The organism is Gloeocapsa sp. DLM2.Bin57 (assembly GCA_007693955.1).
Lineage (GTDB): Bacteria > Cyanobacteriota > Cyanobacteriia > Cyanobacteriales > Gloeocapsaceae > Gloeocapsa.
Map to the genome: position 1 here is coordinate 1 of RECR01000075.1, position 57,671 is coordinate 57,671.

Below are 57,671 nucleotides of genomic sequence, written 5' to 3' on the forward strand. Positions count from 1 at the left end.
TAACCCCGAAACTTATGCTAAAACCACTCTACCCTCTCAAGAATATTTAAGCAACTTTCAAGAAATTAGTCAAGAAGACTTACTCAGATTAGCATCTTTTCCCGAACTTAGTCCAAATCCCATTATTGAAGTTAACTATCAAGGAGAAATTACCTATATTAATTCAGCAGCTAGATTTCAATTAAAAAATATTAAGAAAATTTTAGATGGATTAATTAAAGAAACCCAAAGTAAACAAGGAGGATTAATTAGAAAAGAGATTCAGGTGGAAAATAGATATTATGATCAATATATCCACTATTTAGCAGAAAAAAAACTAATCAGAGTATATTTATTTGATGTAACCGAACGTCGTCAAACAGAAGAAGCCTTACAAGCTAGTGAAGCTCGTTATAGAGCAGTTGTCAGACAAGTAGCTGAGGGGATTTGTTTAGTAGATGTAGCTACAGGAAAAATCATCGAAGCTAATAGTGCTTATTGTCAATTATTAGGATATGATCTAACTCAAATACAATTAATTAATTTTGTCGATATTATTGAATATCCCCAGACTTTCTCAGAAAAATTGCAAGAAGTTATTAATAATAATCTGGATTTTTGGGGAGAAGTAATACATCGTCGTCAGGATGGTTGCTTGATAGAAGTAGAAATGAGTATCAGTTTAATTTACTATCAAAATCAACAAATTTTTTGTTGTACAGTCAGAGATATAACCCAAAGAAAACGCAACGAACAACTATTAGCATATCAAGCTTTTCACGATGACTTAACAGGATTAGCTAATCGTAAATTCTTTGAAGTGCAACTTAATTCTATTTTAAGTAATGCTCAAACCAATAATAGCTCCATCGCGGTAATGTTTTTAGATATAGACCATTTTAAGAATATTAACGATACATTAGGACACACAATAGGAGATGAGTTACTTAAAGCTTTTGCAGAGCGACTCAAATCTTGTGTACGTTCTAATGATATAATTAGTCGTTGGGGAGGAGATGAATTTACGATTCTAATTTCTAATATTAATCAGAGAGAAGACGTAATTAACTTAGCCCAAAGAATCCTCAAATCCCTAGAACAACCTTTTAACTTATCAAAGCATTTACTCTATGTTAAAAGTAGTATTGGTATTGCACTCTATCCCGAAGATGGAGAAGATGGAGAAAATCTGGTTAAAAACGCTGACATAGCTTTATATCGAGCTAAAAACGAAGGAAGAAACAACTATAGATGTTATACAAGCATCATGAGTTCGGAAATCTCCGCATTACTAGCTTTAGAAAATCAAATCGCTCAAGCTTTAAACAATCAACAATTGTCTCTCTACTATCAACCCAGAGTTAATATCAAAACCAATAGCATTACAGCTATTGAAGCAGAGGTATTATGGCAACATCCAGAACAAGGTTTAGTATCTTTACAACCATTTCTCCCCCATTTAGAAGAAACAGAGCAAATTATCCCTTTACGAGACTGGTTAATTGAAACCGCTTGTAAACAGAGTCAGCAATGGCAACTTCGGGGGTTACCTTTAATTCCTGTTTCTCTTTCCCTATCTTCGCGACAACTACGTCAGTCAAATTTAGTAGAAAAAGTCCAAGAAATCCTTCAACAGACTAAATTAGCTGCTAATCTGCTGGAATTAGAGGTTAACGAACAAATACTCCTCAAAGATATCGATATGTCTAGTGAAATCCTCAATAAACTTATAGAGATTGGAATTCGTATCTGTGTGGATGATTTTGGCACAAGTTATCATTTTATTAGATATTTGCGTAAATTTTTGTTTCATACTCTCAAAATTGATCAATCTTTGATTCAAGAGTTACCAGATAATCCCCAGGAATCAGGTATAATTGCAGCTATGATTACTTTAGGTAATAGCTTTAACATGAACGTAGTAGCTCAAGGGATAGAAAAACCAGAACAATTAGCGATACTACGTCAACTAGATTGTCAGGAAATGCAGGGAAACCTATTTAGTCATCCTCTGAGTATAATAGAAGTAACAGACTTGTTGGTAAAAGGTTTAGAATTAACAAAACAATAGACACAAATGGATAATATCTCTGATACACAATCTCATGTTTTAGTAATAGAAGAACCCACATCACGTAAAACTATCTTATTAGAAGAAGCAGCCTATTCCTTTGGGAGAGATGCTAGTAACTCCGTAGTTTTATTTTCTAAAAAAGTATCTCGTCATCACGCTACCTTATTGCGAAGAACAGACCAAAGTAACAATTGTTACTCTTTTTGGATTATTGATGGAAATCTAGAGGGAGAAAGAAGTAAAAATGGTGTATTTGTTAATGATAAAAGAAGCTTAGTACAAAGCTTAAAACATGATGATGTGATTATTATGGCAGATGTTAAATTAACCTATTATATCACCAATAATCTGTCAGAATTTTTAATGATTCAAGCGGGAGACTATAATCATAAAACAACCAAAAAAGAAGAAGCAAGTCAAATTAGAGAAAGTAGCAAAGAAACTTATGTTAAAGAAATAACTAGTATTGGGGAGAATGCCCTAGTTAAACTAGCATCATTTCCTGAATTAAGTCCTAATCCGATTATAGAAATTGATTGGCAAGGGAGAATAACTTATCTTAATCCCACAGCCTTGGCAACATTTCCTAATATTGAAAATATCCAAATCAAACATCCAATTTTAGCTGGATTAACTGAAAATATTCAACAACGTCAAGGTAGTTTATTCGTAAGAGAAGTAAGAATAGATCCAGATTGTTTTGAACAATATGTACATTACTTACCCGAAGAAAAATTAATTAGAAGTTATATATTCAACTTTACTAAGCGGAAAGGAATCGAAGCAAGTCTCAGAGAAAGCAAAAAAATCTATCACCAGTTAGTTAAACAGAGTTCTGATGGAATTTGTATCATAGATTATGAACATCAAACCTTGATAGAAGCTAATAACTCCTATTGTGAATTATTGGGTTATACTCCCGAAGAAAGCTTGAATTTAAAGCTTAAAGATATTTGGGTATTAGAAGATTCAGAACTTAAACAAGACGTCAGAACTACTATTAGTACCAAACTAGATAGAGTGCTAGAATTACCCCATAGAAAAAAAGACGACGAGATTATTAAATTAGAGACAAACTTAAGCTTTACTAACTTCGGCAAAAGACAAATAATCTGTTGTTCAGTGACTAAAGTAAATAGTTCAACAGAAGTAACAGAAGGAAATCTTCTCTATCATAAAATTACTAATCTAGCTAGTAAAGCTCTCTTTGATGAATTGTTAGCGACTACCTTAGCTAATTGTAAAAGAAATAAACAACTCACAGCTTTATTGATGCTAGAAATAGATCACTATGCGCAGATAGAGTCTTCATTAGGAGTAGAAAAAGTCGAATTATTATTACAAGATATAGCCAAAAGATTGCGTTCTTGTTTAAGAGCAGGAGACAGTATAGCTCATCCCCAAGATAATCAATTTTACGTACTGTTGGTAGATTTTAATCAAATCAAAGATAGCGCCAAAGTAGCCCAAAGATTATTAGACGTATTGAGACCACCTTTTGAAATAGATAAACAACGCATTTATATAAGTGTGGGAATTGGTATATCTATATCTGAAAATCAAGATCAACCTACCCTATTTAATCACGCTCAAATAGCCTTAAATCGCTCTCGTCAAAAAGGCAATAATAACTATCAATTTTATCAAGCTAATCTTACCACAGAAATCAATAGATTACTAAGATTAGAAACATTATTAGAAGAAGCAATTACTAAAGAAGAATTCTTACTCTATTACCAACCAAGAGTAAATATTAAAACTAAAAAAATTACCGCAGTAGAAGCCTTATTACGTTGGCAACATCCAGAATTTGGCTTAATTACTCCCGAAAGATTCTTACCAATCGCTGAAGAAGTCGGTTTAATGATTCCTATAGGAGAATGGGTAATCAAAAAAGCTTGTCAACAAAATCGAAATTGGCAACAATTGGGTTTAGAATCCTTTCCCATTGCGGTAAACATCTCAGCTAAACAATTTCAACAACCAGATTTAGTACCCAGAATCGCTGAGATCATCAGTAAAATAGGTTTAGATAGTCAATGTTTAGAGCTAGAATTAACCGAAAAAGTAATCATCGCTAATCTAGACTACTCCCGTCAAAAACTAGCAGAATTACGTAATTTAGGATTATCTTTAGCTCTAGATGATTTTAACCCAATGTCGTCTTCAGTAGGTTATCTTAGACAGTTTCCCCTAGATAGTATCAAAATTCATCAATCTTTTCTGGCACAATTAACAGAAGCATCCTCTGGTTTAAGTGCAGTAGCTTCAACAATAGCCATGGGAAAAGAATTTAACCTTAAAATTATTGTAGAGGGAGTAGAGACCACAGAACAGTTAAAATTATTAAAAAGCCTCGATTGTGAACAGATGCAAGGCTACTTATTTAGCCCGGCTGTAAGTTACGAAAATATTTACGAATTTTTGACTAATCCAGAGTCTCTAATTCCAGGTTAAACTCTGTTAACGGTTGAGGAAATTAGGACACAATTTATATAGGTATTGCCACCAAATCAGTCACATGAATAATTTACCCTTTCGCCATATTCTCGTCATTGAAGATGAAAAATCCAGAAGGATTGTCTCTTTAGAAGAGACTATTTATTCTATAGGGCGTGATGCAAGTAATGCGATCGTCATTTATGATCGCCAAGTATCTCGCTTTCACGCAACATTGATGCGAGAGGAAGATACAGCCAATCAACAAACTGGTTATAAAGTCATTGACGGGGATTTACGAGGGAATATCAGCACTAATGGAATCGTAGTCAACGGGAAACCGAGTCTCTCTCACACCCTTAAACATGGGGATGTAGTGCGTTTTGGCGAAAAAGCCAAAGCTTTATATTATATTCTCTCAGATCCTTCGGTGATTAGTTTATTTAAAAACAACGAAGAAATAGGAGAAATAGATGATTCAGACAACGAAACAGCACAACAAGAAGCCATAATCAATCAAGAAAATTATAAAACAACTCTCACTTCAGAAAAAGATTTAGAAGAAATGAGTCAGAGAGAGTTGATTAGGTTAGCTTCTTTTCCAGAATTAAGCCCCAATCCCATTATAGAGATAAATTGGTCTGGAGAAATAACCTATCTCAACCCCGCAGCAAGTTTAAAATTTAAAGATGTTAATCAATTAAGAGCACAACACCCCATACTATCAGGCTTGACCAATAATTGTCAAAGTAAACACGGTAGTTTATTCGTTAGAGAAGTTAAAATAGGTCTAGAAGTATTTGAACAATACGTTCATTATCTCTCGGAAAATAAATTAATCAGAAGTTATATCTTTGACTTTACTAAACGTAAACAAGTAGAAGCAGCATTAAGAGAAAGCGAACAATTATATCGTACAGTAGTGCGTCAAAGTTTTGAAGGAATATTTCTAGTAGATGCTCAAACTCATAAAATACTAGAAGCTAACCAAAGTTATTGCGAGTTAGTAGGTTATTCCCTAGAAGAAATTTTAGGAATGAGTTTAGAAGATATCGTAGTTTTTGGTACAGAAATTAATGGGGAAAACCTCAAAACCTATTTAATAGAAAAACAAGATACAATCGTTGAATCAGTCCACTGTTGTAAAGATAAATCATCCATAACAGTAGGATTAAGCGTTAGTTTTATCAACTCAAGAATTAGAGAAATATTCTGTTTTGCTGTACATCGAGCCACAGACCAAAAATTATTAAAACAAGAAAAAAGAGACGAATTAACAGGATTATTTAATCTGAGTTTTATAACAGACCATTGGAAATTAATATTTACTAACGCCGAAAAATATGAACGTCAAATAGCCTTAATATTATTAGATATACAGCGTTTTGAGGAAATAAATCGTCTATTTGGGGAAACAGTAGGAGATAATTGTCTGGCTGAAATAGGTAAAAGATTAAAAATATGTGAGGAATATGGAGCGATCGCTGTACGTTGTCATGAAGATAACTTCGCCATTTTATTACCAACTATAAACAACTTTAACGACGTCGGCAAACTAGCTCAACTATTGCTAGATAACTTGAGACAACCAATCCATGTTCCCCGAGAAGATAGTCAACCCCTGGTTAAAGATTCCCAAGAAATTAAACTAAACTTTAGCCTAGGTATAGGTATTTATCCCACCGACGCCCAAGATTTTGACAACCTCTGGCGTAATACAGAAACCGCTTTACAACGTAGTCAAGAAACAGGAAGCAATAACTATCAATTCTATAGCGCTAGTATGACTTCTAGGGCTAATCGTCAAGTCAGATTAGAAAGTTTACTACAAGGAGCAATCTCAGCACAAGGATTATATTTAGCTTATCAACCCATTGTCAATATTCAATCAGGGATGATTACAGGAATGGAAGCACTCTTACGATGGCGAGATCTAGAGCTACAAAGAGTACCACCTGCGACATTAATCGCTCTAGCAGAAGAAATGGAGATAATCAACCCTATCGGGGAATGGGTGCTCAAAGCCGCTTGCTTGCAGAATTATGTTTGGCAACAAAATGGTATCAGCAATATTCCAGTTAGTGTCAATCTCTCCTCTAAACAACTGCAAACCAACAATTTAGCCCCTACTATTGCTCGTATCTTACAAAGCACTAAATTAGAGCCACACTGGTTAGAATTGGAAATCACCGAAGAAGCGATCGTGGAAAATAGCGAGACAATCTTTAAAGTATTGCGCGATATTCTGCAGATGGGAGTACAAATCTCTATCGATGGTTTTGGTGGTAGTCATTGCTCCCTCACCTTCTTAAAAAAATTCCCCTTCCACACTTTAAAAGTACACCCATCCTTCATCAAAGAATTAGAAGATAACCCCAAAGATACCAGTATTATCTCAGCCATTGTCAGTCTAGGTCAAAGTTTTAACATGAGAGTTGTTGCTAAAGGAGTAGAGAAAATCCAACAATTAAAATTATTACGTAAACTGCAATGTCACGAAATGCAAGGCTATCTCTTTAGTGAGCCCCTCAACGCAGAAGATGCTACTAACGTACTGAGAAGAGGTAATGTTAATTATTTAATTCCTTAACACTACCTAGTTATAAGCGAGCTGCTCGCACTTCTGTAGATTTTAATGTGCAACTATAAGATCAGAAGCAATTAAAGAAGGGTTACCTAAAAGAGTCGCGAAATGACCACCATCATCCCAATTAGAAGCAAAGCCAGAAGCATTACGATTGGGATTGTAAAATAATTTCCCATTAGTTCTATTGTAGGTAATTAAAGCATTACTCAATTCAGCTAAGCGATCGCTAGCAACATAAGCAAAATCCCAATAACTTAGACTATTTGTCCAAATTGGTAAAGCAGCAAAATCACTTCTGTGTAAGACGATTTTATCCCCTTCTAAACGACTAAAATCATGAATAATATCTACACCTAGATCGCTAAAACCTCTACCTGTACCAAAAACAAATCTATCAGCGCCAGGTCCACCAATCAGGGTATCATACCCTATGCCCCCATTGAGGTAATCATCTCCATTCTCCCCATAGAGGACATCATTTCCTGCTTCTCCATAGAGTACATCATTTCCATCTCCACCAAAAAGCATGTCGTTGCCGGATAAGGAACGTGAATAAAGCGTATTGTTTTCGGAAAACACAAGAGAGCCGCTTCCTCCATAGATGGTGTCGTCACCACTAAGACCGTAGATAATATCATTCCCGCCCATACCATATATTATGTCTTTTCCATGGCGAAATCCTTTTTTTTTCGTTCCTACTAGGTGCTCGTTATTATTTGTTCCACGAATTACATTAGTCATAATTTTAAATTCTCCCAAATTGTTCTGTCACTTATAAATACGTAATTCTTGCTCAGAATATCTTTTTAGTGAACCAGCTAAATACTACAAAAATACTGAGAAGAGGTAATGTTAATTATTTAATTCCTTAACACTACCTAGTTATAAGTGAGCTGCTCGCACTTCTGTAGATTTTAATGTGCAACTATAAGATCAGAAGCTATTAAAGGAGGGTTACCAGAAAGAGTCGCAAAGTGACCACCAGCATCAGAATTAGAAGCAAAGCCAAAAGCATTACGATTGGGATTGTAAAATAATTTCCCATTAGTTCTATTGTAGGTAATCAAAGCATTACTCAATTCAGCTAGGCGATCGCTAGTAACAGAAGCAAAATCCCCAGAACTCAGACCATTTGTCGAAATTGGTAAAGCAGTAAAATCACTTCTGTGTAAGACGATTTTATCCCTTTCCAGATAACGAAAATCACTAATAGTATCTACACCTAAATTAAAGCGACTAAAACTTCTCCCTACACCGAAAGCAAATCGATCAGCGCCAGGTCCACCAATCAGTGTATCATTTCCTCTTCCTCCATTGAGATAATCATTTCCACCACCTCCCAAAAGGGTATCATCTCCATCACCCCCCCAAAGGGTATCATTTCCATTCTCTCCAAAAAGGAAGTCATTTCCTCTCTCTCCATGAAGGACATCATTTCCATCACCCCCCCAAAGGCTATCATTTCCTAAACCACCATAGAGAACATCATTGCCATTCTGTCCAAAGAGTCGGTCATTGTCTCCCTCTCCATAAAGGGTATCATTTCCATTTCCACCATAGAGAACATCATTTCCTGGACCTCCATAAAGAACATCATTGCCATTCTCTCCAAAGAGTAGGTCATTTCCTCCCTCTCCATAAAGGACATCATCTCCATCTCCACCATAGAGAGTATCGTTTCCAGAAAAAGTCCCATAACCGTCTCCCCCGTAGAGAGTGTCATTACCGCTGAGACCGAAAATAATATCATTCCCACCTAGACCAAATATTCTGTCTCTCCCATGACGAATAATCCCCCATCCTCTTTTTTCTGTTCCTGTTAGGCGATCGTTGCCATTTGTTCCGTAAGTTACCTTAGTCATAATTTTTAAGTCTCCAAAATTGTCTTGTCACTTATAAATACGTAATTCTTGCTCAGAATATTCCTAAAGTTATGTAACAAATTTTTTTAACAAATTGCCGTAAATGTGCTACAAGACTAACGTGGCTACGGTCTAAAATAATGAATAAAAAATTTATAGCTAGTTGTTTGATAGCAGTTACTTTTGTTTCTTTGACTTCTGAAGATGCAGCAAGTACGCCGAGATAAGTTTTATAATACAAGAACACTATCTTTGGGGGCTAAAAGTCATATAACAAGTTTTATTAGGCAATTATACTACATATGTGTTCATGCACTCCCGTACAAAGCATCTCATCAGCAACTATATATTATGGTGATCCTTCACTAAGCAGGACTCAATCCCCTCATTCTCGGGAGATGCAAAACTGTATCTGATTATAGTCTATAATTAAGATGGGTTTTTTCTTGACCAATCTAGAATTAATAATTAATAGTTAATACTTTTTACTAATGCCTGCCAAGGATATTTATCATGACACAGTAAAAAATGCTTTAATTAAGGATGGATGGACAATTACAGATGATCCGCTAAAACTAACCATTGGTAGCCGTTCTTTGTATATAGATTTGGGGGCAGAAAAACTAATTGGTGCCCAAAAAGGAGCACAAAAAATAGCAGTAGAAATTAAAAGTTTTATTAGTCCGTCACCAATTAAGGATTTAGAAAATGCTCTCGGTCAATATATTCTGTATCAAAATATTCTTCAAACTATAGATGTAGAAAGGATGTTATATTTAGCGATTAGAGAAGAAGTTTATAACGATTTATTTACCGAACCGATAGGTCAGTTACTATTAAATAATAAGCAAATAAAATTAATTATATTCAATTCAGATAAGCAGGAGTTAAAGGCATGGATAAATTAACTCAATATCGGCAAATAATCAAAGATACTTTACAGGAGTATGCTGCTATTCCCTTTAGTTATGGGGAAATAAAACAACAGATTTTTATTGATAAAGAAGAAAACAACTTTTTCCTGTTTAATGTAGGTTGGCATAACAAAAAGCGCATTCATGGTTGTGTAGTTCATATCCAAATTATTAATAATAAAATCTGGATTCAACAAGATGGTATTGAAGATGGAATCGCCAATGATTTCTTAAAAGCAGGTATTCCTAAAAGTGATATTGTTTTAGCTTTTCATCCTCGGGATATTCGGAAATTAACTGAGTTTGCTGTTAGTTAAAATAATGTCCAAAGCCAGGGGAAGATCACAGCCTGAATATTTATCCCTTAACTATTATAAAAAAATTGCTAGACCTTAATTTTATCATAAAGACTGACAAAAGAGGGATAAGTTTGAGATAATCTCCTTGTTTATCAAAAAAATGGGGTTTTGACTTGTTCAGCAGCCACTAAATACGTAATTCTTGCTCAGAATATTCCTAAAGTTATGTAACAATTTTTTTTGACGAATCGCCGTAAATATGCTAAAAGAATAACGTGGCTACGGTCTAAAATAATGAATAAAAAATTTATAGCTAGTTGTTTAATAGCAGGTTTGGTCTTTTCTCTAATTCCCCAAGATGCAGAAGCACAACGATTTAGAAGAGGGAAACGCTATAACAGAGGATCAGAATCACCTATTTTTCAATATGAATTACTTTCCGTAGATTCAGAAAGAGAAGACGGCAGATATTTATTTGAAAACGCTATAACTGATGTACAATATAATGACACGAGTTTTCCTTCCAGAGACTCATTAGGAAGAAATTTTTTATTTAATATTCCCCAAGCTGATTTATTATCTTCTTTAAATGAGGATATAGTTACATATAGTTTTAGAGTTAATGCTGAATTTTCAGGCAATATATTTACTGAGGGAACGTCTGAAGAAACTCGGTTTAACCCAAGTGAATTTTACAGTTTTTCTGTTGATATTTCAGGAATACCATTCGACCAGCGATTACGCTATTTAAATGATATAAATTTTATTATTGATAATAATATCTTGGTTGATTCGGTAATTTCTGAACCAAGAGAAAGCTTAATAGTAACAACAACTGATGAGTTAATTGATTTATCTTTTAATCTTGCACCGGCTTCTAATCCAGAATTAGGTGGGTTTGGTTGTTCAGAAACTAGGGGTGAATTTATTCCTGTAGATGGTTTAGACATAGGGTTATGCGTAGCAAATGTATTAAGAGAAGTAGATGATGAAGTCATACCCGAAACAAATGTTCTAGCTAGTTTAGGTGGTTTAATTATGTTGAAAATTTTAAAAAGAAAAGAAAAGTCATGAAAATAATGTTTTTAGGATTTTTAACTATTTTTAACTTATTAATTACTCAACAAGTTAAAGCAGAAATCATACCAGATAGAAGTTTAAATACAGAAATATCAAGTGAAAATGGATTATTACTTATTAAAGGAGGAGAAAGATCAGGAGAAAACTTATTTCATAGTTTCCGAGAATTTAATGTTAGAGAAGGACAAGAGGTATATTTTACTAATCCCGAAAATATTAGTAACATCTTTAGTAGAATAACAGGTAATAATCCTTCACAGATTTTAGGAACTTTGGGGGTAACAGGACAAGCTAATTTATACCTAATAAATACTAATGGGATTATTTTTGGACCTAATTCTACTCTAGATGTCAAGGGTTCTTTTGTAGGGACTACCGCTAATAATATATTATTTGCTGATGGGTTTAGGTTTGAGACCAAAATTAGTCCAACAGAAAGACCATTATTAACCATTAGTGTACCAATTGGTTTGGGGTTTCTAGATAGTAAAGGGGTGATTATTAATCAATCAGAAATAGGATTAGGAGTACCCAACCAACAGACGATCGCCTTAGTGGGAGGTAGAATATCCTTTAGAGGAGGTTTTATCGAAACAGAATCAGCAAATATTGAGTTAGGAAGCGTTAATCAAGGTATAGTTAACATCCTTCACCAGGGAGAAAGTTTTACTCTTGATTATCAGAATGTAGAAAGTTTTCGCGATGTGACGATCGCTAACTTCGCAGGTGTTTTTAGTTATGGAGAAAATACAGGAAATATCAATATCCAAGCTAGAAATATCTCTATTAGAGACAGTCAAATTGGGACTACTACTTATGAAGGTAAAGCAGGTAATCTTATCGTTAAAGGGATTAATAATATTGAGATTTCAGGTTATATAGGTGATGATACCCCTAGTGGGATTATCGGAACTACTGAAGAACAAGCATCGGGAGAAGATACAGTAATCAGAGTAGAAGCAAGAAGATTATCATTAACCGATGGGAGTCAGATTTTAGCCGATAATTATAGCGATCGCCCAGGAATCACAGTCATTATCAATGTAGTCGAGTCTATCGATATTATAGGTAATAGTCCTGATAAGGTCTTGCCTAGTGCAATTTCTTCTACCTCTGATAGTACAGGGAATGCGGGTAATTTAACCATCAATACTAGTAGATTAACTCTAGTGGATGGGGCTAATCTGTCTTCTTCTAGCTTTGCGGGTATAGGAAAAGCAGGAGATTTAACGATTAACGCTACGGAAATCAACGTAATCGGTTTTAATATTAATGAGTTGGGAGAGGAAAGACCTACAGGAATATTTGCCCAAGTAGAAACAGAATCCTTTGGAGATGGAGGAAATTTAAGGATTCAGACTAATCGGTTAACAGTACAAAACGGGGGACAAATCTCTACTAGTACCAAAAATCGGGGACAAGGGGGAGATATGATCATCACAGCAACGGAATTTATACACCTAGAGGGAACATCTCCCGAAGCAGATTTAGTACTAGGTCAAAGTGGGATATTTACATCAGCAGAAAAATCAGAGTTAAGGGAAGGAGGAGAGATTTTAGCCTCTACTGGAGACGCAGGGAATCTTTTCCTCAAAACCCCAGAATTAATAATTACTGAAGGGGCAAAAATTTCTGCTGATACCTTTGGTTTAGGACAAGGGGGGAATATAGTTATTGAGGTAGATAACTTAATTATCTCTCAAGGAGGTTCTCTCCGAGCAGGATCTTTTGTGGAAGCTGATGGAGTCATACCAGGTAGAGAAAGAGGGGATGGAGGAACAATCAGTATTAAAGCAACAGAAGGAGTGAGGGTAACTCGCAGTGGGACAACAGGAGAGATTAACCCAATACCTATTAATAGTAATATCACCAGCGAATCCCAAGGAACAGGAAACGCAGGAGGAATAGTAATTATTAGTCCAGAAATATTTATAGATAATCAAGGGATAGTGAGTGTTAGTAATTCTGGAGAGGGAGAAGGAGGTAATTTAGAGATTAGTACTAATTCTCTGAGTTTAAGTCAGGGGACAATTTCCGCAGCAACTAGCCAGAATCAAGGAGGTAACCTAACTTTGTTGGTAACAGATACCATCTTCCTAGAAAGAAATAGTCAAATTACTGCTACCGCGGGTATAGAAACAGGAAAGGGAGACGGAGGGAATATCACTATAGATACAGGATTTTTGATCGCTACTCCTCAAGAAAACAATGATATTATCGCTAATGCTTCTTTAGGAAGAGGGGGAAATATTCAAATTACTGCTTTAGGGGTTTTAGGGATAACTCCGAGACCTCAGTTAACTCCCTTGAGTGATATTAACGCTTCTTCTGAATTTGGTATCGATGGGATTGTCTCGATTACTACCCCTGAAGCTGATCCCGAAGCAGGGATTATTAGACTGTCTGAGGAGGTAATCAATATAGAATGGTTAAAAGCCCAAAATCCCTGTACCGTAGAAGAGGGGATTATCGCTAAGGGTAGTTCTTTGATTATTACAGGTAGGGGTGGTTTTCCCCCAAGTTCTCACGAAGCGATCGCCCCTAGACAGAGAATTGTACCATGGCAATCCCTAGAAACTCCTAAATCTCCTGTCCAAATCAAACCTAGGGAAACTGAATCCATACCTACTCCACAATCAATCCAAGGTTGGTTTATGACTGCTGATGGAACTATTCATTTAAGCCAAAATATTACCAGGTATAGTTATCTATGTTCTATGTTTGGAGAATAAATCCTCTAGTATGGTTATTAGTTTTAGTTTATCAAACACCTATTCATTCTCAAGTCATACCAAGACCTGTTACTCCTATTCCTCAACCTACTCCCGAAGTGGAGGTTTTACCACCTTTAGAAGATATTTTACCTCCACCCTCTCGGGAGGTAACCCCAGAAATTCCCACTATTCCTCTGGAGATTATTATTGAACAATTCGAGGTGAGGGGAACTACTGTATTTACTAGCGAAGATTTAGAAGAAATCCTCGAACCCTACACTAATCGTCCCCTTTCTTTTACTGAACTTTTAGAAATTCAAACCGCTATTACTCAATTATACGTGGATAGGGGTTATTTGACTTCTGGGGCTTTTATTCCTCCCCAAAGTCTCCAGGATGGTATCCTCATCATTGAGGTGATAGAAGGAGAAATAGAGGAAATCATCATCACTGGTTTAGAGAGACTTAAACCCGAATATATCCGCAATCGTATTGCAATCAATACTTCTGGTCCTCTTAATCAAGCTGATTTATTACGGGCTTTACAATTATTGCAGATTAATCCTCTGATTGAAAGTTTAGCCGCAGAATTGACCAGAGGATCTCAACCTCATTTAAGTATCCTTAAGATTGATTTACAAGAAAATCCTGCTTTTTCTCTCGCTTTGGGTGTAGATAATCAACAATCTCCTAGTGTAGGATCTAATCGTCGTCTCTTAACTATTAATCACCGCAACCTTTTCGGGTTTGGAGATAATTTATATTTGCGTTACTATAACACCGATGGTAGTAATGTCATCGAAGATTTTAGTTATCTGTTTCCTATCAATCCTCTTGATGGTTTAATTGGGTTTCGTTTCTATTATAGTGATTCTGAACTAATTCAAGAACCTTTACAGCAACTCAATATTGATTCTCAATCTCGAACTTACGAGTTTATTTTTCGTCAACCCGTTTTTAAAACTCCTACCCAAGAGTTGGGGATTGGATTTAATCTCGCTAAGGAAAAATCAGAGTTAACTATTTCTCCTCCTACTATTAATCGCAGTTTAAGAAGTGAAACCAATATCAATATCTTTAGACTCTCCCAAGAATATTTTATTAGAGACCAACGTCAGATTTTTGCTGTCTTTTCCCAGTTTAATTTAGCTACAGACGCTTATACTCTTAATCTTGATGGTGTTGAAGGTAGTAGTCAATTCGTTTTATGGCGTAGTCAAGCACAATATTTTAGGAATCTTAATAACTTTATCAGTTTTTTTAGTAAAGTAGAATTTCAATTAGCTGATTCAGCTATACCTAGTTTAGAACAATTTGCCCTCGGGGGAGTTAATCGAGGTCGAGGTTATCCGGAAAATGCTATTTTAGGGGATAATGGGGTGTTTGTTTCCCTAGAGTTGCGGTTTTCGCTAGTAACTATTCCTAAAGCTAATTTTAATCTACAGTTAGTCTCTTTTTATGAATTAGGTCACGTTTGGAATAATAGCGATTTCACCTTACCGATTAGTACTTTAGCTTCTGTAGGAGTAGGACTTAATTTAACTGCTTATGATCGTTTAAATGCTTATTTTTATTGGGGTATTCCTTTAAATAATTTAACCACTCTCGGTAATAGTTTACAAGAAGATGGTCTTTATTTCAGTGTTCAATATCAAGTCCTTAAATTTTGATTATGAAATACTTATTATTATTTGGGTTAATTTTGATTCTGACCATCTCTCCTGGATTAGTTAGTTCAGAAACCACAGCATTATGTTCTAATCCTTCTGAATGTTTAGAATTGGCTAGATTGAACTATCAAGAGGGTAAACTTCAAAAAGCTAAACTAATCCTCGAAACTACTTTAAATCAAAAATTAACCCCAGAATCAGAAATAATTGTCTTAATTAATTTAGCTTTGATTCAACAGGAATTAGGTAATCATTCTCAAGGTAGTCAAGCTATTAATCAAGGGCAAACACTTCTGAAATTTGTTCAATATGAACAGTTACAAAGACAACTTTATGCTCAATTATTAGATGTCAAAGGTCAATTAGCTATATCCCTAGGTCAAGATGTAGAAGCGTTAGCAATTTGGCGAGAAGCAGCTAAGATTTATACTGAAACTAATAATCTCATGGGATTGGTTAATAATCAACTCTATCAGGTACAAGCTTTAACCTCTTTGGGATTATATAGAGAAGCTTATCAGAATTTAACAGGTTTAACAGCAGAATTAAATAATTATCCAACAACTCCAGAAAAAGCTAAAGCATTAGCTAGTCTAGGGGATATTTTACGCCGAATAGGTAGATACCAAGAAGCAGAAATACAATTACAAGAGAGTTTAGAATTATCCCAAGCATTAGGATTAACTGAGTTAGTCAGTCTTAATCTTATTAATCTAGGTAAACTTAATCAACACAGTAATAATTATGATCAAGCTTGGCAATATTATCAACAAGCTAGAGAGTCAGCCCCAAATTTAGAGTTGAATATTCGCGCAGCTATTAATCAGTTAGCTATTAGACAAGAAGAATGGGCAAAAAGTCAACCACTAATTAACGAAATAGCAGCCAAAATCCAACAGCTACCTCAACAAATAGCAACGATTCATCTACGGATTAATTTTGCTGAAGAGTTATTGCAAATGCAATCAGAGTCACAAAATAATGATTTGATTATTGCACAATTGACCACAGCTATAAAATTAGCCCAAACCCTAGGATATACTAGAGGTGAAGCAGAAGGGATGGGTAGGTTAGGGCTACTCTATGAACAACATCAACAATTTACACCTGCTCTTACTCTAACCCAAAATGCCCTATTATTATCCCAAAATATCAACGCTACAGATTTAAATTACCAATGGGAATGGCAACTAGGGAGAATTTTACAACAACAGCAACAAAGAGAACAGAGTATCATTGCTTATAGTCAAGGGGTAAAAAGTCTTCAATCTCTGCGTCAGGATTTAGTAACCATTAGTTCAGATGTACAGTTTTCTTTCCGAGAAGAGGTAGAACCATTATATCGCGAATTTGTGGATATTCTTCTACAACCAGAAGCAACTCAACAACAACTCAAACAAGCTAGAGAAGTGATTGAAGCTTTACAATTAGCAGAGTTAGATAACTTCTTTCGGGATGCTTGTTTAGATGTACAACCAGTCCAAATCGATGAATTAGACCCAAATGCTGGCATAATTTATACTATTTTCCTGGAAAATCGTCTAGGAGTTATCCTCGCTATCGGTAATCAACCCCTGAGTTATTATGAAGTAGCTATAGATAAAAGCGAAATTATCAAACAACTAAACTGGTTAAATATAGCATTACAAAACCCTCAACGTGAAGTGCGATCGCAACTCCTCAGACAACCCTATGATTGGTTAATCAAACCCATAGAGTCTCAATTAGAAACCCATCATCTCGATACTCTAGTTTTTATTCTCGATGGAGAATTAAGAAACCTTCCCCCTGGAGTATTTTTTGATGGTGAACAATATCTGATCGAAAAATATAACGTGGCGATCGCCCCTAGTCTAGAATTAATAGACTTCCAAGAGACTTCCTTACAAGATCGTTTCTTATTATTAGCAGGTTTAACCGAAGAACGTCAAGGATTTTCTGAGTTACCAGGTGTTGCACAAGAAATCGCGAGAATCAGAGATACCACCACAGGAAGTGTCTTATTAAACGCTGATTTTACCAAAGGACAATTTAACCAAAATATGCAACAAAACCCTTATACTATTGTGCATCTAGCCACTCATGGTCGATTTAGTTCACGTTTAGAGGAGACTTTTTTATTGACTTGGGACGATCGCTTGGGTATCAATGATTTAACTACTTTACTGAGTAGCGATCAAAAACAATTGCAACCAGTAGAATTATTAGTTTTAAGCGCTTGTCAAACCGCTGTAGGGGATAATAGGGCTACTCTAGGATTAGCAGGTTTAGCAGTAAGAGTAGGTGTACGTAGTACTATAGCTTCTCTTTGGGAAGTCAGTGACGAGAGTACCTCCCTATTGATGCAACAATTTTATGATCAATTAATTAATCAAGGATACAGTAAAGCTAAAGCCTTAAGAAACGCACAAATCAACCTGTTACAACAGCAAAGATATCATCATCCCTATTATTGGTCTGGTTTTATCCTATTGGGTAATTGGCTTTAATTCTAGCCATAAAGTTTCTTCTACTAAATCTTGATGTCCCAACTTAAGTAATAAATTTTGCCAATCGGTTTGATACTGTTCATTCTCGGGATACTGATAATATAGTTGGGCTAATTTCGTCACCGCATCATACATGATATCTTCTTCTATATAACTATGATAGGATTCGGGGTTATCGATAATTGTCCTAGTTATCCAACCTTCAAGTTTAACCTGATTCCCTTGGTTACCAGAACAAGAAATAATTACCTCCCACAGATAATCCCTGGTTAATTCTAGAGAATATTCTGTTTGAGTAGGTAGATGAATTGCTGTGATACCTGGTTGATTGCTTAAACTAACTAAAGTACGATAGATGACTTGGTCTTCTTGAGGATTTTTCAAGATAAATTCTACACTTTCTACCTGTTGTTGGGTATAAGGAAAATAAAACCAAAAACTCGGGTACTCTGAAGTAGTAAAATCTTGACCATCTTTAGCCAAAAGAGAGACAGGATGTCGATTAGCATCAGGGTTACAGGTATGATAATCTAAATCACCAGTTCTTGTCCCTCCTGGTTGTGTTTCTGTTTCTGGTTTACCTGTATTGGGGGCCTCTGGTAAATTAGTTTCAGCTACAATGGGACTAAGGAAAGTAAGATTTAGCGCCATTGTTAAGATTGTTGATAGATATATTTTCCACATTTTATTTTTCCCTCGTTAGATAAATACTCAAACTACCGCTAAGAATAACCCCTAGCATTCCTGGAATTAGGGGTATCCAACCTCCTAGCCTAAAGATTAAATAACTAAATATATATAGTGTGATTAGAATAAGGATAATGCTTACTTTTTTCCAGGACAACTTAGGTAGGTAAACTGTCACTATACTAGTAATCATAACCCAAGTAGCGATCCACAATATCTCTCCCCACCAAGGTAACCACCAAATTAAAAAGCGTCGATCATTGTCTTGGGCAATACTTAATAATTGACTAATTACCGTACCATGAATCAACAAACCCGCCATCTTACCATAGGGAGTACTATGTATATCAGGTACACTATAAGCAATAATACCTATGATAACAATTCTGTCGGTAAACCAGTGTGGGTCAAAACTATCTTGATTTTCCAAGACGTCTCTAATCGTAAATTGGGGGGCTAATTGTTGCTGATTGCGATAGCGAATTAAGAATTGATTTCCTCCTGCGTCTAAACCCTGATACCCACCACTATTTGGGGATAACCTCGGAATAACTTGTCTCCCAAATCGCCAATCTAGATTAACGGTTTCTACGGGAATATCCTGCTGTTGTAAATAGTGATAAGCTAATAACCAGGCAAAAGAATAGGAAGTCTGACAACTGATTTTCTTAGCAAAAAGGTTACCAGATGAGGTTAATAAATATCTGCGAACTTGATCATCTCCTGTCAGATATTGGTCATTGTATAAATCAACAAAGCCTATTTGCCCAGAGGTAACTTCAGGTGGAGAAACATTATTATTAGGATTATCACCAGCGCAAATAGTGATAATATTAGGATATTTGTTAACAGTGTTTAATAATAATTCGTGTCCTTCAAGATCATTAGCTGGCATTGGTTGATCTCGAAAAATATCTAAACCAATAGCTGCGGGTTGATAAGATATGATTTTCTCTAATAATCTGGTAATAGTGCGATCGCTTAGGGGATAACCGTAACCATTTTTACTAATATCTTGTTCATCTGCTGCAATAACTAAGATTCGAGAATCTATCCCCGCAATTGGGGTTTTAGTTAAGAAGTGATCATAGGCTTTTAATTCCCAAATTTGCAGTAAACCTAGCCAACTTATGAATAATAATAACCCAGTAGTAATTAAGCTAATAATAGGAATAAGATAGCGAGGTTTAATTCTGAATGAATTAGGAGTCAATTCTCGATAAGATGGCATTAACTCCGTAGGATTTTGAAAAATTACTGGTAACCAACTAGCTGCAGGGAATTCTCCCTCTAATCCTTGTAATCTCTCTCTGGCTTTTCTCACCGCTAAGTAAAAAGATTCCCCTTTAGCATAATTAGTTAAGAAATTTTTGAGAAATTCTTGGGCTATAAAATCCGGTACAACTTCCCGCATGACGATTAATTGGGGAATGTTTAATTGACTAAATTCTTCAATAAAATCTAAGCCATTACAACAGTTAAGAATTGCTAATTTTAACCCTTTTTTAACAACATTTAAAAGTGAATACTGTAGATAACTCAGTTCGATTTTTTCTTGAGAATTAATATATAATTTAGCTTCGCCCTGTTTATCAATCACTCCATGACCAGCAAAAAATAAGATATCCCAACCCTTTTCATCCCATAAATATTTTTCTAATTCCCTTCTTTTGGGTTTAATTAAAAATACTATATTCTCAGAAAAAATTTTAGTTAATATCTCTTTATCTCTGACAATATTGATTTGATGACTATTCCCTAAAATACAAAGAATCCGCAGGTTTTTCCGAGTAGGTAGTAGTGAATTAGTTTTTTCATATTCATTGACACTAATACATAACTCTGTATAAGGATAGTCAGTAAAAAAATGCCAAAGATGCCAAGGAAAACGCTGTAATTCTCGATGACTAACCTCAAAAATAAACCTAATTTCTTGATTAGTTTCTAAACGAGTTCTTAATCCTGATTCAATTTTAGTAAAGGTTGGTATCGCTAACCAATTATTTAATTCTCTTTTTAATTGTTTATTTAAATCTCTTAAATCTTCATCGGAAATACAACAAATCTCCTCCTCTTCAAACTCTAAACCACCACGATAACTCAGAGACTTAACCAAAGATTGGTATAGCGATCGCCATTTTTGATATAATTCTTTTAAGTTGCGATTAGGAGGGAGACTACCTGACAATTGGGTAGTTACCTGATGATTATTGTCCAAAATTTGGGCAATTACTACGGGGAATCCTGTAATCCAATCCCCTTGTCCTAATTTTAAAACAAGAGTTTCAATCATAGCTAAATTTTTCGCTAATTTTGGTTTCACCTAGAATTACTTCTAGAATAAATTCATTATTTTTAGCTAACTTCATTTTAGGTAACTTCAGACAGTTATCTGTCTTTCTAGTTTGCAAAGACTTCAGCATTTCTCCATCGCTATCTAAAATATTTACCTGTAAGTTTTCTGGTAAGTAACGTTGATTGACTTGGGGAATAATTTCTAGATTTATGGCTAATTTATGATTCTCTGGTTGAATTGTCATAATTATAGCAATTATCTCCTTTCCAAAAGTTAAAGTTTTTAAATTCTGAATTGCTGTTGTCTCGATTTCACTTCTCAAAGCATAACTCAATTGATACTCTTGAGTATTGACTAAATCTGTTAACTTTTGCCATCCTAACGTCAAGTTATCTTCTAACCATTGACTCAAGAGAGTAACTGTGGAATTAAGGTTATTTAACTCTTGTTCGTTGTTAATTGTTGCTGCTACTATTTGATTAGTAAGATTAACAGCTTGTTGATAAGTTAAATAATCTTGTACTTGTCTATTGATTAACTCTCCCCAGGCTTTTTCTTGTTGGTAAAAACTAAGATTTTTACTTTGATTACCTTTTCTTAAACCTAAAGATGCAATCATTGAATTATTAGTAACTTCCTCAAGATATAAATCTAATAATAAATCATATACTTGACGAGATAAACGGTTGCCAACTTTACAGATTAAATGACAATCTAATACCTCGATTAAATGCCAAGTTTCCACCAGTAAATCTTGAGATGTACCCGTAATTGCTGCAGGAATAATTAAGTCAACATCGCTGCTAAATTCTGTAGATTCTGAGATAACTATTCCCTGATAAAGATGTTCATCTATTTTATCTACGATCATCAGATAGCGAGTAGCAGTTTTTAAAGAGTGAGATGTTCCCCGAATTGGGTTATAAATATCCTTACTTATCTCCCAGATTTCTCCAGGTTGGGGTTGTTGATTTAGATAGGGATTATCCAGAAAATAGTCAAAATTAATATTCATTTGAGTTTACCATTGTACTTGAGAACGATTAACTTTTTTAGTTTTTGGCGTTGAGATAACCTCTGGTATTATCTGCATTTCTGCTGTTATCCGTAAAATTAATTCTTGCCATCGTTTTGAGATTGCACTTTGAGTTATATTTAAATCATGAGCAATTTCTTTTTGAGTTTTACCCGCTATTTTAGCTAAAAATATTTGTTGATAATTTCTTTGGGGGTAACGCTTATCTAAAGCATCAATAATATTTCGGACTTTAGTAACTAATTCTACTTTTTCGAGAGTATCTAATAAGTTAAAATCATCAGCTACTGTTTCTCCTAGAGGTATATCTGTACCAGCTATATTTTGATCAAGACTAATTACTTTGGTTTGGCGATGACTTTTTCTGATTAAATCAATGATAGCAAATCTGGTTACTGTAAGTGCCCAATGATAAAAATCTCCTAACTCTGGGTTGTATTTTCCTGCTTTTAAAGCTTGAATAACCTTAAGTCTAGCTGTTTGGGCTACATCTTCTTGGTTAAGATTATTACTACGAGTATATTTAGCAACAATCGCTTTAAATTTTTGCTGGTATTCAGGATAATCAAATAGTTTATCCCCCGCAAGACGATCGCCTTGTAAATATTGAGATATTAATTCAGTAACAGAAGGTTTCATTGCTAGTTTTGATGATGCTGTCTAGGGTGAAGACAGTAATTTAATTACCATACATTATAGGCTTAATTAACTACCCTCATCAGACAAAAAAAATAATAAATTGATGATTCATGATCGATTCTCCCTATATTTATAAGTCTCTAAATACTAATAACGTTAAAGTGAGATTAAATATTCCTGATAATTAAGTTTTGTTAAATAACTAGCCTTATTTAGTAGATTATGTGTAAGTTTAAAATGTATTTTCCAACCGAAAATTATGAACAAAAAATTACTAGCTAGTTGTTTAATTATAGGTTTAATTTTTTCGCTAATCCCCTCTACGGCTGAAGCGCGTTTTAGACGAGGAAGAAGATACAGTAGAGGAAGCGTTACCCCTACTAACACTACTACTGTTTATGGTATTGAGGATAGCAATCCTTTACCCTATCAAGGGTTATTTAGAAATGCTATTAGTTCAAGTTATTTGTCTTTCGCGGATGAAGTTTTCATTGAAGTACCTTATTTGTTTCCAGGAGAAGCTTTTTATGGTAGTTATTTTGCTGATAGAGTTGATCTATTATCTAATTATAATTCTGATACTGGAGTCGTCACATACAGTTTTCAACCTAATGCAGGTAATGTAACTTACGTAAGCCCAGATGCCCCAAATCCACCAGATAGATATACTCGGGATAATATTTATAATGAAGGTGTACTAGAATACGAAAGAATCACCAATGTTTTTTTGAGCCGAAGCATACCTGAAAGTGGAAATCCTAATGATTATGTTAATAATATTAATTTTATCCTAGATAATGATATTTTAGCATCTCCTTGGTTAAACGTAGAAACAGAAAGTGGGTTTTATGTAACTTTAACTAATCCTTCTTATATGTATCTAGGTGGTGAAATGATAGATGAAGATTGTTTAGAAGAATCTGGAGATATTGACTTTTGTACAATAACTAACGGCTTAGTAATAGAGGAAGTAACAGAAGAGATTGTACCAGAATCTAATTTAATAAGTGGTTTAGCTGGTATATTGATGTTAGGAATTTTCAAATTTTTGGCTAACAAAAATAACCAAGCTTCAAAATTAATGTCAAATGGATTGAAAGAAAGCTAAAAATATAACAGAAGGGAAAAGAAAAAGTAGTATTTTATATATAAAAAAATAAATCCGAGTGAGGAGATAGGCAAGAGGCAAGAGGCACTCATGCAAAAGGAAGAAAATGTTTATACTACTTAAGTAATCAAAAAACATAAATAAACTTTTTTTTAGCATAATACATAAGAAAATCTGGCACTTTTTTGAAGAGAAAACCACTTCAAACCTATACCAAATCAAAGTTTTAGATTTATTCAGCAAGCCCTAAATAACTCTATATCCCTTATTCTAAATTTCCCTGTTTCCCAACTTCTCCGAGAAGTTTAATCTTAACTAGCTTTCCGCCTTTAGCTAACTCAAACTTATAATCTCGCCAGTTAACCTGATTACCTACTAAGTTATAACACCAGAGCAGAAAACTAACAATATCTCGTATAGGTATTAATATTAAATACTTTTTAGCCACACTATCATTAAGGAATTTAACCCCTACGATGATAGCCATCAATAATCTCAACATCCAAGTAAGCAAACACAACCAAACAGCCCATTGAGTCAATCCCGTAGCTATGAGCAATATTAAACTAATTACCGTACCTTGAGTCACAATTAATCCTAAATAGCCCCAAAATCTCTCTACGCGAATACATTTTGCCCGGCGACTTTGTCGAGCTAAAAAATCTCCCCAAGTCACATTGGCTAAACGATGAGCAACAATATAGTTAGATAAAACCACTTGATAACCTAATTTAGCCACTAAATTACCCAATTGGTAATCATCAGCTAAATAATCAGCTATTCTTAAAAAGCCGCCAATTTCTGCTAAGATTTTTTGGCGGATAACAATAGTAGAGCCAAAAGCGTATTTAATTCCCTCCACTTTTCTAGCTGTTAAAACTCGGGGATGAAATTGAGTAGAGATTGCTAAAGCTTCAAAAGCTGCTAAAAAACCTTTAGTTAAAGAAGTATATAAACAAGTGACTAAGCCAACAGAATCATCTTTTAGAGGTTGCACAATCCCTTCTAAATAATCAGATTTAACCTGAATATCACTATCAGTAATAACTAAAATATCATATTTAGCCATATTTAAAGCATTAGCCAAATTATTAATTTTTAAATTGTTGCCAATTGCTTGAGGATTAGTAACTATTTGAATATCTAAATGAGCAAACTTATCTTTAACTTTATGCAGTAACTCTAAACAAGATTCCTGGGAGTTTTGTAAACAAAAAATTATCTGATATTGGGGATACTCTTGCTGACAAAAAGAAATTAAATTAGCTTCTAATTCCCATTCTAATCCACAAATAGGAGTTAATAAACTAACAGCAGGTAAAAACTTTTTCTGAGTTGGTGGAGTATTTTTAAAAAAATCAATAGCAGCATAAATAGCAAAACAATAATAAAAACAAGAGATAATTGTTAAGATTAACAATACTCCAATTAAACAATTCATAGATAATTAGTTAAGCTAAAACCATAATCTTCTATTTGTTTTTTAACTCTAGGACTAATTAAAGCCATTTTCTCTAAATTATCCACAGTAGGATGACTATAAATCTCGACAAAATCAGCTTTAATCTCGGGAATAATCCCTAAAAGATAATCCTCTGTAACTTGACTAGTAGCTAATAAACCGTAAACCTTATCAGTATAGCCAATTTTGTGCCTATCTAATAATTTTTCTCCATGACGACGTAAAAGAGCGAAAATAGGAGACATCAGTAATTGTCTCAACACATTACCTGCTTTGCCTAGACTTAAACTTAACTCTTCAGAAGGTAAGCGGATAAATTTAATCGGGTATTCTTGAGCTAATTCTACCAGAATAGCTAAAATCACAGGGTGTAAATGCAAGTTTAGATGACCATCTACGTGAGTTAAGCTTAAACCAGTATCTAAAAATTTATCTAATTGTGCTTTAATTTCTTGTCGTAACTCCTCTTGAGTAGCGAGGTTAAATTGATACCATAACCCCGCGTAAACAGGATTATCAGAGAAATAACCCCGATCATTAACTAAATGAGGAATAACCTCGGGAGGTAAAACAGATTTACCGCAAACTAGCACTAAATGAAGTCCTACCCCCAAATTAGGATGAGTTTTAGCTAAAGCAACCCCTTGAGTAAAAGCCTCTCCAGTCACCATTAAACTAGTACTAGTGAGAATTCCCTTCTCATGAGCTTGGATAATACCTTGATTGACTTGCTCTGAGTAACCAAAATCATCCCCATTAATAATTAATTTTCTCATGCTAAGGAATTTGAGGAGCACGAGGTTGATTACAGGTTTTAATCATTGGACCGGGTAAAATGCGATCGCCTTCCACTCCTATCGGGATACCCCGTAATTGACGTAAAGCGTTAACAGAGACGATACAATCACAGCCAAACATTTCGATCGCTGCGTAGCTTTCCTCCTCGTCAATTTCTAAAATCAAGTGTCCTTCTGGTGTTCGCTCCAAATTCTCTAATCCTGGCTCTAAAGGGGGAATTTCCCGCGTTTTAGCCACATTTTTGAGATAGTTAGCTAGATGAGCGTTGCCTTTACATTCACTACGATTACAAGGTAAGTCTAATTTAGGAACTTTTTGAGATTGATTAGCGAGGGTATTAGAATTATCTTCCGTAGCTAGAGCAGGTTTTTCTGCATCCAAACTTAATAACACCGCGGAAAAGCACAAAAATAGTGATAGTTTATACATTGTGTCACACCACTTGTTCAGTCTAGTTTATTTTATACTAATCCTAATCTGTTAACTCAGCAACCAAAGCTTTAAAGTCTTTTTGGGATTCTATTACACTTTAATTTATTTAGAAATCGATATGGAGTTCAGAAAATTTTCTCAGTACTTCTCATGAAAAAACAGGAAAAAATTATGTATTTTTAAAAAAATATTCTGACTACAGCGATTCAGCAATCCTGACTCCTTGTTATACTACTGTTTGACGTGCGGAATGTCGGTTGTAAAACATCAGGATAAAAATAAGAAATAATCTTCGAGTGGCATGATTAATTTTTTCCTTTATTTTAGGTCAATAATAACAAAGTTTAACACCTATTGCTAAGTAGCTTCAACCTTCAACACCAAGGTAATATTAGCTAATGGGGGGAATAAATAACCAAAAAAAGCATAGAATAAAATTTGGGGATGCTTCAAAAATACTTGCTTTTGAATAGGTTCAAAAAATACGTCTATGTCATTTTCTAGATAACGTGCATAAGTCCAAGTACAACGGCTATTAAGAAAAGGATATAAAGTATCATTTACCCATCTCCTGTAAAGTTTAATGGGTTTGAGTTGATAACTTGCCGCCATATTTATTAAAGCTTGTTCTGAGAAAATATGTCTATGATAAGGTTGATGTAGTTGTGGTAAAAAATATTCTGCTTTATCTAGATTAATTTCTGTAGCATTAGGAGTACCAAGGACTAAAATACCCTTTTCTGATAGACAATTTACTAATTGAGTAAAACAAGACCGAGGATCTTCAAAATGTTCAATTACATCTTGACAGATGATTAAATCGTATTTTTCATTTAAAATACTTGTATCTGCATATTCTTCTACATAAGCATCATACCCAAATACATTCACATAACCTTTGGCTTGTAAGAAAGAGATAAATAAGCCTTTGCTACATCCATAATCCAGAATTTTATCTGTTGGTTTTAAACCTACTTTAATTAGATCACTCAAACGTTTTTGATGAATACGTCGAGTAAAATTGTCTGACTTTTGCTTTGCCATGAGATAATCAACATAGAATTCGTCTAAATCAACCATTTCTTGACAGTGTAGTGATTGGCAATTCGGACAACGCCAAACCGTGAATTCTTGGTCGCGAAATTTTCTGACATTAGAACGGATTTTATGTTTAGTAACCTGTTGGCTATCCGTTTTAAACAAACATATTTTACACTCTAAATAATCACTCATCACTAGATACCTAAATTAAAAACCTTAAGATAAAAAGCTAACTCACTTTCTAAAGCTGTTTTGATATTTTCGGCTTTGCGAAACCCATGTTGTTCATCGGGAAAAGTAATATAAGTCACGGGTATTCCTTTAGCTTCTAACGCTTTAACCATTTTTTCAGCTTGATTAGGGGGAACAACTTTATCTTCTAAACCCTGAAGGAAAATTACAGGACAATTGAGTTTTTCTACAAAGTTAATGGGCGATCGCTGTTGATAAATAGCTTTTGTTTCTGGGTATGGTCCAATCAAACCATCGAGATAGCGAGATTCAAACTTATGGGTATCTTGGGCTAAAGCTTCTAAATCACTGACACCATAATAACTTGCTCCTGCTTGAAAAGTATCCCGAAAAGTCAAAGCAGCTAAAGTTGTATATCCTCCCGCACTTCCTCCAGTGATAGCGAGACGTTGACTATCAGCCTTTTGCTGTTGTACCAGATATTTAGCACCATTGACACAGTCATCTACATCAACTATACCCCAATTTCCTAATAAACGTTGACGATAGTCTCTCCCGAATCCAGTACTACCACCATAGTTAACATCAAGTACCGCAAAACCACGACTAGTCCAATATTGTAATTTTAAACTCAAACTCGCTCCCGCAGGTGCAGTAGGACCACCATGACTTTTAACGATTAGAGGTGGTAGGGAATTTTCCGGAGCTTGATAATTAGGGTTTTGAGGGGGATAATACCAACCATAAGCGGTTAATCCGTCAGTAGTAGGGAAAGATATCGCTTCAGGTAGAGAAATATAAGCCGAGTCAAGGGTTAACTCTGTAGATTTACGAATAGTCTTAGTCGTTAGTTGACGCCAATCTAACTCAATAATAGCGCTAGGTTCACTAAAAGAAGCAGCCAACAGAATTACTCTCTCTCCTTGGACTTTCACTGAGTCTATATTGGTATAGGGGATATCTAGGGTAGTAAATTCCTTAGTTTGGGTATCCAAATGAGCTAGATACCAACGTCCCTCTTGAGTATAAGCGGTAATTATATCCCTTTCACTAGCAAAACCATAAAGAGAAATGGCAAAAATCCAATGGGGATAAGCAAATTCTGCGTCCATTTCCCAAACACACTCAACCTCTCCACCAGGATTAACACGATAGAGATTCCACCAATTAGAGCGATCGCTCACGAAATAGAGTACACCATCAGGTGACCATTCAGGTTGACAGATAGACTCAGCAGATTCTCCTGCTATTTTAGTAATATCTGTTAAACTACCATCAGCATTAACAGTAGCTCGCCATAAGATAGTATGGTCCCAAGGTAGGTTAGGATGATTCCAACTTAACCAAACTAGTTGACTACCATCAGGACTTAATCTAGGTGCTGCGTAAAAATCATCTCCTGTGACTAGAGTAGTTATCTTACCTGAGTTTAAATCAATACTAACGATGCTATTTTCTGGTTCAACTCCTAGAGTGTGATTATCTTCACAGACACAGATTAAGCGATTTCTTTGACTATCAAGGATTAAATCCGCGTAACTTTGAGTAGATTCTGGAGTTAGGGGTATAGGGTTGCTATCGATTGATTGTTGATAGATACGTTGATCGCTAAAATTAACGAAAAAAACCACCCCATTCTTAACAGTAAAAGCACCTCCCCCATATTCATGTACCCTGGTACGGACATTATAAGGAGAAGGTGTAATAGTATATATCTGGCGATGCTGATCATATCTAATTATAACATTACGTCCTTGTTCTTGGGGACGCGCTTCTATCCAATAGATATCTTGATCATCAATTGCTATAGCTACTAGTCCGATTGTACCTGCTACTATTAAATCAGAGGTAATCGGAGATTGCCAAGAACCAAATGGAGCTATTTTTGTCATTTACAATATTTCCTCTAACACTACCACCGAGAAACCTTGTACCCAATAATTCATCGAGATTACTTGAGCTTGTGCTAAAGACCAATAGTTATATTCAGACTCAGCCCAAGCTGCTGTATCTATGATACAACGCCATTGACCCTGAGTATAAGGAACAGTAAAATTAATTGCTTCAGAAAACATATTGATTAATAGTAGAAAATCATGGTCTCCTACTTCGCTACCATCGATACGCAAAATCAAACAGCGATCGCCATTATTTAAGGAACTTACTCCATCACATTTAGTGAATATATAAGATACATCCTTACCAAAATCTAACAACATATCCCCATACTGATGCTGTTTTAAACCTACGTGTTGTTTACGTAGATTAGCGACATAGGTAACAAAACGAAATAAAGGGTTACAATCTTTACTACTATTAGCAGTACCGAAATTATCGTGATAACCAATACCATCAAATCCTGTAGCTACAGAATTAGGTTGATTAGTATTAATCATATTATAATTATTCCAGGTAGCGACAGAATCAATATTATAGGGATTATTATTACCATTTTGAGTTCTCCCGAATTCATCACCCCACACCACCATTGGTACACCCCGAGAGAAAAATAACAGCGTCCAAAAATTGCGTAACCTTTGTCTGCGTAGAGAGCGATCGCCATCACAATCCGAGGAATAATTCTGATCACAACCTCCATCTGAAGGACCAAAAGGGTAGGATAATTGGTTATTTTTCTGGTTATAACTAACCACATCCATCAGAGTAAAACCATCATGAGCTACGATAAAATCAATGGAACGTTGCGGCCCACCATTATCATTAAATAGACGATAATCACCGTTGAGGGTGTCAATAAAATCTAGGGTATTCCCATCACCCCGACAAAACTTGCGCACTGTATCGCGATAATTACCATTCCATTCTCCCCAACCTGAAGGAAAATTACCCACTTCATAACCCCAAATATCCCAAGCTTCAGCGATCATTTCTGCTTGATATTTGTCTCCTAATTCTTTAATATCTAACAGTAGGGGGTGTTGTTGAAAAAAGCGTTTCTGTTCTTGCCAATTTTCCCTTTCAAAAGCATTAGGAGTTCTCCCCAATACCGTAGCTAAATCGAAGCGAAAACCATCTACACCCATTTCTGTCAGCCAATAGGTGAGAGAATCAATCACTAGATTTCTAGTTATTTGAGAAGAAAAATTAAGCTGATTACCACAACCTGTCGCACCATCTACTAGATAATATTCGTTAGTTTGTTGATAATATTCGACCGCATCAAAACCACCAAAACTAGCAAAACCCGTGATATCTAAATGTCCCCAATTACCCCCTTCTCCCGTATGGTTATAGACAACATCTAAATAAACTTCTATTCCTTCTTCGTGAAAAGCTTTGACCATTTCTTTAAACTCTCTAGTTGGTCCACCAGGAGATTGATCATAAGCATAACGCCGCACAGGAGCAAAATAACCAAAAGTCATATAACCCCAATAATTTCCCTCAGCTGGAGTTTCTTGTACGGGTAAAAATTCAATAGTAGTTAAGCCCAAAGCTTTGAGATATTTAGCCAGATAAGCTGCACCAGCATAAGTTCCCCTTTTTTCTACTGGTACATTAACTACCTCTTCATAACCTGGAATACCTTTTAAAATGGTTTCTAGATTACTCGCCGAAGGGTGCATAGTTAAGCCTTTGAGATGAGTTTCATAGATAGCCGCTTTTTCTGGTGGTAAATAGGGTCTTTTGCCTGTAGAACTGTGCTCAGGTGCTAAAATAACCCCTTTAGGTGACCATTTCCCCGTATCGTACTCTCTAGAGATAACCCCATTGTAAATTAACCCTCCTGTGGCGTACATTGCTGAAGCTTTGCGATCGTGGGAGATTTCCCTAGTATAAGGATCATAGAGTACTTTGTTAGGGTTAAAGCGATTTCCTTGACTATCTACGTCTTGTTCAAAGCCAATATTACTATTACCCCTACGCCAATTAGGATCATATTGCCAATTTGGTCCCCAGCAACGAAAAGCATAAAAAGTCCCAGGAGGTATTCCCTTAATATGAGCACGCCATATGTTATCAACAGGGTTTTTGTGTAACCAATAGTCGTATTTGGCTTCTTCTCCTGTAGCTTTCTGGTAAATTTCTAGTAAAATTCTGGTGGCGTTTTTCGAGTAAACTGCAAAAGTCACATCATCGCCCAAATAATGTGCTCCTAGGGGGTAAGTGGCTTTTTGCCACTTAAACTCCTCAATCGGTGCATATTCTCCCTCTAGAGGATGTTGATAGCCAATTTGAGCTTTATTCATATTAAGATTGATTAATTGTAGCGAAAATAAGTTATTTTTTAGTTAACAACAGTGAAGCACAAAATCAGTTTATTGGGTTTAATCGGCTTGTTATCAGTTTATCCTAGTTGGGTATGGTCACAAACAGAAAATAGATATCATGATTTAGCTAGTATCTTAACCAATAATAACACCATAGATTCTAGACCTCCTTTACAATTAGTAGAGATTCAACCCCTGTCTCTCGGGATAGACGAACAGTTGTTAAGCGATCGCCAAGCTTTACTTACAGCTATTGACCATAGTTTAAAATATCTAGCTACTCCTACCGCAGCACAAGTTTATCAAGATTACCCTATCGAAGAAATAACCCTAGAAAGAGTGCGCAATTCTCTATTACGCTTTCAGGAATTATTATTACAAATCGATAATCCCGAAGAGTTACAAATAGCTGTAGAGAGAGAATTTGCTTTTTATCAAGCTATAGGTAGAGATAATCAAGGAGGGATGTTATTTACGGGTTATTTTGAGCCAATTTATCAAGGGAGTCTTGTTCCCACTCCTGAGTATCCCTACCCTCTCTATGGTTTACCCCAAGATTTCTCCCAATGGCGACAACCTCACCCCACCAGAGTAGAATTAGAGGGTAAAGATGGTTTATTAGGGAGACAAAGTCCTCTCGCAGGAACAGAGATAGTCTGGTTGCGCGATCGCCTCGAAGCTTATCTGGTTCAGGTTCAGGGTTCAGCTAGACTAGAATTAGCTGATGGTTCAATCATGACTATAGGTTATGCAGGTCGCACAGAGTACCCCTATATTAGTCTCGGCAGAGAATTAGTCAAAGATGGTCGCTTTAGGGTAGATGAATTAAGTTTACCTGTAATGATTGATTATTTTCGTAACTCTCCTGATGCTATGAATGAATATATAGCCCGCAATAATCGTTTTATCTTCTTTAAAAATACTAAAGGCTCACTTCCTGTAGGTAGTATAAATGTACCAGTCACTGCTGAACGTTCTATCGCTACAGATAAAACACTCATGCCACCTGGTGCTTTAGCTTTGATTCATACTCATATACCTGAACGTGACTCAGATGGTAACTGGTCTCATCACCGCGTAACCCGATATGTTTTAGATCAGGATACAGGAGGAGCGATAACAGGTCCAGGAAGGGTAGATGTTTTTATGGGAACAGGTCCTGAAGCGGGAGAAAGAGCAGGGAGAATGAGTGAACCTGGTACTCTCTATTATCTTTTACTCAAAGAAGAGTAACCTTAATCTCAAAAATATGTAAAAATTGTAAAGAGAAATCAACAATCAAGGATTAAAAGATCATGACTCCTTCTTTAGCAAACTTTTTTTATAGTCTCTTAGCTGGTGCACTCATAGTGGTTATTCCTGCTACAGTTGGTCTAATCTTCATCAGTCAGAAAGATAAGGTTACACGTAGTTAATTTGACTTGTCTTAATATATTGTTAGCTTAACCGCGAGAAGCCTCACACTTTACTTTCTAAGATAAGTGTGAGATGGATCGCTCTTTTTTAAAGGTATAATAAAAGAATTCAACAAAGCTTAAAATGCTGGTTGAACCAAAAAAGTGGGGATGGGCATCGCCTCACTCAAAAACGACCAATTCTCTTCAAGGGAGCGAGACGCTCCCACTACGAGAAAAGGTAAGAAGCCTACATCATAATCTTTGATTTGGTGTAGGAGTATGTCACGGATATGTAGAATACGGGAAGCAGTAATGGTAAATTTTGGATTTAACTCCGCTAATCTTTTAGGTATTTTTCTGGCTGTAGCGGGTGGTGCTCTGTATTTTGTCCGCACCATTCGACCAGAATTGTCTAGAGATCACGATATCTTTTTTGCCGCGGTTGGGTTACTCTGTGGTTTGATTCTTCTGTTTCATGGCTGGCGTTTAGACCCAATTCTACAATTTAGTCAATTTCTCTTGATTGGGTCAACGATTTTTTTTGCTATTGAAGCACTACGATTGAGAGGAAGTACCACAGAACAAGCCCGTCGCAATTCTCCCATAGTTGACGAAGATCGTCCCGTCAGTAGTCGTGTTTATCGCGCTGAATTAGAACAATTAGAAGGTTACGAAGAGGATGAAAGAGAAGAAAGTCCTCGCTTACGAGGTTATGTAGAGCCTCCTGCTCGTAAAACCAGAACTCGTCGCCCTCCAGAATCTACGACTCGTCGCACAACGCGCAGTACTAGACAAGAGTCTTCAGAACCCTATTACGACGCCTGGGAAGATTCCACCAGAGATGTTCCCCCAACTCGTAAAAGTAGGTCATCTCGTACTCGCCGACCACCTGAAACAGAAACACCCCCACGGACAAGAAAAAAATCTTCTGCTCGTGGTAATGCAGAATATGACTACTACTCGGATTATACCGAACCTACTCCTAGTGATTACGTCGATTATCAACCAATCGATTCTCCAGGAGTACCTAAAAACGAAGAACCAAGAGATAGAGGTAGGAAACCTGATTCCCAACCACCGACTAATTTCGATTACTAAATATTTCTTTAGTGCGATTGCTCTAGTCTCTCTGTCTCTGTTCACAGGTTGTAACTCAGTTAATTTGGATTCAACTGTACCAACTCTCAATAGTCGTTATCACGACCAAGATCCAGCTTTAAGTGGTGATGGAAAATTAGTGGCTTTCGTCTCTAATCGTGATGGTCCCAAGAGAATATATGTGTATAGTATAGAACGCCAAAGCCTGATTAATCTACCTGGTCTTAACTTCGGTGAAGCGATCGCCGAGTCTCCCAGTTTAAGTTATACAGGACGTTATATAATTTATATCTCTAGTATCCAAGGACGTCCTGATTTAATACTCTACGATCGAGCTACAGGAAAATCAGAATTATTGACTAGAGGTTATCGTAATTGGATACGTAACCCTCATATTAGTCCTGATGGTCGTTATATCGTCTTTGAAACCTCACGTAGGGGTCAATGGGATTTAGAAGTACTCGATCGCGGTCCTTTTGTTGAATTAGATCTACCTGATGGTATCCCCATTCCTTCTTCTTAAATGTTGACTAGGGTTCGTTTGGCTTTTTTCCTCTTGTGCAGTGTCTGTCTAACTAGTTGCGCTACATATCCCCGCTATCTGAATTTTCCCTTTGATGCTAGCGGGCGATCGCTCAATAGCACTCGTTCTGAATTAACTCCACAAATTACAGCTAAATACATTGTTTTCGCTTCCGATCGCAATGGCTCTCAAGATATCTATCTCTACGACATCAGAAGCCGGAGTTTAGTCAATTTACCTGGTTTAAACGCTCTCAACGAAATAGCCTCAGATCCCTCTATCTCAGAAGATGGACGTTATCTAGTTTATAGCGCTAGTGTTCAGGGAAGAGTTAATATTTATTTATACGATCGCGATACTCAACAAAGACGCAATCTCTCTAGTCAAATCCCAGGAGAAGTCCGCAACCCCACCATTAGCGCCAACGGCGAAGTCATCGCTTTTGAAATAGGCACTAATGGGCAATGGGATATCTATTTATGCGATCGTCAGGGTAATCCAATTTAATTTGAGTCCTCCCTTCTTCAGTATTTTTGACAAAAAATTATTAAGTTATGTTGAAAGTCAGTAGATTTCCTATTGTTAATAGGACTTAAAATTGTTATGAAAGAAGGTAGAGGCTGATCATCTTCAAGTTTTATTGAGTTCTGTCGGAGAAAAGATATGTCAAGGCGAAAACCAGCCAAGGCGATAATCAAAGATTTGCTTAACAAAGTGCAACAGCAGTTGCTCAAACTCCTCAATAGCGCACAAAAGTGGCTAAAGAAAGAGTTAAGCAAACATAGATCACGCCCAATTTGGGTGAGATGGGGATTAATTGCTTGGCGAGTAATAGAAATACTCTTAACACAAATCCAGAGAAATGTCAAACGACAATGGCAAAAGCGAGGACAATTCTGGTTATTCACCCAGAGACGCTTCTCCCGCTCGGGGTTTCTCTTACCGATGGTGTCGGTATTGTTAGTGGTTTTCTCCTTGGTAGTAGGGGCGACGTTAATGCAATCGATTAACCGCACCACAGAAGTAGCAGGTAAACGCAATGAACAAGTAGTTTATAACACAGCTACCGTGGCGATCGACCGCAGTAAAGCTAAGATAGAATATATGTTTAACGTCGATCCTCGTTGGCCCCGAGGGTTACCAGGAGACGGCAGAATTGAAGATATTTTACGTAATACATCTGACGATGACCCAGAGTTTCAATCCATAGATTTAGATCCAGCAGCACCAGGAATTCAAGATCCCTATACTTTTCCTGATGAAGAAAGGCTAGATCTAGATGGAGATGGCAGGTTTGATAACGCTTGGGTTTTTACCGTAGATACAGACGAAGGAACGGCGACGGTAGCCTATATGCTCTTACACCGGGTTCAATCAGAAAACATTAACCTAGGACTAGGTGTCAGCGATATACAAGCTCCAGATTACAATAAAGCTAGTAACCTGTTAGTGCGTAATGGCCCCATCAACATGACCCAAGTTAGTCAAGTTACCTGTATTAACCCCATTAACAATCAAGACGGATGGGAAGTAATTACAGGTGCGACGGTGCGTCGAGCCTTTCAAACCTACGTAGTAGTAGTAGAAGATAGAGGTACACAGCGCAGTGTCTCTACCCTAGAAATGCAGCAGGATCGACAAGCAGATAAGGGGAATAAATGGGGCGCCTGGTTTCGTAATGACTTAGAAATCTTCCCAGGTCCAGGCTTTAGGTGGAATGGTGCGATTCATACCGAAGGTAATTTAATTATCGGGGACAGTAACAACTTTGAAGCCTACTTGATCAGTGCGCCTAACTCCTGTCTCTACGCGAGACCGAACTCAGAAATAACCGTTGGTGGTAACCTAGACGAGATCACCCCTCCCTTTTTGGGACAAATAATCAGAGGCTCTCTGAAGTTTAATAGTTATACAGGTTCTTTTAGAGCTGATATACACGGGGCAAATGGACCAGAAGTCACCGTTACTGTTAACGATAGCACAGGGGGAAACAATCATATCGATTCAGTACGCAGTAGCCCTCCACCTCCGATAGATATATCTCTCGACCCAGTGGTTTTATTTACCACCAATGATAACGTAGCTAGAGGTAATGATGAAACAAACGGAGGTAACCGAGATCCCAACTGGAAAAATAGTCGCTTAGTTAGAGATGGTAGAATTTTTAACCGCTCAGCTCAACCCCCCTACGTAGATGATACCTACCGCTCAGACGATCGCTACGGACCCAAACCTAGATATAGTCAATTAATTGGCTTAAATGCTCCTATTGGAACACCCATTAACCCTAGTGATACCAATGCCAATCTTTTAACCGAAATTAACACCCTTGATCCTGAGTCAAACGGTTTAGATGGTTACTGGGAAAAACGCTCACGTGGCGAAGGTTTAACCGTCATAGTAGGACAAAGATTAGAGTTAGGCAATGCCAACGGTTGGGATGGTAACCAAGATCCTCTCTATCCACCCCAAGGAGGTTATTGTCCAGATACAGGAACTCGTTGTCACGAACAAAAACAGTGGAAAACTCTGCGAGATAATCTAGCCGCAGTGCAAGCTACCGTAGTCTATCACAACGATCGCCAAACTAACCAACAATTAAGTCCTATAGCAGCTAATTTCCCACTAGCTTGTTTAGCAACCACAGCTCATCCAGGCACTCGCACGGGTTACAATAACACTCTGGGACTAGAAACAGGGGGGACGATCGGTAATAGCTATACTTTTGGAAGAGTAGCTCATAATAATAACGTTGATACCAATTTCCTCGAAGGTGTAGGGACGAGTGGTTGGGAATTTAATACTCCTGGTAACCAAACTACTAACGCTAACTTCCGAACAGCGATCGCTAATGGAACACCTTTACGCAACGCTCTGCGCAATCTCGGCAACTTCTCAGGAGATCCCTTTGGAGCCTTCCCACCAGTTCAAGATAGTGATGATAGTAATAACACTAACGACGCAGTATCCATAGGTCCAGTGGTACACCCCTATCCAACCTTAACCATGTGGGGAGACTTTTCTAATCTACGTCGGGTTATGGCTCAACTCGATGGTGGTACAGATTATAACTCCTTAAGTATCGCTGATCAAACGACTCTGCAAACAGCAGCTTGTACCCTGGGGATGTTGGCTTATAACCTCGATAATATCTTGAGTTATGATTATACCAATGCCAATAACGCTGACAGGATTCAACAAGTAATCAGATCCTTAAACCATAGTTCGATTACTGATTATATTAATGATAACCTGCCAGGAGACACCTTACCAGAAAAACAAGCTAACGCTACCCCAGAAGACTATATCGCTGCTTTCCAAGCTTCAACTGTCACAGTTTCAGGAAATACACTGAATAATCGTAACCTTGTACCCACAGTGAGAGCGATTTACCTGAAGGAACAAGTAACGCGCGATCGCCGTTTTGGTTTCCGACCTTACGTCTCTGGTATACAAACTGCAGGAAATGACATTATTAACTGGTCTTCTAACACTTCTCCAACTCGTTGGGTGACCTTTAACCCTGCAGATAACGGTTACTTCGGTTTAGATCCCAGTAGTACTTGGACTGAACGAAATCAAGTTAGAACCCTCGCTCGCGCTTTATCTCCTAGAAGAATTATTACTCTCCCCAACAGAATCATCGCCCCTCCTGAAACCAACCGAACGGCGATGGATACTGACCGAACTAGAGCTTTGGTTAATGGTGAAAATTTAATTTCTACAGTACCTGAAACAGGACAACAGATAATTAGTACACCAGGAATTAAATACCCCGCTTTATATTATCTCTTCCCCACCGCTACTCATAACCATGACGGTGGCGGGCTACAACCAAACACAGAAGAATATATCGGGGATGCCTATATTCTGGAGGTTAATAAGCTGATTAATTATCAAGCAGTTAACCCCGGGGATTTAGTTTTAACCCCTAGAAATAGAACCGACTGGGTTGTACCTAATACCACTACCACCACCGATCGCGTGAACTTTATCAACGATGACGGAACGAATGTAGCCATCGCCTTCCAAGATAAAGGAATGTTCAACGGTAGAGAAATGATGTCGGTACGCAGCCTGGATATAGACCTAGACTTACTCAGAAGGAATACTCTGTTTAATGGTCGAGAAAACTGGCTACCCTTCAGCGGGATTGTCTATGGCTTCCGAGAAGACGCCGTACGGGAAGACGCCATCGCTCGTCCTACCCGTGGTGGTGTTAATTTCAATAACTGCGATCGCGCTTCAGAAATTACTAGTACCAGCTGTCGCATGGATGCAGTTACTGATAACCCTCACGACCCACCCGTTAACGATACCAACGGGATTAGTCCCAAACCTGTTGATTTTCACGCTGACCCCGATCGCCGTGCTCATGGCTTCAGATTGCGCACAGGTGGCAGCCTAGTCCGTGTTCCTGAACCACCAGGACGATTCCAATTTAAAGGTTTATCCTTTATCAGTGATAATCCTGTGTATATATCAGCAGACAATAATGTTTTTAACGACCATCGCAATACAGCGGGTCAAGAGATCCAGGAATTTACCCAGCTCTTAAATAATGACTGGACTAACTTCTATAGCCGTACTACTCTAAACGACCAATTTGCTAGAGCAGGTGATACTTGGCGTCCTGCAGAAATCATCTCTGACGGGATTACCATACTCTCTAATAACTTCATCAATGGTAGTATAGCCGAAGGGATTGATCGCAATAACGTAAGTAACAGGTCTTCCTATCGTACTCTCAACGCTCCTAATGACCCAGGCGATCGCCGTTGGGTCAGAGAAGATGGCTCGGTCTCCGACGCTCAAAATAACGCCATTCCCATTAAAATCTCCCGTAATGGCTATCCCCTATACTGCGTAGATCCAGCTAACGTTACTAATAACCGTTTTGACGATGTTACCACTAATAACACTCAATTCCAATACTGTCGTCGCCATAACTTCCAAGAACAACAGTATGGTCGAGAACGCGATCGCCGTCCTCTCGGTTTTAGCGAGCTAACTGGTAATTTACTAGCTAGTAACATTAACCGTACCTATCAAGCTTTCACCAATGGTAAAGACAGAATTGACGCGGCAAACAACAACCGAGTTAACGTCACCGTGGTTAGCGGTTTAATTCCCTCTCGCGCCCAACAATCCTACGGTGGATTACACAACTTCCCTCGTTTTATTGAAAACTGGAATGGTCGCAATCTATTTATTTCTGGTGCGCTGATTCAACTCAACTTCAGTACCTATGCAACAGGTCCTTTTGACCAAGATAGCTGGGAACCTGGACAAGGTGCACAGTCTGCCGAGCCGATTAACTATTACGGTGCTCCTACTCGACGCTGGGGTTATGACGTGGGCTTACAATACTCCCCGGCTGGACCTGTAGCTAGTCGCTTTATTTCCCCGAGTTCCACCCGTAGTGAGTTTTACCGTGAACCTCCTGTAGATGACCCCTATATCTGTCTCTTACGTAAAGCTAGTTTACCCGATGGTGCTAGTGCCAACATTGACCCCGATACCACCAACTGTCGTGATTTTCCTTGGGAATAAACCCCTACATAGTGAGTAAAAATGATGCTGCCCTTAATCTACCTAAAAATCCTGATCAAAAAACAGAGCGACTCTGGTATGTCTTTGATGGAGAGTCTAGTAGCCATTGTGATCATCTCTTTGATGGCAGTTGTTACTACTCCTCCTCTGATTCTAGCCATGGCAACCCGCATTCAAACCCGACGGGCTCAAACCGCGGTAACTCTGGCTCAGAAAGAATTAGAACGTATTCGGCTAATCGTGGATAGTGGAGATTATCTCAATAATATGCTACCTCCTGTAGCTAGCGGCGGGGGCGCAGCAATTACTACCCCTAGTCAAATCTCCACAGCAGGAGCACCTAATGCCATTCTTCCTGCTCCCCCCTGTGCTATTCCTGAAGAGACTTGTACACCCTATAGCTATAACCAAGCTTGGTGGGTGGATGATTCCCAAGAGTACTTTATCCAAACCTTTAGAACTACGGGAGTACAACAAGATAATCAAGTAGTGGTCTTTCGTATGGGTATCAGAGTCTATTCAAAGGTCGCCGAAGCAGATCTAGGCTCTTTACGAACAGAATCTGCTCCCCTTTATCTCACTAGAGGCGCAGGTGAAAGAACCGTGGTTAACCGTGATGGTTCTAATATCTCAGCTCGACAGCGTCAGTTTCCCCTAGCAGTAATTTACGCTGATTTCTCTCGGGGTGATTTAATTGGATCTTTGGAAAGATATCATGAATTTATAGGTGATTAAAGTGAACAACAAGCAGCTTTTTTGGTTACTATTATTCCGTCAATTAGGATTAGTCAAGAAATCGGGTTTTTCTATAGTAGAAAAAATGCTGAGCTTGGTTATGGCTGGTATGATTACTTCGGCTTTGATCGGCATGATGAACCAGTTTATTGAGTCTGATAAACAACAAGCGGCTTTTCTAGCTACGGAAAAAGATGCACAAATCGCCCTTGATTACATCACAGAAGACTTGAGAGAGGCTGTATTTGTCTATGAGGAAATAAGTGACACACTCATCGCAGCTCTGCCCGATTTTAGCGCTATCCCTGGTTTAGGTGATTCAGCTCAACCTATTCTCGCTTTTTGGAAAACTGAACCAGTTACAGATTTACCAAATGCTTGTAACCCCGCCAATGGATTTTTTAGCGCACTTGTCCAAGAAGAATGTAGATTGTTACTGACAAAAAGAAACGCTTACACTCTGGTAGTTTATCTCCAAACCACTGAACCAAGCGATAAATGGCTCGGTAAGTCTCGTATCGTTCGTTATGCTTTATCTAAATATACTAAACCTCAACAATTAACCATTTCTCGTGGCTTTGTTGATCCCGCTATTTATAATAACTTCTTCATTTGGCCCTATGACAAAGATGGGGTAAATCGACAAGCTCAACGACCTGATCCTCTAGCAAATACCACACCTCCACAACCTCAACCAATGGTGTTAGTGGATTTTATCGATATTCCTAATCGCAGCGAATTTAGAAGCGATAGTAACCCCAATTTGCCACCTGAACCCTTAACTTGTCCTACTAATTACGCTCGTGTTCCTGAAGAGGCAGACACTCATAATAGCTTTTTTGCTTGCGTTAGAATCACTGAAGGTAGATTAGGGGTAAATCAAGATATCATCGTCTATCTACGCGCTAACGCTGAAGGTAGAGACCGTTTAACTAAAACCGTAGAACATATCCCTAATTTACAAGCCCAAGTAACTCTTAGAGGAGTTATCGATAAGTTTGGTAGATAATTATGAACAATAATAAAAATACTGGTTTCTCTCTTATTGAAGTACTTGTTATTGTAACTTTTGCCTCCATCAGTTTGGCGGTAAGTATTCCCAACATGACTTCTTTTGTTTATCGTCAACGACTCAATACCGCTAATCGCGAAATATATAACGCTATTCGCTCTACTCAAGCTGAAGCTGCTCGCCGTAAAGAAACTTGGCAAATTAGTTTTAGACAAACTAGTGGCTATGTAGAGTGGGCGAGACACCATAAGGATACCCCTTTAGATCAAGTAGTTCGTTGGCATCAAATTGATCCCGACATTCAAATAGATCAAGCTAATACTATTGATTGGTGGGAGACAAATTACATGTTTGATCCAGATATAGGAGATTATTTCTGGTTTCTGCGTTTTGACCATAATGGACATTTCCTAGATCCAGATAGGAGAATACAAGATCCTAGTTTTAATCGTGCTCAAATTACTCTGCAACTTTCTAATAGAGTTGATCGCAGTGATGTTGCTAGACGCTGTACGGTTATTGAAACTGTTATTGGTGCAATGCGTGTGGAAAAGGACGATAATTGTCGTTAATGTTCCTTATTGATTACCTGGATATACATAAAAGTAACTAAATGGAAAAGAAAAAGCTAAAAACGAGTTAGGTATTAGGTATTAGGATGTTATTATTACTCTTACCTCTTGCCTACCTTCACAGTTAACCTTAATTTTGTCCGATTACTTAGAGGGATCTTGCCAAGGAATCCAGACAACTACAGTACTCACTGTACTTCCAATAATTACAGCTAGGGGTAAAATAATCCCACTGTCAGTCATTGAGATTATGGGAATGGTAATAGCTAACATTCCTGTCCCAAAACCCCAAATAATCGCCGTAGTAGCTATTTTTAAGCCCATTTTTGTTGATTTCTATTCTTAATTGATGCAGACAACCATCAAAATACTACCACGTTCTCAAGCATTAAGATTTATTCTTTTTCTAGGTAGTGGTTCATTGTTAGCTTTAGGGTTATCAGTCTTTAGTCACTATCGTTATTGGTACGGTACAATCAAGGCTGTACAAACAACTCAACTTAACATTCTTGCTAATACTATACCTAGTAAATTATCATTACTCCTACTTAATCAAGATACTGAAGAAATAGATAGATTACTCAATAGCAACTATGGCTTTATCGGTATGGTAGTTACAGACTGTCAACAAAGACTTGACGACTGTGCTCAAGAAGCGATCCTCCACCGTAGCGGTATGGATAAAGGATGGGGAGAAAACTTTAGAGAAGATGATTTGAGTCAATATCCCTTTGATTTATTATTAGATCCACCACCTACTAAAACTGAAAACTATTACTCACAACCTTATTCCCATAATATTGAACAGACAAATAATCTGAATCCAGGTCAAATAATTGGTAGGGTATATTATATTCGTCCGAATCCACCAAGTGTCTTTAATGGGTTACAAAGTTGGTTACTTACTGTAGTACGAATTAGAATAAGTGGCTGGTTGCATCCCTATACAATTTTTTGGTTTCTTTGTTTGGGATCTAGCTTGATTAGTTGGTACTTTGTTGAACGGGAAATTAAACGCATCGAAACAATTGCTGTGTTTCAAAAAATACAACTAGAAGCAGATATTAATAATATTCAGCATCATAATGAACAATTAAACCAAGAGAAGCAAAAATTAACACAATATTTAGGTAGTTTAACAGCTGATATTCAATCTCTTAATAATCAAATTTTAACCCTGCAAACAGAAGTTAACCATAAAGAAAGAGAACTGAATCAAACTTATGATCTTGTTGAGCAAACTAAAACATCTTTAGAAAAATATCAACAGCAATTAACTATTATTCACCAGGATTCCCGCGCCAAAAGTCGGGAACAACAAGAATTAGAAGTTAAAATCCAAGAAACACAGCTTTTACTAGTAAATAAAGAACATCTATTATCTAGTTTAGCTAATAATTTAGAAGCCACAAAAAATAGTTTATTTAGTTTAGAAACAGAAAGAGAAAGTACGCAACATTTACTCAGAGAAAAAGAATCAGAAAATTATTCTCTTGAACAAGAAATTAATACTTTACACCAAAAGTTAACAGAACAAGAAAACAGAATCAGAAAATTAGAAAATGAGAGGCTTAATGTTGATGAATGGCAACAAATTATTAAAAGTTATGATGAAGATCTAAAAAATTTAGACCAACTGCGAGAAGAAAATGAATCTTTATTACAAGAAATTAATAAATTTAAAGATATTGTTGGACAACTAAATTTACAACTCCGCTACTTAAAACCAACTCCAGAGATTGAAGAACAACAAGATGTTGAATGGACAGTAATTTGTACTCAAAATTTTTATACTTATTGGCAGACTATACCCGAAAAAAAACAAATAAAAATAGCTACATATATTAATCATTTAGAAGTCAAAAGTCTCCAATTAAGTTACCCATATAGTAGTGATATTAGAGGTAGTTCCCTGAGTATGAGAGAACTTAGACCTATTACTAATCCTCGTGAAGCTATAAGAATCTTATATCGATTTACCCCATCTCAAACAGCAATTTTATTATATGGATTTGATAAACATCAAGACCCAGATTATAGAAAACACATACAAATAGCAACACGGGAATATCAAAACTACCTAGATAACCCCAATAACATTATTTCTTTTAATGAATTATGGTATGAAATGAGCGAATCTGCTCGTAAGGAAGCTCAACAAAATTTTATGATAGAAAATAGTATATGATATCAAGTTCGGATCAATACTTACGATAAAAATGAGATAAGGCAAGAGGCAAAAGGGAAAGAAGAAGGTATGAAGAGAAAAGTTTATTATAACTAATTAAATGAACATGATCTGAAAATTTGTTTGGGGTGCATCCGAGTTAAGCATAATCTAGCGCATCGCTCTATTTTAATTAAGCCAACCCACTTAGCACAACCGGCACAACTCATATCTTTGATCTTGAGATGTTCTTGTTTCATCAGCGATCCCTCCACTCTCTACCTCTAGGTTAAACCCTCTAGTTCACTGAAGAGTCAAGAGTTTTCCCATTTTCCTCAAAGATTAAAGAATTGTTATATAATGTTAAGTAATGTTAATAAAAACAATTCTTCTTAACAATTTCCCTATAGCCATGATCAACAATCGCTCCTTACCCCAACTGATCAATCTGGTACTCAAACCCAATGTCAATCCCAATCTTGCCTCGCAAATAGCCTGGGCAGCTTTAAGAGTGGTCGTGGGTATCATGATGATCCACAACGGCTTAGATAAACTCAACAACATTGAGAGTTTTGCTGAAGCTTACGTAGCCTATATCGGGTTACCCTTTCCCATCTTCTTTAGTTATGTAGCGGCTTTTACCGAATTGATCGGCGCTCCCTTAGTAGCGATCGGTTTATTTACTCGTCCTGCCGCTTTTGCCCTATTATCAACTATGGCAGTAGCCATGTATCACCATATTCTAGTAGCGGGTTTAAGTATTCCCTACTTAGAATTATCAGCGATTTACGCCGCTTGCTTCTTCTTCTTAACCCTCAACGGTGCGGGATTATTTTCTACCGACGCTTTAATCGTGAATTGGTTAGATAGTACAGCGTTATCTCGCAAAGCTAAACAAGTGATGCAGATAGAAAAAGCTTATCGAACTGAAGAAACCATCAGAAGTTAAGCTCAAGTTACAGTTTGTACCGGAGGTACTAGCTGATCAGCATCAAGCAAAAATACCGTTAACTTTTCGGTACCCTGGGTAATAATAGTGACGTGGGTTGCTATTTCCAGGGTTGGATTCAGTATCAGCTTTTCTATAGGATTCGGCACTGGTCTTTTAGCTAGGAATGTGTATAATTGGTACATTGATTAGGTTTTAGCAGGGAAGAGGAAGGACATCGGCGCAGTCTAATCGCTATGCTAATAGTAAACTAAATAAGTATTTTATATTTATGCTTAACTGGGATGCACCCCTTTGCTTAATCATCTTGTTAATTTTAAACTTATTAATTACTCCAGTTATAGCAGGAGAATTAGACCAACGGTTAGAATCCTTTCCCTTTTGGGAAAATAAACCTAGCGTAGCAACTCCACAGGGTGAGTTAGTCTATCCTGAGTGGATGGAGGGTATTTGGGAGGTTACCTCTACCCTAACCCAACAGGTAGCCCCTCTAGCACCAGAGATTGTTACTCCAGGTTTTACAGACAACGAACGTTATCTCAATCAACCGATTCGATTCCTAGTGAAATTTAAACCCGATTATCTACCTAATCTCAATCAAGGTATTGTTCCTACTACGATTCCTCAAGAATTACCAATCATTCCCGATCGCGCTTTTAATGGTTTAAATATTGCCCAAGCTTATTTAGGTAAAGATACCGTCACCAAGGTAAAAGTTAATCCTCAAAACCCTAATGAACAGATTACCTTTTTACCCAATCAAAGTCAACTAATTACTAAAGTGACAGGACGTCAAACCGAGAATTTAAGCAATAATAGATTTATTGCCACAGAAATAGCTCAACAAATTTTCCGTAGTCAATCTCTAATCTATCTTAATGAAGTAGAAACAACCACCGCTTATCAATTGATCGAGCCTGGAAACATCACAGGAGATCAAGTCACGGCTATTTATTTATCAAGTCAAGATCCTGATTATTTTAAAGCTTTTAATCGCCCTGTAGCTTTATATCGCTATGTCTTACAGTTACGTAAAGTTAGATCAAGTTCGGGTAAATACTTACGATAAAGGTGAGGTTAGGCAAAAGGCAAAAGGCACTTATAGAATATGGTATATAGTAATAATAGCACCTAACACCTAATACCTAACTCCTTTCCTCATTAAGTCTCCGAACCCCGAATTCCGAACTCTTGAGGGCGCTTAAAAACTGTTTACCAACTTGACTTAACAACACCAGGGAGTAAACCTTCATGGGCCCACTCTCTCAAGACGTTGCGACATAAACCGAAATCACGGTAATAACCTCTAGGTTTTCCTGTTACCCAACAACGGTTACGCACTCTATTAGGAGCGCTATTACGGGGTAATTGTTGGATTTGACGGTGAATTTCGATTTTTTCGCCTATAGATTCAGCAGCACGAAATTGTTCTTTTAATTCCGTTCTTTTTGCTTCGTATTTTTCCACTAGACGACGACGTTTTTTCTCTCTAGCGATCATTGATTTTTTTGCCATATTTTTCCTTTTTTATTTAGACAGCATTCTCTATCTTAGCTTATTTTCTTGTTAGTTTTAAGTTCACTCAGAGGTTTTCCTTGGGATAACAAGTCTAATTTAGTTGCTTCTTCAGGGGTAAGTTCCGTTGGTAAACCTAGAATCTGTTTATAGACTTTGAGATATTCTGCGGTTGATTTATACCAACTAAAGTCTTCCTGCATTCCACGCTTTTGCAGATCTTCCCATTTATCTTTATAACGATAACTTTCCCAAGCTCTGATTAAACAAGTATATAAGTCCAAGGGTTCATAGCGATCGAAGGAAAAACCCGTACCAGAATTATTAACTGGATCGTGGAAAGAAACCGTATCTACTAAACCTCCAGTATTACGAACAATAGGTACACAGCCATAGCGCATAGCTAGTAATTGACTGATACCACAGGGTTCAAAACGAGAGGGCATTAAGAAAGCGTCTGATCCTGCATAAATGCGACGAGATAGGGCATCATTATAGAGTAGTTGTACAGCTATTCTACCTGAGAAACGGGAAGCTAATTCCCAGAATTGGGTTTCATAGTAACGTTCTCCCGTGCCCAAAACAACCAGTTGTACATCAGTATAAGCCATGAAGCGATCGAGAATTTGCAGAACTAAATCAATACCCTTTTGTTCTACTAATCTTGTTACCATACTTACTAGGAAGACCTTGCGGTTCACTTCTAGACCAACTTCTTCTTGTAATTTAACTTTATTTACTATACGTTTTTCGAGGGTATCAACAGTAAAGTTTTGCTGAATATATTTATCAGTAGCCGGATTATAACTATCGGTATCAATACCATTGAGAATCCCACTGAGTTTACCACTAATAAAAGATAGTAAACCTTCTAACTCTTCACCATAGGTGGGGGTTTGAATTTGTCTAGCATAAGTAGGAGAGACGGTATTAACGCGATCGGCGTATTGTACAGCTGCTGCCATCACATTATGTCCCTGCATATACCAAGGACACCAGGTAATTTTGTCTAGATACCAACGCCAAGGACCTTGATAAGCTAGATTATGAATAGTAAACACTGTACCGATATCCGCTGATTGGTGCATCCAGACAGGAATCATACCTGTATGCCAATCATGACAGTGAATAATCTGTGGTTTCCAGTAATTCCAAGCAAATTCAGCTACGCCATTAGAAAAGAGGGTAAAACGCCAAAACTCATCTTCTCCCCCATAGATACGACGAGACCAAAAAGCGGGATGTCCAAACAAATAGAGAGGAACATCAGTACCAGGGAGAACAGTTTCATAGACAGAGAAGTTTTCAAACATAGCAGAACCCGACCAGATGGGATCTTGGGGAGTTTCCATCTTATCGGGTAAAAAGCCATAGTAAGGCATGATGATTCTGACATCATAACCGAGTTTTTTTAAGACATTAGGTAAAGCTCCCACAACATCTCCCATTCCGCCAACTTTAGCGATGGGTGCTGCTTCTGCTGATACAAATAAAATACGCATTTTTTTTAGGTTGTGTGTTTTTTGCTGAGGTACTCTACAATGTATCAGACAATCAGGGTTTATTATCAATAAACTAATCTTTCTACCGCGTTAGCTAATTCAGCAGCTACTCTAGCTGAGTAAGGACGTATCCACCACCATAATAGGGGTGATAACCAACCTCGCAAGGTTACTGAATAAGAGATATAAGTTCCACATACAGTAGATTCTACTTGATAGGTAATTCTCTGTTCCATACCTGGAATAGCCAAAATTCTAATCGCTAATAATTCTCTTGGGCGAACATTTTCGACGAACATTTGTATTGGGATAGGCGTTAAACGAGTCACTACTTGGTAGATTAAACCTGGTTTGGCGATTAATCCTTGAGGGAGATTAGTTTTAGAAAATAAAGGATGCCAAGAAACATCGGCGATATTGATTAATTTTTGCCAAAGTAGATCTACTGGTGCAGTACTTACTACTCGGTAGGTTTTGAACAAAGAAAATGTACAAAACAATTTGCCTCTAGCAGTACTAAGTTTTAAGGAAAAATTAAGAATCACGTTCTGCCTCTGTGATAAGAATGGTTAGGCAATTGGATCATTCTAACACTGTTTATTAAACTTAACCTCAATAGTGACCCAAAAGCATGAGAATATAGTACTATAGCGGATCGCGATAAGTATATTGAACAATTATGACTGCTTTAAAAAATTGTGCCTTACCTCCTACCGACTCTAGAACCAAAGTTAAAGAGTTTCTCCTCAATTTACAAGCTGAGATTTGCGCCGGATTAGAAGAAATTGATGGTATTAGTAAATTCCAAGAAGACAGCTGGGAAAGAGAGGAGGGAGGAGGAGGACGCTCCCGAGTGATTAAAGATGGTGGTATCTTTGAACAAGGTGGGGTTAATTTTTCTGAGGTATGGGGAAAACAATTACCCCCTTCGATTCTCAAGCAACGTCCTGAAGCTGAAGGAAATCAATTTTACGCTACAGGTACTTCTATGGTTTTACACCCTCGTAGTCCCTATATACCTACAGTTCACCTGAACTATCGTTATTTTGAAGCCGGTCCGGTTTGGTGGTTCGGGGGAGGTGCGGATTTAACCCCTTATTATCCTTTTGCTGAAGATGCTGCTCATTTTCATCGCACTTTGCAATCAGCTTGTGATCAACATCATCCTGAGTACTATAAGGTTTTTAAACCCTGGTGTGATGAATATTTTTATCTAACCCACCGCGATGAAGCTAGGGGGATCGGGGGGATTTTCTTTGATTATCAAGATGGTCAAGGGGAATTATACCGTGGACCTGATCCTCACGGTGTAGCTGGGGTTTATTCTCAACAACTAGGAGAGGTTAACTCTCGTAGCTGGGACGATTTGTTTGCCTTTGTGATCTCTTGTGGTCGTGCTTTTTTACCCGCTTATTTACCGATTATAGCTAAAAGACGTGAGTTAGAATACACAGACAGAGAACGTCAGTTTCAACTCTATCGTCGCGGACGTTATGTGGAGTTTAATTTGGTTTACGATCGCGGGACTATTTTTGGTTTACAAACTAAAGGTAGAACTGAATCAATTTTAATGTCTTTACCTCCTTTAGTACGTTGGGAATATAACTATCAACCTGAGCCTAATAGTCTTGAATCTCAATTGTATGATGTTTTCCTTAAACCTCAAGATTGGGCTAATTGGAAGGCTTAGGGGTGTTAGGTGTTAAGAATGGGCGAAAAAATAATTAATTCTCCCATTCTACCTTCTTCTTTTCCCTTTTCCCTTCTTTAAGCAATAAAACGTAATCTTTCTGAGTGGTGTCAAGGTCAAATTTAGACAGGATTAGAAGAGATTGCTTACCGCTTTAATCATTTCCTGTATGTTCGTGGTCGATAAAATCTCGTACTTTTTGTTTATAGATCGCCAACATATTATCTACCCAGGTCCGATTTTCGGAGTTAGCGTACAAATGTACTAATGGTTCTCCTCCATCCGGAAGAATCAAGATCCAATTATCGTTTCTCGGGTCAATAATTTTCACACCATCAATTAATCTGATATATTCTGGGGAATGAGTTTCGATAAGGTGGCGCATTAAAGCACCTTTAGCGGTAGAAGGACAACGTATGGTGCAAGAACGATGTGCAACCCGTGGTAACTCATTACGTATTTCAGCTAGCGATCGCTTTTGTACTGCTAACATTTCGATGACTTTAGCTATACTAAACATAGCATCAAAACCTGGATGCAATTGGGGGAAAATAAAGCCCATTTTGGCGCTTCCTCCTAACACCACATTAGGATTACTTTGGGCAGTCTCCATTAAAGCAGCTGGATTAGCTTTAGTACGAATCACTAGACTGTCATGACGACGGGCGATTTGTTCTACAGCGCTAGAAACATCTACAGGTATAACTATAGTGCTGCGGGGATGAGATTTAAGAACAATATTCACCATCAAGGCGTTTAACATTTCTTCACGAATAGGAGCACCTGATTCATCTACTAAGATTAATTGTTCTCCATTGGAAGAGACTTGTGCGCCTAAATTAGCTTTAAGTGCTTCTACTACGTGACCAAGTTGAGAAAGTAAGTTTTCTTTTTCTTCATTAGTGATAGCGCTTTGACGTAAACTAGCGTTAAGTACTACAGCATCACAGCCAAATTTAGTTAATAACTGGGGTAAAATAGCTCCTGAAACCGCATAGACATAGTCAATAACGATTTTTCCACCATTTTGACGAATCGCTTCCACATTGAGATAATTTTCAAAGTTCTCACTATAAGTATTAACTACTTGAGAAGCAGAAGGATAAAACATCTCACCAATATCTTGTACCGCTACTCTTCTGATATCTTCTTTAAAGTAAGCACCCTCTATTTTCTTTTCGATCGCCTTAGAGATATTAATCCCCTGATGGTCAAAAAACTCAATCAACATATAATCAGGTCGATTAGAATCAACTCTGACGTGAATTCCCCCTTCTACTCCTAATTCAGGTAGTAGAGTGCGTGTAATCGGAATGGCTGTAGCTTGTAAATTTTGTACCTTGATTCCTGTGGACATCAACCCTGCGATTAAAGAACGACTAACCATGCGAGATACACTACGCTGATCCCGAGAGACAACTACTTCTGCACCTAATTTAAGAGTCGAACCATAGGAAGCACCTAGTTTAACAGCGAACTCCGGGGTAATATCAATATTAGCTAATCCTGATACCCCTCTTTGTCCAAATAAGTTCCTCTGTGCGGTGTTACCCCAAATTAAGTTTATATTTAAAATAGCTCCTGCTTCAATCCTTTTACTCGGCCAAATTCTCACTCCAGGGTTAATCACTGCTTCTTCTCCTACAACCACCAATGGTCCTAAAACTGATCCTTCCAGAATTTGACAACGACGATCGATACGAGTACCTCTGGCGATCACACAGGCGTTAATCTGAGATTCTTCACCGATAATTACTCCATTCCAAATAATCGGACGTCTTAACTCTGAATCTGCTCCAATAGTGACGTTATCACCAATGATTGTCCCTCCACTAATCATCACCCGAGGTCCAATGCGACAGTTATTACCAATTACTACAGGAGCTTCAATCGTAGCTGTGCGGTCAATATAAGTATCATTGCCTAACCAAATACCAGGGAATCTTTCCTCATACTCAAATTCTAGTTCTACTTTTTGCTGTAAAGCGTCATATTGTGATTGACGATAAGCTTCTAGGTGTCCAACATCGCACCAATAACCTTCTGCTATATAACCATATACTGGTTTTCCTTCCTCTAATAAGATGGGGAATAAGTCTTTAGAAAAGTCTTTTTCTTGTTCAGGGGGTAAATAAGCTAAAACTTCAGGCTCTAATATATACGTTCCCGTATTGACTGTATCGGAAAAAATCTCACTAGTAGAGGGTTTTTCTAAAAACCTGACTATTGCTCCATCGGGATTGGTGATAACTACCCCAAATTCAATGGGATTAGGAACTCTGGTTAAGACTATTGTAGCTAGTGAACCTTTTTCTTTATGGAAAGCGATCGCTTTTTTCAGGTCAAAATCTGTTACCCCATCACCGCTAATCACTAAGAATGTATCATTTAATAACTCTTCTACCTTTTTAACACAACCGGCTGTTCCTAGAGGTTGTTCTTCCTCTACCGAGTAGGTTATTTCTACATCAAAATTGTTTCCAGTCTGAAAATATTCTTGAAAAATATCAGGTAAATAGTGCAGTGTTACGATAATTTCCTGAATTCCCACTTTTTTGAGGAGATTAATAATATGTTCTGCGATTGGTTTATTTAAGATAGGGACCATTGGTTTAGGTAGATCACACGTCAAAGGGCGCAATCTCGTCCCTGATCCTCCAGCCATCAGCACTGCACGCATAATCTCATTTCTCCTTACCTATAGAGTACTTTTATCTTATCTTGATACAATAAATAGTAAATATACTACTCCAGAGAAGTTTAGTCGAGTAGTTGCGAGAAAGATGAGAATTAAGTTAAATTTAGTAACAGAAGGGTCAACTTCTATTAAGAATGTTTAAAACATCTTGACAAAAAAAACAAAATAAGCTAGACAAAAAGAAAATTAACTCATGAAGATTTCTTGGAGAACGATAATACTATGGTCCGTACCTATTCTAGTCATAGGGTTCTTTGTGTGGCAAGGAGCGTTTGCGACTAATCCTACCACAGCGATCGGCAACAACACCGCCAGTGCGAGAATGACCTATGGACGCTTCATGGAATATCTAGAAGCAGGAAGAGTCAAAAGTGTTGACTTTTACGAAGGTGGAAGAACAGCGATTGTCGAAGCGGTAGATTCAGATCTAGATAATCGTGTACAACGTTTAAGAGTAGATTTACCTGGTAACTCTTCAGAACTAATCCCCCAACTCAGAGAAAATAATATCAACATAGAAGTACACCCGATCAGAAGCGAAAGCGCCATTTGGGGAGTACTAGGTAACCTCATTTTTCCAGTATTATTAATCGGATCATTATTTTTCCTCTTCCGTCGTTCTAATAATATGCCTGGAGGACCAGGTCAAGCCATGAACTTCGGAAAATCAAGAGCACGTTTTCAAATGGAAGCCAAAACAGGGGTAATGTTTGAAGACGTAGCAGGTATAGACGAAGCCAAAGAAGAACTAGAAGAAGTAGTAACCTTCCTCAAACAACCCGAAAAATTTACAGCAGTAGGAGCAAGCATCCCCAAAGGAGTACTCTTAGTAGGACCTCCTGGAACAGGTAAAACCTTATTAGCCAAAGCGATCGCAGGAGAAGCAGGAGTACCCTTCTTTAGTATCTCAGGCTCAGAATTCGTAGAAATGTTCGTAGGGGTAGGAGCATCCCGCGTCAGAGACTTATTCAAAAAAGCCAAAGAAAACGCACCCTGTCTAATTTTTATCGATGAAATCGACGCAGTAGGGCGCCAAAGAGGAGCAGGAATCGGCGGAGGTAACGACGAAAGAGAACAAACCCTGAACCAATTACTCACAGAAATGGACGGATTCGAGGGTAATAACGGGATTATTATTATCGCAGCTACCAACCGACCAGATGTACTAGATACAGCTTTATTACGTCCAGGGCGTTTTGACCGCCAAGTGATTGTCGATTCACCAGATATCAAAGGACGCATTAAAGTACTAGAAGTTCACGCGCGTAACAAAAAACTTAGTAAAGAAATATCCCTAGAGGCGATCGCCCGTCGTACCCCAGGATTCAGTGGCGCAGATTTAGCTAATCTCCTCAATGAAGCAGCGATTTTAACCGCACGTCGTCGCAAAGAAGCCATAACCATGCTCGAAGTTGACGACGCTATTGACCGAGTTATCGCAGGGATGGAGGGAACACCTCTAGTAGATAGTAAGAGCAAGCGCTTGATAGCATATCATGAAATCGGTCACGCGATCGTGGGAACATTAATCAAAGAACACGATCCAGTGCAAAAAGTAACCCTTATTCCTAGAGGACAAGCACAAGGTTTAACCTGGTTTACCCCAGACGAGGAACAAGGATTAACCAGCAAATCCCAACTAATGGCTCGTATCGCGGGTATTCTCGGTGGAAGAGCCGCAGAAGAAGAAATCTTTGGCTACGATGAAGTAACCACAGGAGCAGGTGGAGACCTACAACAAGTTACTAACTTGGTACGTCAAATGGTAACCCGTTTTGGGATGAGTGATTTAGGACCACTATCTCTAGAAAGTCAAACAGGAGAAGTATTCCTCGGTGGTGGATTTATGAACAGATCCGAATATTCCGAAGAAGTAGCATCTCGCATCGATAGCCAAGTTCGCTCTATCATAGAACATGGTCATAGTGTGGCTAGACAAATTGTCCGTGACAATCGGGAAGTAATCGATCGCCTAGTAGATCTGCTGATCGAAAAAGAAACCATCGATGGTGAAGAGTTTCGTCGAATTGTGTCAGAATATACTCACGTTCCCGAAAAAGAGCAGTTTGTTCCACAACTGTAATTAACTAAACTAGTTATGGCAAGAATCGAAACCAAAACAGAGCCCATGGTTATTAACATGGGTCCTCAACATCCCTCGATGCACGGTGTACTACGTCTGATTGTCACTCTCGATGGTGAAGATGTAGTGGATTGTGAGCCAGTCATTGGTTACCTCCATCGAGGTATGGAAAAAATCGCCGAAAATCGTACTAATGTTATGTACGTTCCCTACGTCAGTCGTTGGGATTACGCCGCAGGAATGTTTAACGAAGCGATTACGGTTAACGCACCCGAAAAACTCGCTGATATAGAAGTTCCTAAAAGAGCACAATATATCCGAGTTATTATGCTTGAACTTAATCGTATTGCTAATCATTTACTCTGGTTAGGTCCATTTTTAGCTGACGTAGGCGCACAAACCCCATTTTTCTACATTTTCCGTGAACGGGAGATGATTTATGACCTCTGGGAAGCAGCTACAGGAATGCGTTTAATTAATAACAACTATTTCCGTATCGGTGGAGTAGCTGTTGATCTTCCCTATGGTTGGATCGACAAATGCGAAGACTTTTGTAAATATTTTGCCCCCAAAATAGACGAGTACGAAAAATTAATCACTAATAACCCGATCTTTCGTCGTCGTGTCGAAGGAGTAGGTACGGTTACTCGTGAACAAGCCATTAATTGGGGTTTAAGCGGTCCAATGTTGCGCGGCTCAGGGGTAAAATGGGACTTACGCAAGGTCGATCGTTATGAATGTTACGACGACTTCGATTGGGATGTTCATTGGGAAACCGCGGGAGATTGTTTCGCACGTTATTTAGTACGTATCCGCGAAATGCGCGAATCTAATAAAATTATCCTACAAGCTCTCAAAGGTATTCCAGGTGGACCATACGAAAATCTCGAAGCTAAACGCCTAGCAGAAGGGAAAAAATCACCCTGGTATGGCTTTGATTATCAATACATCGCTAAAAAAGTAGCCCCAACCTTTAAAATCCCCTCTGGTGAACATTATGTTCGTCTTGAAAGTGGTAAAGGTGAATTGGGCATCTTTATTGTGGGTAATGATAACGTCTTCCCTTGGCGTTGGAAAATCCGCGCTCCTGACTTTAATAACTTGCAAATTCTTCCCCATATCCTCAAAGGTGTCAAAGTTGCAGATATTATGGCGATTTTGGGTAGCATTGATATTATTATGGGGTCAGTAGATCGGTAAGTTTTTTTTCCAAATTAACGTGGTGATATCTCCTAAAATATTAGGTAAATCACCGCTTTTTTTATGCCTACAGAAATAGAACGTAAATTTCTCGTTAAACCAGCACAATGGCGATCGCCTAATCCTGGTGTTTTTTATTCTCAAGGTTATCTTACTACTAATCAGGGTTTAACCGTGCGGGTACGTATCGCAGGTGCGCAAGCTTTTCTCACTATCAAAGGACCTACTCAAAATTACTCTAGATTAGAGTTTGAGTACCCTATTCCCCTAGCTGATGCTCAAATCATGTTAGATACCCTTTGCGATCGCCCTTTAATCGAAAAAATTCGTTATCAAGTACAACATCAAGGCTTAATTTGGTCAATAGATGAGTTTAAGGGTGATAATGCAGGGTTAATGATTGCTGAAGTGGAATTAACGACAGAAAATCAATTAGTTGAATTACCAGATTGGGTCGGAGAAGAAGTGTCTCATGATACTAAGTACTATAACGCTAGTTTAGTTAAATATCCTTATTCTCAATGGTAATAATGATCAGAAAATGTCAATTTAGGTCAATTACTCTGTTAAGATCATAATTGGTTTCTATTACCTTCTGATCAATGGCATCAACTCGTCCAAGAATTGCGGTAGACGCTATGGGTGGCGATCACGCACCCAACGAAATTGTAGCGGGAGCTATCCGAGCTTCTGAAGAACTAGATGTGGAGATTATTTTGGTAGGGGAGTACGAACAAGTTCAAGCTGCTTTGAATTTACACCCTAGTTCCAAAAGTTTACGAATTGTTAACGCTGAAGGAGTCGTCGAAATGGGAGAAGAACCCATTAAAAGTCTGCGACGTAAACCCCAAGCTTCCATCAATGTAGCCATGAATTTAGTCAAAAATGGTGAAGCTGATGCTGTTGTCTCAGCAGGACATTCTGGCGCTGCTATGGCTGCAGCTAAA

The 57,671-nt window shown here is 37.6% G+C and carries 44 protein-coding genes and 2 pseudogenes (1 of these 46 running past the window's edge); 28 read left to right on the plus strand and 18 right to left on the minus strand.

Annotation, left to right across the window (positions count from 1 at the left end; genetic code table 11):
* The 3 genes from EA365_09555 to EA365_09565 all read left to right on the plus strand — a co-directional run.
* Positions 1–2,050: EAL domain-containing protein (locus EA365_09555; protein ID TVQ44636.1), on the plus strand; the 2,050-nt coding region annotated here is incomplete at its 5' end.
* A gap of 6 nt (positions 2,051–2,056) precedes the next feature.
* The gene (locus EA365_09560) at positions 2,057–4,510 is read left to right on the plus strand and encodes an EAL domain-containing protein (protein TVQ44637.1); all 2,454 of its coding nucleotides are present in this window, start codon (positions 2,057–2,059) and stop codon (positions 4,508–4,510) included.
* A 64-nt stretch (positions 4,511–4,574) separates the two neighbouring features.
* Entirely contained in the window at positions 4,575–7,082 is a 2,508-nt protein-coding gene (locus EA365_09565; GenBank protein ID TVQ44638.1) for an EAL domain-containing protein, read from the plus strand.
* Between the two features lie 42 nt (positions 7,083–7,124).
* Here EA365_09565 and EA365_09570 read toward each other — a convergent pair whose 3' ends face one another.
* Both EA365_09570 and EA365_09575 read right to left on the minus strand, forming a co-directional pair.
* Positions 7,125–7,727, minus strand: coding sequence for a calcium-binding protein (locus tag EA365_09570; protein TVQ44678.1), 603 nt, complete (start codon positions 7,725–7,727; stop codon positions 7,125–7,127).
* A 266-nt stretch (positions 7,728–7,993) separates the two neighbouring features.
* Positions 7,994–8,941: a calcium-binding protein gene (locus tag EA365_09575; GenBank protein ID TVQ44639.1), complete on the minus strand. Its 948-nt coding sequence runs from the start codon at positions 8,939–8,941 to the stop codon at positions 7,994–7,996.
* A 491-nt stretch (positions 8,942–9,432) separates the two neighbouring features.
* Here EA365_09575 and EA365_09580 point away from each other — a divergent pair, with 491 nt between their 5' ends.
* The 6 genes from EA365_09580 (at position 9,433) to EA365_09605 (ending at position 18,107) form a co-directional block, all read left to right on the plus strand.
* On the plus strand, positions 9,433–9,849 hold the full coding sequence (locus EA365_09580) for a fatty-acid synthase (GenBank protein ID TVQ44640.1): 417 nt from the start codon (positions 9,433–9,435) through the stop codon (positions 9,847–9,849).
* Entirely contained in the window at positions 9,837–10,172 is a 336-nt protein-coding gene (locus EA365_09585; protein ID TVQ44641.1) for a XisI protein, read from the plus strand. The genes EA365_09580 and EA365_09585 overlap by 13 nt, the downstream gene beginning before the upstream one ends.
* Positions 10,173–10,448: 276 nt before the next feature.
* The gene (locus EA365_09590) at positions 10,449–11,228 is read left to right on the plus strand and encodes a hypothetical protein (GenBank protein ID TVQ44642.1); all 780 of its coding nucleotides are present in this window, start codon (positions 10,449–10,451) and stop codon (positions 11,226–11,228) included.
* Positions 11,225–13,966, plus strand: coding sequence for a filamentous hemagglutinin N-terminal domain-containing protein (locus tag EA365_09595; protein ID TVQ44643.1), 2,742 nt, complete (start codon positions 11,225–11,227; stop codon positions 13,964–13,966). Before EA365_09590 ends, EA365_09595 begins: the two co-directional genes overlap by 4 nt.
* A complete protein-coding gene (locus EA365_09600) occupies positions 13,945–15,618 on the plus strand; it encodes a ShlB/FhaC/HecB family hemolysin secretion/activation protein (protein ID TVQ44644.1) in 1,674 nt (557 codons plus the stop codon). Before EA365_09595 ends, EA365_09600 begins: the two co-directional genes overlap by 22 nt.
* A 2-nt stretch (positions 15,619–15,620) precedes the next feature.
* Positions 15,621–18,107 (plus strand): CHAT domain-containing protein, encoded by a 2,487-nt coding sequence (locus tag EA365_09605; protein TVQ44645.1) that lies wholly within the window; start codon positions 15,621–15,623, stop codon positions 18,105–18,107.
* Here EA365_09605 and EA365_09610 read toward each other — a convergent pair.
* From EA365_09610 to EA365_09625, 4 genes are read right to left on the minus strand one after another with little or no spacing between them, the layout of a single operon-like run.
* Positions 18,087–18,791, minus strand: coding sequence for a DUF928 domain-containing protein (locus tag EA365_09610; GenBank protein TVQ44646.1), 705 nt, complete (start codon positions 18,789–18,791; stop codon positions 18,087–18,089). The two genes, EA365_09605 and EA365_09610, sit on opposite strands and share 21 nt — an antisense overlap.
* A 1-nt stretch (position 18,792) precedes the next feature.
* Positions 18,793–21,117, minus strand: coding sequence for a CHASE2 domain-containing protein (locus EA365_09615; GenBank protein TVQ44647.1), 2,325 nt, complete (start codon positions 21,115–21,117; stop codon positions 18,793–18,795).
* Positions 21,080–22,105: a DUF1822 family protein gene (locus EA365_09620; protein TVQ44648.1), complete on the minus strand. Its 1,026-nt coding sequence runs from the start codon at positions 22,103–22,105 to the stop codon at positions 21,080–21,082. Before EA365_09620 ends, EA365_09615 begins: the two co-directional genes overlap by 38 nt.
* Positions 22,106–22,111: 6 nt before the next feature.
* Positions 22,112–22,765: a sigma-70 family RNA polymerase sigma factor gene (locus tag EA365_09625; GenBank protein ID TVQ44649.1), complete on the minus strand. Its 654-nt coding sequence runs from the start codon at positions 22,763–22,765 to the stop codon at positions 22,112–22,114.
* Positions 22,766–23,024: 259 nt separating this feature from the next.
* Here EA365_09625 and EA365_09630 point away from each other — a divergent pair, with 259 nt between their 5' ends.
* The gene (locus tag EA365_09630; GenBank protein TVQ44650.1) at positions 23,025–23,873 is read left to right on the plus strand and encodes a hypothetical protein; all 849 of its coding nucleotides are present in this window, start codon (positions 23,025–23,027) and stop codon (positions 23,871–23,873) included.
* 265 nt (positions 23,874–24,138) lie between these two features.
* Here EA365_09630 and EA365_09635 read toward each other — a convergent pair whose 3' ends face one another.
* The 6 genes from EA365_09635 to EA365_09660 all read right to left on the minus strand — a co-directional run bounded on the left by EA365_09635 (position 24,139) and on the right by EA365_09660 (position 32,009).
* Positions 24,139–25,314 (minus strand): glycosyltransferase, encoded by a 1,176-nt coding sequence (locus EA365_09635; GenBank protein TVQ44651.1) that lies wholly within the window; start codon positions 25,312–25,314, stop codon positions 24,139–24,141.
* Positions 25,311–26,111, minus strand: coding sequence for a ChbG/HpnK family deacetylase (locus EA365_09640; GenBank protein TVQ44652.1), 801 nt, complete (start codon positions 26,109–26,111; stop codon positions 25,311–25,313). Before EA365_09640 ends, EA365_09635 begins: the two co-directional genes overlap by 4 nt.
* Position 26,112: 1 nt before the next feature.
* Positions 26,113–26,526 carry a hypothetical protein gene (locus EA365_09645; protein ID TVQ44653.1) on the minus strand — a complete coding sequence of 138 codons (414 nt, stop codon included), beginning with the start codon at positions 26,524–26,526 and terminating at the stop codon, positions 26,113–26,115.
* Positions 26,527–26,922: 396 nt separating this feature from the next.
* A complete protein-coding gene (locus tag EA365_09650; GenBank protein ID TVQ44654.1) occupies positions 26,923–27,798 on the minus strand; it encodes a class I SAM-dependent methyltransferase in 876 nt (291 codons plus the stop codon).
* 2 nt (positions 27,799–27,800) lie between these two features.
* Positions 27,801–29,690 (minus strand): S9 family peptidase, encoded by a 1,890-nt coding sequence (locus EA365_09655; protein TVQ44655.1) that lies wholly within the window; start codon positions 29,688–29,690, stop codon positions 27,801–27,803.
* Positions 29,691–32,009, minus strand: a complete 2,319-nt coding sequence (locus EA365_09660) for a glycogen-debranching protein (protein ID TVQ44656.1) — start codon at positions 32,007–32,009, stop codon at positions 29,691–29,693. It lies immediately after the preceding gene.
* A 51-nt stretch (positions 32,010–32,060) separates the two neighbouring features.
* Between EA365_09660 and EA365_09665 the strand changes: the two genes are divergently transcribed.
* The 10 genes from EA365_09665 (at position 32,061) to EA365_09710 (ending at position 42,920) form a co-directional block, all read left to right on the plus strand.
* Positions 32,061–33,263, plus strand: coding sequence for a murein transglycosylase (locus tag EA365_09665; GenBank protein ID TVQ44657.1), 1,203 nt, complete (start codon positions 32,061–32,063; stop codon positions 33,261–33,263).
* Between the two features lie 62 nt (positions 33,264–33,325).
* Positions 33,326–33,445, plus strand: coding sequence for a Photosystem II reaction center X protein (locus EA365_09670; GenBank protein ID TVQ44658.1), 120 nt, complete (start codon positions 33,326–33,328; stop codon positions 33,443–33,445).
* 294 nt (positions 33,446–33,739) lie between these two features.
* Positions 33,740–34,525, plus strand: coding sequence for a hypothetical protein (locus EA365_09675; GenBank protein TVQ44659.1), 786 nt, complete (start codon positions 33,740–33,742; stop codon positions 34,523–34,525).
* A complete protein-coding gene (locus EA365_09680; GenBank protein ID TVQ44679.1) occupies positions 34,494–35,048 on the plus strand; it encodes a biopolymer transporter Tol in 555 nt (184 codons plus the stop codon). The genes EA365_09675 and EA365_09680 overlap by 32 nt, the downstream gene beginning before the upstream one ends.
* Before the next feature lie 33 nt (positions 35,049–35,081).
* Positions 35,082–35,555, plus strand: coding sequence for a Tol biopolymer transporter periplasmic protein (locus EA365_09685; GenBank protein ID TVQ44680.1), 474 nt, complete (start codon positions 35,082–35,084; stop codon positions 35,553–35,555).
* A 299-nt stretch (positions 35,556–35,854) separates the two neighbouring features.
* On the plus strand, positions 35,855–36,058 hold the full coding sequence (locus EA365_09690; protein TVQ44660.1) for a hypothetical protein: 204 nt from the start codon (positions 35,855–35,857) through the stop codon (positions 36,056–36,058).
* Positions 36,045–40,601, plus strand: a complete 4,557-nt coding sequence (locus tag EA365_09695) for a hypothetical protein (GenBank protein TVQ44661.1) — start codon at positions 36,045–36,047, stop codon at positions 40,599–40,601. The genes EA365_09690 and EA365_09695 overlap by 14 nt, the downstream gene beginning before the upstream one ends.
* Positions 40,602–40,622: 21 nt before the next feature.
* Positions 40,623–41,336 carry a type II secretion system protein gene (locus EA365_09700; GenBank protein ID TVQ44662.1) on the plus strand — a complete coding sequence of 238 codons (714 nt, stop codon included), beginning with the start codon at positions 40,623–40,625 and terminating at the stop codon, positions 41,334–41,336.
* Position 41,337: 1 nt separating this feature from the next.
* A complete protein-coding gene (locus EA365_09705; protein TVQ44663.1) occupies positions 41,338–42,345 on the plus strand; it encodes a hypothetical protein in 1,008 nt (335 codons plus the stop codon).
* Between the two features lie 2 nt (positions 42,346–42,347).
* Positions 42,348–42,920, plus strand: a complete 573-nt coding sequence (locus EA365_09710) for a type II secretion system protein (GenBank protein ID TVQ44664.1) — start codon at positions 42,348–42,350, stop codon at positions 42,918–42,920.
* A gap of 144 nt (positions 42,921–43,064) precedes the next feature.
* Here EA365_09710 and EA365_09715 read toward each other — a convergent pair whose 3' ends face one another.
* Entirely contained in the window at positions 43,065–43,244 is a 180-nt protein-coding gene (locus tag EA365_09715; GenBank protein TVQ44665.1) for a hypothetical protein, read from the minus strand.
* Positions 43,245–43,440: 196 nt separating this feature from the next.
* Here EA365_09715 and EA365_09720 point away from each other — a divergent pair.
* Both EA365_09720 and EA365_09725 read left to right on the plus strand, forming a co-directional pair.
* Positions 43,441–43,572, plus strand: a pseudogene (locus tag EA365_09720) (ATPase).
* 1,927 nt (positions 43,573–45,499) lie between these two features.
* Entirely contained in the window at positions 45,500–46,036 is a 537-nt protein-coding gene (locus EA365_09725) for a DoxX family protein (protein TVQ44666.1), read from the plus strand.
* A gap of 2 nt (positions 46,037–46,038) precedes the next feature.
* On the opposite strand, the pseudogene EA365_09730 reads toward EA365_09725, so the two are convergent.
* Positions 46,039–46,180, minus strand: a pseudogene (locus EA365_09730) (chemotaxis protein CheW).
* A gap of 127 nt (positions 46,181–46,307) precedes the next feature.
* Here EA365_09730 and EA365_09735 point away from each other — a divergent pair.
* The gene (locus tag EA365_09735) at positions 46,308–47,105 is read left to right on the plus strand and encodes a hypothetical protein (GenBank protein TVQ44667.1); all 798 of its coding nucleotides are present in this window, start codon (positions 46,308–46,310) and stop codon (positions 47,103–47,105) included.
* A 143-nt stretch (positions 47,106–47,248) separates the two neighbouring features.
* Here the strand turns inward: EA365_09735 and EA365_09740 are convergent, their stop codons facing one another.
* From EA365_09740 to EA365_09750, 3 genes are all read right to left on the minus strand, one after another.
* Entirely contained in the window at positions 47,249–47,551 is a 303-nt protein-coding gene (locus EA365_09740) for a 30S ribosomal protein S14 (protein ID TVQ44668.1), read from the minus strand.
* Between the two features lie 35 nt (positions 47,552–47,586).
* On the minus strand, positions 47,587–49,053 hold the full coding sequence (glgA, locus tag EA365_09745) for a glycogen synthase GlgA (protein TVQ44669.1): 1,467 nt from the start codon (positions 49,051–49,053) through the stop codon (positions 47,587–47,589).
* A gap of 65 nt (positions 49,054–49,118) precedes the next feature.
* On the minus strand, positions 49,119–49,598 hold the full coding sequence (locus EA365_09750; protein ID TVQ44670.1) for an SRPBCC family protein: 480 nt from the start codon (positions 49,596–49,598) through the stop codon (positions 49,119–49,121).
* Between the two features lie 134 nt (positions 49,599–49,732).
* Here EA365_09750 and EA365_09755 point away from each other — a divergent pair, with 134 nt between their 5' ends.
* On the plus strand, positions 49,733–50,743 hold the full coding sequence (locus EA365_09755) for an oxygen-dependent coproporphyrinogen oxidase (GenBank protein ID TVQ44671.1): 1,011 nt from the start codon (positions 49,733–49,735) through the stop codon (positions 50,741–50,743).
* Between the two features lie 154 nt (positions 50,744–50,897).
* Here the strand turns inward: EA365_09755 and EA365_09760 are convergent, their stop codons facing one another.
* A complete protein-coding gene (locus EA365_09760) occupies positions 50,898–53,423 on the minus strand; it encodes a mannose-1-phosphate guanylyltransferase (protein ID TVQ44672.1) in 2,526 nt (841 codons plus the stop codon).
* 211 nt (positions 53,424–53,634) lie between these two features.
* Here EA365_09760 and hflB point away from each other — a divergent pair, with 211 nt between their 5' ends.
* The 4 genes from hflB to plsX form a co-directional block, all read left to right on the plus strand.
* Entirely contained in the window at positions 53,635–55,524 is a 1,890-nt protein-coding gene (hflB, locus tag EA365_09765) for an ATP-dependent zinc metalloprotease FtsH (GenBank protein ID TVQ44673.1), read from the plus strand.
* Between the two features lie 15 nt (positions 55,525–55,539).
* Positions 55,540–56,724 (plus strand): NAD(P)H-quinone oxidoreductase subunit H, encoded by a 1,185-nt coding sequence (locus EA365_09770; GenBank protein ID TVQ44674.1) that lies wholly within the window; start codon positions 55,540–55,542, stop codon positions 56,722–56,724.
* A gap of 63 nt (positions 56,725–56,787) precedes the next feature.
* On the plus strand, positions 56,788–57,252 hold the full coding sequence (locus EA365_09775) for a CYTH domain-containing protein (protein TVQ44675.1): 465 nt from the start codon (positions 56,788–56,790) through the stop codon (positions 57,250–57,252).
* A gap of 74 nt (positions 57,253–57,326) precedes the next feature.
* A protein-coding gene (gene plsX / locus EA365_09780; protein TVQ44676.1) for a phosphate acyltransferase PlsX crosses the window boundary here: on the plus strand, positions 57,327–57,671 show its beginning. It continues 708 nt past the right edge of the window; the window shows 345 of its 1,053 coding nt (coding positions 1–345); its start codon is at positions 57,327–57,329; its stop codon lies off the right edge, out of view.

What these genes read in the sequence shown, in the direction of transcription:
- EA365_09560 (TVQ44637.1), top strand. Translation starts at nt 2,057, where the DNA reads ATGGATAATATCTCTGATACACAATCTCATGTTTTAGTAATAGAAGAA.
- EA365_09565 (TVQ44638.1), top strand. Translation starts at nt 4,575, where the DNA reads ATGAATAATTTACCCTTTCGCCATATTCTCGTCATTGAAGATGAAAAA.
- EA365_09570 (TVQ44678.1), bottom strand. Translation starts at nt 7,727, where the DNA reads ATGGGCGGGAATGATATTATCTACGGTCTTAGTGGTGACGACACCATC.
- EA365_09575 (TVQ44639.1), bottom strand. Translation starts at nt 8,941, where the DNA reads ATGACTAAGGTAACTTACGGAACAAATGGCAACGATCGCCTAACAGGA.
- EA365_09580 (TVQ44640.1), top strand. Translation starts at nt 9,433, where the DNA reads ATGCCTGCCAAGGATATTTATCATGACACAGTAAAAAATGCTTTAATT.
- EA365_09585 (TVQ44641.1), top strand. Translation starts at nt 9,837, where the DNA reads ATGGATAAATTAACTCAATATCGGCAAATAATCAAAGATACTTTACAG.
- EA365_09590 (TVQ44642.1), top strand. Translation starts at nt 10,449, where the DNA reads ATGAATAAAAAATTTATAGCTAGTTGTTTAATAGCAGGTTTGGTCTTT.
- EA365_09595 (TVQ44643.1), top strand. Translation starts at nt 11,225, where the DNA reads ATGAAAATAATGTTTTTAGGATTTTTAACTATTTTTAACTTATTAATT.
- EA365_09600 (TVQ44644.1), top strand. Translation starts at nt 13,945, where the DNA reads ATGTTCTATGTTTGGAGAATAAATCCTCTAGTATGGTTATTAGTTTTA.
- EA365_09605 (TVQ44645.1), top strand. Translation starts at nt 15,621, where the DNA reads ATGAAATACTTATTATTATTTGGGTTAATTTTGATTCTGACCATCTCT.
- EA365_09610 (TVQ44646.1), bottom strand. Translation starts at nt 18,791, where the DNA reads ATGTGGAAAATATATCTATCAACAATCTTAACAATGGCGCTAAATCTT.
- EA365_09620 (TVQ44648.1), bottom strand. Translation starts at nt 22,105, where the DNA reads ATGAATATTAATTTTGACTATTTTCTGGATAATCCCTATCTAAATCAA.
- EA365_09625 (TVQ44649.1), bottom strand. Translation starts at nt 22,765, where the DNA reads ATGAAACCTTCTGTTACTGAATTAATATCTCAATATTTACAAGGCGAT.
- EA365_09630 (TVQ44650.1), top strand. Translation starts at nt 23,025, where the DNA reads ATGAACAAAAAATTACTAGCTAGTTGTTTAATTATAGGTTTAATTTTT.
- EA365_09635 (TVQ44651.1), bottom strand. Translation starts at nt 25,314, where the DNA reads ATGAATTGTTTAATTGGAGTATTGTTAATCTTAACAATTATCTCTTGT.
- EA365_09640 (TVQ44652.1), bottom strand. Translation starts at nt 26,111, where the DNA reads ATGAGAAAATTAATTATTAATGGGGATGATTTTGGTTACTCAGAGCAA.
- EA365_09650 (TVQ44654.1), bottom strand. Translation starts at nt 27,798, where the DNA reads ATGAGTGATTATTTAGAGTGTAAAATATGTTTGTTTAAAACGGATAGC.
- EA365_09655 (TVQ44655.1), bottom strand. Translation starts at nt 29,690, where the DNA reads ATGACAAAAATAGCTCCATTTGGTTCTTGGCAATCTCCGATTACCTCT.
- EA365_09660 (TVQ44656.1), bottom strand. Translation starts at nt 32,009, where the DNA reads ATGAATAAAGCTCAAATTGGCTATCAACATCCTCTAGAGGGAGAATAT.
- EA365_09670 (TVQ44658.1), top strand. Translation starts at nt 33,326, where the DNA reads ATGACTCCTTCTTTAGCAAACTTTTTTTATAGTCTCTTAGCTGGTGCA.
- EA365_09675 (TVQ44659.1), top strand. Translation starts at nt 33,740, where the DNA reads ATGGTAAATTTTGGATTTAACTCCGCTAATCTTTTAGGTATTTTTCTG.
- EA365_09690 (TVQ44660.1), top strand. Translation starts at nt 35,855, where the DNA reads ATGGGGATTAATTGCTTGGCGAGTAATAGAAATACTCTTAACACAAAT.
- EA365_09695 (TVQ44661.1), top strand. Translation starts at nt 36,045, where the DNA reads ATGCAATCGATTAACCGCACCACAGAAGTAGCAGGTAAACGCAATGAA.
- EA365_09700 (TVQ44662.1), top strand. Translation starts at nt 40,623, where the DNA reads ATGATGCTGCCCTTAATCTACCTAAAAATCCTGATCAAAAAACAGAGC.
- EA365_09710 (TVQ44664.1), top strand. Translation starts at nt 42,348, where the DNA reads ATGAACAATAATAAAAATACTGGTTTCTCTCTTATTGAAGTACTTGTT.
- EA365_09715 (TVQ44665.1), bottom strand. Translation starts at nt 43,244, where the DNA reads ATGGGCTTAAAAATAGCTACTACGGCGATTATTTGGGGTTTTGGGACA.
- EA365_09725 (TVQ44666.1), top strand. Translation starts at nt 45,500, where the DNA reads ATGATCAACAATCGCTCCTTACCCCAACTGATCAATCTGGTACTCAAA.
- EA365_09735 (TVQ44667.1), top strand. Translation starts at nt 46,308, where the DNA reads ATGCTTAACTGGGATGCACCCCTTTGCTTAATCATCTTGTTAATTTTA.
- EA365_09740 (TVQ44668.1), bottom strand. Translation starts at nt 47,551, where the DNA reads ATGGCAAAAAAATCAATGATCGCTAGAGAGAAAAAACGTCGTCGTCTA.
- glgA (TVQ44669.1), bottom strand. Translation starts at nt 49,053, where the DNA reads ATGCGTATTTTATTTGTATCAGCAGAAGCAGCACCCATCGCTAAAGTT.
- EA365_09755 (TVQ44671.1), top strand. Translation starts at nt 49,733, where the DNA reads ATGACTGCTTTAAAAAATTGTGCCTTACCTCCTACCGACTCTAGAACC.
- EA365_09760 (TVQ44672.1), bottom strand. Translation starts at nt 53,423, where the DNA reads ATGCGTGCAGTGCTGATGGCTGGAGGATCAGGGACGAGATTGCGCCCT.
- hflB (TVQ44673.1), top strand. Translation starts at nt 53,635, where the DNA reads ATGAAGATTTCTTGGAGAACGATAATACTATGGTCCGTACCTATTCTA.
- EA365_09770 (TVQ44674.1), top strand. Translation starts at nt 55,540, where the DNA reads ATGGCAAGAATCGAAACCAAAACAGAGCCCATGGTTATTAACATGGGT.
- EA365_09775 (TVQ44675.1), top strand. Translation starts at nt 56,788, where the DNA reads ATGCCTACAGAAATAGAACGTAAATTTCTCGTTAAACCAGCACAATGG.